At 59.4% G+C, this 50,348-nt stretch carries 43 protein-coding genes; 24 read left to right on the top strand and 19 right to left on the bottom strand.

Translation table 11 applies throughout. The features are described from left to right. The first annotated feature begins 89 nt into the window (after positions 1 to 89). Together ubiE and MPRO_RS11030 are read left to right on the top strand one after the other, a co-directional pair. The gene (gene ubiE, locus MPRO_RS11035) at positions 90 to 848 is read left to right on the top strand and encodes a bifunctional demethylmenaquinone methyltransferase/2-methoxy-6-polyprenyl-1,4-benzoquinol methylase UbiE (protein WP_067291901.1); all 759 of its coding nucleotides are present in this window, start codon (positions 90 to 92) and stop codon (positions 846 to 848) included. Positions 849 to 870: 22 nt separating this feature from the next. Then, positions 871 to 1,506 (top strand): ubiquinone biosynthesis accessory factor UbiJ, encoded by a 636-nt coding sequence (locus MPRO_RS11030; protein WP_067291898.1) that lies wholly within the window; start codon positions 871 to 873, stop codon positions 1,504 to 1,506. Between the two features lie 22 nt (positions 1,507 to 1,528). Here the strand turns inward: MPRO_RS11030 and MPRO_RS11025 are convergent, their stop codons facing one another. Further along, positions 1,529 to 1,942 (bottom strand): CopD family protein, encoded by a 414-nt coding sequence (locus MPRO_RS11025; protein ID WP_067291924.1) that lies wholly within the window; start codon positions 1,940 to 1,942, stop codon positions 1,529 to 1,531. A 144-nt stretch (positions 1,943 to 2,086) separates the two neighbouring features. Here MPRO_RS11025 and MPRO_RS11020 point away from each other — a divergent pair, with 144 nt between their 5' ends. Further along, positions 2,087 to 2,920 carry a pirin family protein gene (locus MPRO_RS11020; RefSeq protein WP_067291895.1) on the top strand — a complete coding sequence of 278 codons (834 nt, stop codon included), beginning with the start codon at positions 2,087 to 2,089 and terminating at the stop codon, positions 2,918 to 2,920. Positions 2,921 to 3,076: 156 nt separating this feature from the next. After that, on the top strand, positions 3,077 to 4,954 hold the full coding sequence (locus tag MPRO_RS11015) for a di-heme-cytochrome C peroxidase (RefSeq protein WP_067291890.1): 1,878 nt from the start codon (positions 3,077 to 3,079) through the stop codon (positions 4,952 to 4,954). A 105-nt stretch (positions 4,955 to 5,059) separates the two neighbouring features. On the opposite strand, the gene MPRO_RS11010 is transcribed toward MPRO_RS11015, so the two are convergent. The 3 genes from MPRO_RS11010 to MPRO_RS11000 form a co-directional block, all read right to left on the bottom strand. After that, entirely contained in the window at positions 5,060 to 5,803 is a 744-nt protein-coding gene (locus MPRO_RS11010; RefSeq protein WP_067291886.1) for an SDR family NAD(P)-dependent oxidoreductase, read from the bottom strand. A gap of 109 nt (positions 5,804 to 5,912) precedes the next feature. Next, positions 5,913 to 6,575 (bottom strand): fumarylacetoacetate hydrolase family protein, encoded by a 663-nt coding sequence (locus MPRO_RS11005; protein ID WP_067291883.1) that lies wholly within the window; start codon positions 6,573 to 6,575, stop codon positions 5,913 to 5,915. Positions 6,576 to 6,722: 147 nt separating this feature from the next. Then, positions 6,723 to 7,916 carry an MFS transporter gene (locus MPRO_RS11000; RefSeq protein ID WP_067291880.1) on the bottom strand — a complete coding sequence of 398 codons (1,194 nt, stop codon included), beginning with the start codon at positions 7,914 to 7,916 and terminating at the stop codon, positions 6,723 to 6,725. A gap of 98 nt (positions 7,917 to 8,014) precedes the next feature. On the opposite strand from MPRO_RS11000, the gene MPRO_RS10995 reads away from it, so the two are divergent. From MPRO_RS10995 to serA, 3 genes are all read left to right on the top strand, one after another. Then, entirely contained in the window at positions 8,015 to 8,911 is an 897-nt protein-coding gene (locus MPRO_RS10995) for a LysR family transcriptional regulator (protein ID WP_067291876.1), read from the top strand. 302 nt (positions 8,912 to 9,213) lie between these two features. After that, on the top strand, positions 9,214 to 9,495 hold the full coding sequence (ppnP, locus tag MPRO_RS10990; protein ID WP_067291873.1) for a pyrimidine/purine nucleoside phosphorylase: 282 nt from the start codon (positions 9,214 to 9,216) through the stop codon (positions 9,493 to 9,495). A gap of 206 nt (positions 9,496 to 9,701) precedes the next feature. Beyond that, positions 9,702 to 10,934 (top strand): phosphoglycerate dehydrogenase, encoded by a 1,233-nt coding sequence (serA, locus tag MPRO_RS10985; protein WP_067291869.1) that lies wholly within the window; start codon positions 9,702 to 9,704, stop codon positions 10,932 to 10,934. Between the two features lie 73 nt (positions 10,935 to 11,007). Here the strand turns inward: serA and MPRO_RS10980 are convergent, their stop codons facing one another. After that, positions 11,008 to 11,985, bottom strand: coding sequence for an alpha/beta hydrolase (locus MPRO_RS10980; RefSeq protein ID WP_067291866.1), 978 nt, complete (start codon positions 11,983 to 11,985; stop codon positions 11,008 to 11,010). Between the two features lie 280 nt (positions 11,986 to 12,265). On the opposite strand from MPRO_RS10980, the gene MPRO_RS10975 reads away from it, so the two are divergent. The 8 genes from MPRO_RS10975 to MPRO_RS10940 all read left to right on the top strand — a co-directional run bounded on the left by MPRO_RS10975 (position 12,266) and on the right by MPRO_RS10940 (position 22,658). Continuing rightward, the gene (locus MPRO_RS10975) at positions 12,266 to 15,517 is read left to right on the top strand and encodes a mechanosensitive ion channel domain-containing protein (RefSeq protein ID WP_067291863.1); all 3,252 of its coding nucleotides are present in this window, start codon (positions 12,266 to 12,268) and stop codon (positions 15,515 to 15,517) included. Next, positions 15,510 to 15,914 (top strand): acyl-CoA thioesterase, encoded by a 405-nt coding sequence (locus MPRO_RS10970; protein ID WP_067291860.1) that lies wholly within the window; start codon positions 15,510 to 15,512, stop codon positions 15,912 to 15,914. Before MPRO_RS10975 ends, MPRO_RS10970 begins: the two co-directional genes overlap by 8 nt. A gap of 44 nt (positions 15,915 to 15,958) precedes the next feature. Then, positions 15,959 to 16,330 (top strand): DUF4870 family protein, encoded by a 372-nt coding sequence (locus MPRO_RS10965; RefSeq protein WP_067291921.1) that lies wholly within the window; start codon positions 15,959 to 15,961, stop codon positions 16,328 to 16,330. Between the two features lie 194 nt (positions 16,331 to 16,524). After that, positions 16,525 to 18,705, top strand: a complete 2,181-nt coding sequence (locus MPRO_RS10960; RefSeq protein ID WP_067291857.1) for a malate synthase G — start codon at positions 16,525 to 16,527, stop codon at positions 18,703 to 18,705. A 245-nt stretch (positions 18,706 to 18,950) separates the two neighbouring features. Further along, positions 18,951 to 19,445 (top strand): hypothetical protein, encoded by a 495-nt coding sequence (locus MPRO_RS10955; RefSeq protein ID WP_158651796.1) that lies wholly within the window; start codon positions 18,951 to 18,953, stop codon positions 19,443 to 19,445. 97 nt (positions 19,446 to 19,542) lie between these two features. Further along, entirely contained in the window at positions 19,543 to 20,388 is an 846-nt protein-coding gene (locus MPRO_RS10950) for an NAD-dependent protein deacetylase (protein ID WP_067291851.1), read from the top strand. 105 nt (positions 20,389 to 20,493) lie between these two features. Further along, the gene (gene dbpA / locus MPRO_RS10945) at positions 20,494 to 21,870 is read left to right on the top strand and encodes an ATP-dependent RNA helicase DbpA (protein ID WP_067291918.1); all 1,377 of its coding nucleotides are present in this window, start codon (positions 20,494 to 20,496) and stop codon (positions 21,868 to 21,870) included. Between the two features lie 134 nt (positions 21,871 to 22,004). Then, entirely contained in the window at positions 22,005 to 22,658 is a 654-nt protein-coding gene (locus MPRO_RS10940) for a 2OG-Fe(II) oxygenase (RefSeq protein WP_082708664.1), read from the top strand. 126 nt (positions 22,659 to 22,784) lie between these two features. Here the strand turns inward: MPRO_RS10940 and MPRO_RS10935 are convergent, their stop codons facing one another. The 5 genes from MPRO_RS10935 to MPRO_RS25785 form a co-directional block, all read right to left on the bottom strand. Then, positions 22,785 to 24,329: a bifunctional GNAT family N-acetyltransferase/carbon-nitrogen hydrolase family protein gene (locus tag MPRO_RS10935; RefSeq protein ID WP_067291848.1), complete on the bottom strand. Its 1,545-nt coding sequence runs from the start codon at positions 24,327 to 24,329 to the stop codon at positions 22,785 to 22,787. 118 nt (positions 24,330 to 24,447) lie between these two features. Then, positions 24,448 to 25,545 carry an ABC transporter permease gene (locus tag MPRO_RS10930; RefSeq protein ID WP_067291845.1) on the bottom strand — a complete coding sequence of 366 codons (1,098 nt, stop codon included), beginning with the start codon at positions 25,543 to 25,545 and terminating at the stop codon, positions 24,448 to 24,450. Continuing rightward, positions 25,545 to 26,531 carry an ABC transporter ATP-binding protein gene (locus tag MPRO_RS10925; protein ID WP_245635076.1) on the bottom strand — a complete coding sequence of 329 codons (987 nt, stop codon included), beginning with the start codon at positions 26,529 to 26,531 and terminating at the stop codon, positions 25,545 to 25,547. Before MPRO_RS10925 ends, MPRO_RS10930 begins: the two co-directional genes overlap by 1 nt. Next, positions 26,528 to 27,484 carry an HlyD family secretion protein gene (locus MPRO_RS10920; protein ID WP_067291842.1) on the bottom strand — a complete coding sequence of 319 codons (957 nt, stop codon included), beginning with the start codon at positions 27,482 to 27,484 and terminating at the stop codon, positions 26,528 to 26,530. The genes MPRO_RS10925 and MPRO_RS10920 overlap by 4 nt, the downstream gene beginning before the upstream one ends. Positions 27,485 to 27,534: 50 nt before the next feature. Then, on the bottom strand, positions 27,535 to 27,738 hold the full coding sequence (locus MPRO_RS25785; protein WP_158651795.1) for a hypothetical protein: 204 nt from the start codon (positions 27,736 to 27,738) through the stop codon (positions 27,535 to 27,537). Positions 27,739 to 28,070: 332 nt separating this feature from the next. Between MPRO_RS25785 and MPRO_RS10915 the strand changes: the two genes are divergently transcribed. From MPRO_RS10915 to MPRO_RS10905, 3 genes are all read left to right on the top strand, one after another. Continuing rightward, positions 28,071 to 28,958, top strand: a complete 888-nt coding sequence (locus tag MPRO_RS10915; RefSeq protein ID WP_067291838.1) for a DMT family transporter — start codon at positions 28,071 to 28,073, stop codon at positions 28,956 to 28,958. 49 nt (positions 28,959 to 29,007) lie between these two features. Continuing rightward, positions 29,008 to 29,919 carry a DMT family transporter gene (locus MPRO_RS10910; RefSeq protein ID WP_067291833.1) on the top strand — a complete coding sequence of 304 codons (912 nt, stop codon included), beginning with the start codon at positions 29,008 to 29,010 and terminating at the stop codon, positions 29,917 to 29,919. A 163-nt stretch (positions 29,920 to 30,082) separates the two neighbouring features. Then, complete coding sequence (locus MPRO_RS10905) at positions 30,083 to 30,598, top strand: disulfide bond formation protein B (protein WP_067291831.1); 516 nt, start codon at positions 30,083 to 30,085, stop codon at positions 30,596 to 30,598. A gap of 74 nt (positions 30,599 to 30,672) precedes the next feature. Here the strand turns inward: MPRO_RS10905 and leuA are convergent, their stop codons facing one another. The 3 genes from leuA to MPRO_RS10890 all read right to left on the bottom strand — a co-directional run bounded on the left by leuA (position 30,673) and on the right by MPRO_RS10890 (position 35,560). Continuing rightward, positions 30,673 to 32,361: a 2-isopropylmalate synthase gene (gene leuA / locus MPRO_RS10900; protein WP_067291829.1), complete on the bottom strand. Its 1,689-nt coding sequence runs from the start codon at positions 32,359 to 32,361 to the stop codon at positions 30,673 to 30,675. Positions 32,362 to 33,179: 818 nt separating this feature from the next. Further along, positions 33,180 to 34,586, bottom strand: a complete 1,407-nt coding sequence (locus MPRO_RS10895; RefSeq protein ID WP_067291827.1) for a sodium:solute symporter family protein — start codon at positions 34,584 to 34,586, stop codon at positions 33,180 to 33,182. Between the two features lie 50 nt (positions 34,587 to 34,636). Further along, on the bottom strand, positions 34,637 to 35,560 hold the full coding sequence (locus tag MPRO_RS10890) for a LysR family transcriptional regulator (protein WP_067291825.1): 924 nt from the start codon (positions 35,558 to 35,560) through the stop codon (positions 34,637 to 34,639). 244 nt (positions 35,561 to 35,804) lie between these two features. Here MPRO_RS10890 and MPRO_RS10885 point away from each other — a divergent pair, with 244 nt between their 5' ends. The 6 genes from MPRO_RS10885 (at position 35,805) to MPRO_RS10865 (ending at position 42,373) form a co-directional block, all read left to right on the top strand. Continuing rightward, the gene (locus MPRO_RS10885) at positions 35,805 to 36,812 is read left to right on the top strand and encodes a TAXI family TRAP transporter solute-binding subunit (protein ID WP_067291823.1); all 1,008 of its coding nucleotides are present in this window, start codon (positions 35,805 to 35,807) and stop codon (positions 36,810 to 36,812) included. A gap of 115 nt (positions 36,813 to 36,927) precedes the next feature. Next, on the top strand, positions 36,928 to 39,009 hold the full coding sequence (locus tag MPRO_RS10880; RefSeq protein WP_067291822.1) for a TRAP transporter permease: 2,082 nt from the start codon (positions 36,928 to 36,930) through the stop codon (positions 39,007 to 39,009). 71 nt (positions 39,010 to 39,080) lie between these two features. Further along, a complete protein-coding gene (locus MPRO_RS10875) occupies positions 39,081 to 40,349 on the top strand; it encodes an NAD(P)/FAD-dependent oxidoreductase (RefSeq protein ID WP_067291820.1) in 1,269 nt (422 codons plus the stop codon). 58 nt (positions 40,350 to 40,407) lie between these two features. Then, complete coding sequence (locus MPRO_RS26505) at positions 40,408 to 40,533, top strand: hypothetical protein (RefSeq protein ID WP_281177169.1); 126 nt, start codon at positions 40,408 to 40,410, stop codon at positions 40,531 to 40,533. Positions 40,534 to 40,575: 42 nt separating this feature from the next. Further along, complete coding sequence (locus MPRO_RS10870; RefSeq protein ID WP_067291817.1) at positions 40,576 to 41,307, top strand: aspartate/glutamate racemase family protein; 732 nt, start codon at positions 40,576 to 40,578, stop codon at positions 41,305 to 41,307. A 115-nt stretch (positions 41,308 to 41,422) separates the two neighbouring features. Next, positions 41,423 to 42,373 (top strand): LysR family transcriptional regulator, encoded by a 951-nt coding sequence (locus MPRO_RS10865; protein WP_067291809.1) that lies wholly within the window; start codon positions 41,423 to 41,425, stop codon positions 42,371 to 42,373. Positions 42,374 to 42,529: 156 nt separating this feature from the next. On the opposite strand, the gene MPRO_RS10860 is transcribed toward MPRO_RS10865, so the two are convergent. The 6 genes from MPRO_RS10860 to MPRO_RS10835 form a co-directional block, all read right to left on the bottom strand. Continuing rightward, the gene (locus MPRO_RS10860; protein WP_067291806.1) at positions 42,530 to 43,234 is read right to left on the bottom strand and encodes a glutamine amidotransferase-related protein; all 705 of its coding nucleotides are present in this window, start codon (positions 43,232 to 43,234) and stop codon (positions 42,530 to 42,532) included. A 123-nt stretch (positions 43,235 to 43,357) separates the two neighbouring features. Continuing rightward, on the bottom strand, positions 43,358 to 44,527 hold the full coding sequence (locus tag MPRO_RS10855) for an iron-containing alcohol dehydrogenase (protein WP_067291906.1): 1,170 nt from the start codon (positions 44,525 to 44,527) through the stop codon (positions 43,358 to 43,360). A 38-nt stretch (positions 44,528 to 44,565) separates the two neighbouring features. Next, positions 44,566 to 45,957 carry an aldehyde dehydrogenase family protein gene (locus MPRO_RS10850; protein WP_067291803.1) on the bottom strand — a complete coding sequence of 464 codons (1,392 nt, stop codon included), beginning with the start codon at positions 45,955 to 45,957 and terminating at the stop codon, positions 44,566 to 44,568. Positions 45,958 to 46,035: 78 nt separating this feature from the next. Then, positions 46,036 to 47,415 carry a glutamine synthetase family protein gene (locus MPRO_RS10845; RefSeq protein WP_067291800.1) on the bottom strand — a complete coding sequence of 460 codons (1,380 nt, stop codon included), beginning with the start codon at positions 47,413 to 47,415 and terminating at the stop codon, positions 46,036 to 46,038. 89 nt (positions 47,416 to 47,504) lie between these two features. Continuing rightward, on the bottom strand, positions 47,505 to 48,938 hold the full coding sequence (gene eat / locus MPRO_RS10840) for an ethanolamine permease (RefSeq protein WP_067291797.1): 1,434 nt from the start codon (positions 48,936 to 48,938) through the stop codon (positions 47,505 to 47,507). A 267-nt stretch (positions 48,939 to 49,205) separates the two neighbouring features. Further along, positions 49,206 to 50,099 carry a LysR substrate-binding domain-containing protein gene (locus tag MPRO_RS10835; protein WP_067291793.1) on the bottom strand — a complete coding sequence of 298 codons (894 nt, stop codon included), beginning with the start codon at positions 50,097 to 50,099 and terminating at the stop codon, positions 49,206 to 49,208. Positions 50,100 to 50,348: the final 249 nt, after the last annotated feature.

Below are 50,348 nucleotides of genomic sequence, written 5' to 3'. Positions count from 1 at the left end.
ATTGTCGGACAGCCTCCTAGAACAGACAAATCCCCGGGTGGCGCGCTACAATGCGCACAGATTCCGCAAAGGCTTAGTGAACTGTGACCATGAGCGACCACAAGCAAGACAACACCACTGACTTCGGTTACCAGCAGGTACCGGTTGAAGACAAGGCCAAGCGCGTGGCCGACGTGTTTCACTCGGTCGCTACCAAGTACGACATCATGAACGATCTAATGTCCGGTGGCGTACACCGGCTGTGGAAGCGCCTGACCATCGAACAGAGCGGCGTGCGCGCTGGCCACCGGGTGCTGGATATCGCCGGCGGCACCGGTGACCTGACACTGCGTTTCTCCCGTCTCGTCGGTGCCCAGGGCAAGGTTGTATTGGCGGATATCAACGACTCCATGCTGAAGGTCGGGCGCGACAAGCTGCTCGATCGCGGCGCGGCCGGCAATATCGAATTCGTTCAGGCCAACGCCGAAGCCCTGCCATTTCCGGACAACTACTTCAATGTCATTACCATCGCCTTTGGCCTGCGCAATGTCACCGACAAGGACGCAGCCCTGCGCTCCATGGCCCGGGTACTCAAACCTGGCGGCAAGGTCATGGTGCTGGAGTTTTCCAAAACTGATAATCCCGCGCTTACCAAGCTATACGACTTCTACTCCTTCAACATCCTGCCCAAAATGGGTCAGGCGATTGCCGGTGATGCCGAAAGCTACCGCTACCTGGCCGAGTCCATTCGTATGCACCCGGATCAGGAAACCCTCAAGGGGATGATGCAAGACGCAGGGCTCGTACAGTGCAAGTATCAGAACATGACCGGCGGCGTGGTAGCGCTGCACACCGGCATCAAGCCCTGAAGCGATCCACGAGAATCACGCCATGCCTCTGAACATGCTCAATGCCGCCCTGCTCACTCTGGCCGAGCAGGGCCTGAACAGCCTGCTCAGCCGTGACCCGGTCACCCTGCGGGTGCTGGGCCAGCTCAGCGGCCGCGTGGTGGCGCTGGACATCAGCTCACCGGTGGCCATGACGCTCTTCCTGATCCCCAATAATGAAGGTCTGCAGCTGCAGCAACACTACGGCACCGAAGCCGATGCCGTTATTGCCGGCAGCGCCAGCGCACTCTTGCGCCTAGTAAGCAGCAATGACAAGGCCGCTGCACTCTTTGGCAAGGGCGTAACCATTAGCGGTGACAGTGGCCTGGCCAACCGACTGCAAAGCATACTGGCCGACACCGATATCGACTGGGAAGGTCTGCTGGCCGATCAAATCGGTGATCTTCCCGCCCACCAGGCGGCACGCATTGCGCGTCAGCAGGGCCGTTATTGGCGCCAGACCGGCAGCAGCCTGAGCCACAACCTGGGTGAATACCTGCAGGAAGAAGTCCGCCTGCTACCACCAAGGGCCGAGCTCGAAGGTTTTATGGCCGATGTGGATATGCTGCGCCAGCGGACTGATCGTCTCGACGCACGGCTGCAGCGCCTGCTCCATCGATTGCACCCGGAACAAAGCTAGCAGCCTCCGCCTGTGGGTAACCTCAGAACGGCTTAACCACCACCAGAATCAGAATCGGCACGAAAATCAGCAATGGCAGTTCGTTAAACAGCCGGAAGTAGCGGCCACTCTGACTTAAAACGCCGCTCGCCATGCGTTTAAGGTAGACCCGACACCAGCCGTGATAGCCGATCAGCAAGACCACAAACAGCAGCTTGGCATGCAGCCAGGCGCCGCTGAAACCATAGCCCAACCAGAGCCAGAGCCCCAGTCCCAGGGTAAAGACCGCCATCACGCTCATAAAGCCATAGAGCTTGCGCGCCATGATCTGCAGCCGGGTGACATCCTGTCCCGCCGCACGCCCCTCGACAAAATGCACAAAGATGCGCGGCAGATAGAAAATCCCCGCCATCCAGCTGGTCATCGCCAGAATATGAAAGGTCTTGACCCACAACATAGTCATCTCCCTGATCAGATTGGGCTTCATCATACGAAAAAGCATGCGGAAAAACTGAAGGGTTTGGACAAATATTTCCGCTATTAGCCCCCGCTACATCGCTTTAGGATGACAGCATGACCCCCAAATACAGAGGAGCCTTCCATGACCCTGCGTACGCTTGAACGCCGTGCCCGCACAATGCCCACATCCGATGGCGCGGGCGTGCGCCTGAACCGCGCCATAGGTACGCCGACGCTGCGTAACCTGGATCCTTTCCTGATGCTGGACGAATTCAAGTCCGACAGTGCCGACGATTACATCGCAGGTTTTCCGTCCCACCCCCACCGGGGCTTTGAAACCGTCACCTATATGCTGGCAGGGCGCATGGAACACCGCGATCATCTGGACAACGTCGGCCTGCTGCAATCCGGTGGCGCCCAGTGGATGACGGCCGGACGGGGCATTATCCATTCCGAAATGCCGCAACAGGAAGAAGGCCTGATGTGGGGCTTCCAGCTGTGGATAAATCTGCCGGCGGCCGAAAAAATGTGCCCGGCGCGCTACCAGGACCTGCTGCCAGAGGACATTAGGGAGGCCACCGACGATCAGGGCATACTGCGACGTGTTATCGCCGGCGATTCACTGGGCACTACAGGTCCGGTTAGCGGCATCGGTGTAGACCCGCTAATGGTGGACATCCGCATGCCCGCCGGCAGCAGCCTGACTCACCCGGTAAAGGTCGGACACCGCGCCTTCGTCTATGTCTATCGCGGCCAGATTCAGCTGGGGGAAGACACTCTGGGTACGGGCGAACTGGGTGTTCTGCGCGATGGCGATGCCGTTCAGTTGCAGGCCCTGGAAGACAGCGCCCTGATGCTGCTGGCTGCCCGCCCCATCGGAGAGCCCATAGTGCAGTACGGGCCTTTCGTCATGAATACAGAAGAGGAAATCGAGCAGGCGCTGCGCGATTATCGCGACAACCGCCTTACCGCGTAACCGAATCCGGCCTTGGCAGGGACGCCAGTTGGGCTACACTTTAGCCAGTTAAAACGCTTGTATTAGCCATGCTGTTGCCTGGCCATATAAATAATTATGCCCCGGACTCAGCGCGGCATCAGGCCGCCAGCGACTACCGTAACAGAGGGATCTGTAATGCCTGCCCTGCGAATCACGCTTATCTGCTCCACCATTCTGTTTGGCGCCTGCAGCGTCCTGCCGCCCTTCGAGCCGGTAGAGCGCGTTGTCTGGCTCGATCAGGGGCCGGCCTGGGATAGCGAAAGCCGAGACTGGTATCACCATGCCAGCCAGGGCACCTCCACACTGCCGGTTCCGTTCGAATGGTTTATGGCGCTGGAGCAGCCCGGCATCAACCCCTTTGGCGAAGGAAAACTGGTGACCGACACCGATTTTCTGGGCCGACTGGGCTTTATCCAAAGCGATATCACCCCCTTCAACCAGAGCGGCCTGCCGGTAGGCTTTGCCGTCAATTACGGTGTTACCAGCCCGGTAGACGGACGCCGCTACAACGCCATCGGCTTTACCTGCGCCGCCTGTCACACCGGCCAAATGACCTATCAGGGCACCGCCATTCGCTACGATGGCGGCCCGGCCATGACGGATATTACCCGTTTGACCAACGTGCTCTTCCTGGCCATGTTCGAGAACAACTACAGCAAACTGCGCTTCAAACGCTTCGCCGCACGCGTGCTGGGCGAGCGCAACACCGACGCCAACCGCAAACAGCTGAAAAAAGACTTCTCCAAAACTCTGATGGAGCTGATCGACCAGCAACTGGCGACCATAGAGGCGCAGAAACAGCAGGTAATAGTGCGTGATATAGAGGCGGGAACTGAAAGCCGCATCCTGAAAGACATAGCCCGTACCGTAAAAGCCAACCTCAAGAATGTGGAGGGTTTTACCCGTCTCGACGCTCTGAACCGTATCGGCAACCAGGTATTTGCGCTGGACGCCAACCGGCCTCAGAACTTTGTGCCAGTGAACGCACCGGTAAACTACCCCCATATCTGGACCTCGTCCTGGTTTGAATGGGTGCAGTACGATGCCTCAATCATGCAGCCCATGGTACGCAACGCCGGTGAAGCCCTGGGTGTTGCCGCTCTGGTGAATCTGGAAGCAGGCCCCACACGCTTTGAATCCAGCGTGCGGGTAAAGACGCTGCACCGCATCGAACAGCAACTGGCCGGCACCCAGTCCCCCTTCGAGCACAAGTCATTTAATGGCCTGCGGGCTCCCAAATGGCCAGAGAACATTCTGCCGCCGATTGACGCATCTCTCGCCAGCGAAGGCGCCGGACTCTACCAGCAACTGTGCCAGGGCTGCCATCTGCCGCCGGTGCAGTCCGATGCCTTCTGGAGCGAACGTTACTGGGCCACCAAAAACAGCGCCGGCGAGCGGCTACTGCGCCTTAATATAATCCCGCTGGAGAAGATCGGCACCGACCCCATGCAGTCCAGGGTATTGGCTGAGCGCACGGTCGACACCCGGGGGCTGGGGATAGATACGCCGGTCTACCAGGGTGAGAACTGCACGCCGCTGCGCGTCACCGAAGCAAAAGATGCCTCATTCGCCTATTCCCTCGGCGCCCTGGTGCAGGAAACCACCGACTACTGGTATCGCCAGCACGGCATCGGGGATGCCGAACAGCAAAACCTCAACGGCAACAGACCCAACTGTCTGCAGGCCGGGGCCGGCTACAAGGCTCGCCCGCTGAACGGCATCTGGGCAACAGCCCCCTTCCTGCACAATGGCGCCGTACCCAATCTCTATGCCTTGCTGTCCCCGGTCGCCGAGCGCCCGGCACAGTTCTCTCTGGGCCAGCGCGAGTTCGACCCCGTCAAGGTGGGCTATCTGAGCCAGCCCAACCCCAGCGTATCCCTGCTCGACACGCGCCTTGCCGGTAATTCCAACCACGGGCACGAGTTCAATAACACCCAGGCCCCCGGCACTATCGGCCCCTATCTGAGCGAAGCCCAGCGCCTTGCACTGGTCGAGTACCTCAAGACGCTTTAATTGACAGGTGCAATAGCTCTGAACTCGCCACAAAATAAAAAGGGGCGCCAGCATTCACTGGTACCCCTTTTCTTCGTTCATTCTTGCTGTTCGCTCCCCCAGGGCCTACCAGGGCACTTCGCTACCATCCCAACTCAGGAAGCGGCCACTGGGGCCATTGCGGGCCTCATCAAGCACCTTCAGTAGCTGGCGCACCGAGCGCTCCACCGTAAAGAGTTTTTCAGGCGCGACTCTTTTGCTAAAGGGCGCTGACAGATCGGTGGACGTGGTACCCGGATGCAAACAAAGCAACTGCAGATGCGGGAAGCGACGCTTCATCTCGATGGCAGCGGTTTTCATCAGCATGTTCAGTGCCGCCTTGGAGGCTCGATAGCTGTACCAGCCCCCAAGCTGATTCTCGCTGATACTGCCAACCCGCGCCGAAATAACCGCGAACTGACTGGAAGTGTGCTGCACCAGCAGCGGATGTACATGATTTAGCAACAACAGCGGACCCAGCGCATTGACCGAGATCGAGCGCTGCAGCCAGTCGCCCGACAGCTGGGACAGGCTCTTTTCGGGCAGACGATCACCCTCATGCAAGAGGCCTGCACAACAGAGTACCAGCTCCAGGGGTTCATCAAGATGCTGTTGCAATATGCCGGTGGCCGCGCCAATGCTCGACTCATCCGTCAGATCCAGCTGCAGCAGGTGCAACTGGCCCGGGAAGGCTGTCGTAAGAGCATTCAGAGTACCGGTGCCGGCAAAGTCCCGGTAGCTGGCATAGACATTCCAGTCGCGCTGCAGCAACGCCCGCACGAACCCCTGCCCGATTCCCCGGGTAGCCCCCACCACCAACGCCGTCGCCATAATAACTTCCCCGCACAAGACTGAATGGGCGGCGCAGGCAAAAAGCCACGACGCTTTTTCAGTTTATACGCTGGAACACTACCGCGCCGATCACAGCAGAAAACAGGCGTTAAACAACAGCCGTGCTCACCTGCAACAGCCCCACCAGTTCCACTTCAAGCTGGTCACCGGACTGAATAGGCCCAACACCCGCAGGCGTGCCGGTCAATACCACATCACCGGGTTCCAGGGTGAAGTACTGCGAGATATAGCTAAGCAGCGGCAGTACAGGATTCAGCATAAAACGGCTGTTGCCATCCTGACGGGTGTCACCGTTAACACGCAGCCGGATCTGCACATCCTGCAGACTGCTGACAGCATGCGGCGAGACGAAATCCGACAGCGGACAGGCACCATCAAACCCCTTGGCTTTTTCCCAGGGATGCCCCTGGCGCTTGAGATCATCCTGCAGGTCGCGCAGCGTCAGATCCAGTGCCAGGCCAATACCGGCAATAGCCTGGGCGGCTTCGCTCTCGCTGGCCTTGCTAAGACGGCTGCCAATCAGAATCGACATCTCGGTTTCAAAGTGTACCCGCCCCTGATCCGCCGGGATGGCAAAGGGCTCGGCCATCGGCAGCACTGAGCTGGCAGGCTTGATAAACAGCATCGGGACCGTGGGAATCGGGTTGTTCAGCTCGGCGGCGTGGTCGGCATAGTTGCGCCCAACACAGACGATCTTGCCCAGCGGCAGATCCATCGCCGTGCCATCCATAAAACGGTGCTGGTAGTTCATCGCCATATTCCCTCGAATGATCTGGGCTATACCGCAGGTTGCACAGATACGAATTATTTCAAAGCGCAAATAATAACCCCGAGCTACGGCGCTATCCAGCCGCTTGCGCTGCAGCCTGTCGAGTTTGGCCGATCGTAGCGGCTAGCCTCAGGCCAGCACTGGTCTGCGACGCTCAGCCCGCAACAGCAGGAAACTTATCCACAGCGTCAGACAGAACACCAGCAGGGACGCCGCAACAACACCAAACCAGCCATGGGCGTGCCAGAAAGGCGCCAGATAGAAGCCACCGGCGCTGGCCCCCAGGTAGTAAAACAGCAGATAGAGCGACGATGCGCTGGCCCTTGCCTGCTCGGCATGGCGGCTCACCCAGCTGCTGGCGGTCGAATGCGCAAAGAAAAAGCCAAAGCTGTTGATAAGAAAACCCACCACTATGGCCGGCAAGGTCGGTATCAGAGTCACGCTAGAGCCAAGCATCAGCAGCACTATGCCGATCATTAAACAGACCGGCTGTGGCAGCTGCTGCGCCGCGCGCCCCGACAGTGCCGAACCCACTGTGCCGCTGAGGTAAGTCAGGAACAGCATGCCGAGGAATTTCGCCGACAGGCCATAAGGCTCGTCTGCCAGCATAAAGGTGGCATAGCTGTACTGATTGATGAAGATAAAGAAATTCAGCCCGCCTACCAGATAGGCCCCCAGCAGCAACGGGTTACGCAGATGCCCGGCCAGATCTCGCAGCATGATGCGCGGGCGCAATGCCCGCGGACTGAAACCGCTGGAAGCCGGCAACAGCCAGATCACCAGCCCCAGCAGCAGCACACTGATAGCGGCCATCACCGCAAAGGCCTGGGACCAGCCGTAGCTGTCTCCGACAAAACCTCCCACCAGGCGCCCGCCCACCCCGCCCAGGGTATTGCCGCTAATGTAAAAGCCCACTGCCAGCATCAGCGCCTTGCGATTAAACTCGTCCCCCATATAGGCAATGGCGATCGCTGGCAGCCCGCCGAGAAACAACCCCTGCAGCGCCCGCAGCCCCAGTAGCATGGCGTAGCTTTCAGCCTGGGACAGTGCCAGGGTGGTCAGAGCCGCCCCTCCCATGCTCAGCAGGATAATACCGCGCCGCCCCAGAGCATCGGACAGCGGGCCATAAAACAGCAGCGACAGGCCCAGAGTCAGAGTGGTCACAGTAAAGCTCCAGCCCGCCTGCAGCGGCGAAATGCCAAAGGAGTCCGCGATCATCGGCAGCAACGGCTGAGTGACGTAGACATTGGCAAAGATCATCACCGACCCCAGGCAAAGGGCCAAAGTCGCCCGCCAGAATGCCCTGCTGCCTGCTTCAATCATTTTGGTACCCAGCTGCCAGTAACAGAGGGCAGCATAACGCTACCATTGGCATCATAAAAATATATAGTTGTTATCGTACTGATAACGAGTGCTTATCCATGGATATCAAACCGCTGCGCTATTTCACCGAGGTGGCGCGCCACGCCAGCTTTACCCGCGCGGCCGAAGTACTGCATGTCGCACAGCCCGCCGTCAGCATGGCCATTCGCAAACTCGAAGCCGAACTGGAGCTGACACTGTTCCATCGCAACGATCGCAAGGTCGTTCTAACGGATGAAGGTCAGCGACTGCTTGAGCATGCCAGCCGCATTCTGCAGATGGTGGACGATGCCCAGCTCGAAATGCAGGAACTACGTGGCCTCACCCGCGGCGAAGTGCGGGTTGGCATTCCCGGCATGCTGGGTTCCTATTACTTCCCCCCCATCCTGATGGCATTTCGTCACCAGCACCCCAACCTCAGGCTGTCGGTGGTGGAGGCAGGCACCGGCCGTCTGCGGGAGATGCTGCAGGAGGGCTTGCTGGATCTGGCCATCATAGTCGCCGATGCCGTACCCGACGAACTGGAGGCTGGCATCTTTTTGCGCCAGCAAATGATGGTCATACTGCCCCGGGACCATGCGCTGGCGCAGCAGTCCCATATCAGCTATGAGGCCTTTTTTCGCGAAGAACTGGTGCTGTTCCAGCAGGGCTATTTCCACCGAAAAGTGGTTGACCAGATCGTCAAACGCGGCAACTACACACCCAATATTGGTTTTGAAACCAACCTGCTGCCGCTAATCAAGTCGATCGTCAAGCAGGGTTTTGGCATCTCCACGCTGCTGGCCATGGTGCTGCGTGACGATCCGGACCTGGTGGCCGTGCCGTTTGAAGAGCCCGTCTGGCTCGACCTGTCAATCGCCTGGCGCCGCCAGGGCTATCTGTCCCGTGCCAACCGGGCTTTTGTCGACTTCGTCCTGGCTCATTCAGCGGCGAACGAGACGAAAAGACAGAGGTGAAGATGCGGCGGCAGTTGCATGTATTAACCCGGCGGGTTAATACATGCAGCAGGGATGCTTCATCATTGGCCGAAGGCCAATGCGAACGCCATCTCTTCGCCCCCAAGATGGCCAGCAAGTCCATGCACTTGCGCCCATTCTTTTAGGCTAAAGAGTTCTGGCGTGACGGACAAATAGGGAGGGAACCTATTTTTCCATCGGGTTAATAGCCAAGAACAAGCGCTGCCACTATGATGCTGCCTTTCCTGTTCCCAACTGATCGAAAACTCTCTTTTTTGGCTTAAAGCACAGAGGATCTCTGCATGTTCCACGTTAATGAATACTTTGAAGGCAAGGTCACATCCATCGGTTTCGATAACAGCGAAGGCCGTGTAACCACGGGCGTGATGGCCATCGGCGAGTACGAGTTCGGCACCAGCGAAAAAGAACGCATGGTCGTCACCTGCGGCGAATTGATCGTGAAACTGCCGGGCAGCGATAGCTTTGTCAGCTACCCCTCCGGCACTGAATTCAACGTCGATGCCGACCAGAAATTCCAGCTGCAGGTCAAACAGGCCACCGCCTACCTCTGCTTCTACGGCTGATATCGCCCTGCCGGAAGCCTCGTTGCCGGCAACCACAACAGACGATGCAGCACCCACGCGCGCCGTCTGTTGTGTAAATCTGCTCATCTAAAGCTGAATATAAATCCGGCGTTTGGCGCTCAGCCGTCAAACTCATTCATGTAACTTTGTGCTACCATAGCCGCCCTGAAATACCCGCCCGCTAACCACCAAACGAGTCGTACAGTATGAGCAAGACCACTTCTCTGGAAAAAAGCAAGATCAAGATTTTGCTGCTGGAAGGCGTCCACCAGTCGGCGGTCGATACCCTGAATGCACAAGGTTACAACAGCATCGAGTACGTCACCGGTTCCATACCGGAAGAACAACTGATCGAAAAGATCAAGGACGTACACTTCATCGGTATTCGCTCCCGCACGCAGCTGACCGCGAAGGTCCTGAGCGCTGCCGAGAAGCTGATCGCCGTCGGTTGCTTCTGTATCGGCACCAATCAGGTTGACCTCCAGGCCGCCACCGAACTTGGCATCGTGGTATTCAACGCGCCCTACTCCAACACCCGCTCCGTAGCAGAACTGGTACTGGCTGAAGCCATTATCCTGCTGCGTGGCGTGGCGGAGAAAAATGCCAAGGCCCACCGCGGAGAGTGGCAGAAGTCGGCCACCAACTCCTACGAAATCCGTGGCAAGAAGCTGGGTATCGTCGGTTACGGCAGCATAGGCTCGCAGCTGAGCGTGCTGGCCGAGTCCCTGGGAATGGTTGTCCACTTTTACGATGTCGTGACCAAACTGCCGCTGGGCAACGCCAGTCAGATTGCCTCCCTGGACGAACTACTGGCTACCTGCGACGTGATCTCGCTGCACGTGCCGGAAACCCGCTCCACCAAGGACATGATGGGTGTGGCCCAGTTTGAGAAGATCAAGCAGGGCTCGATCTTCATCAACGCCGCCCGCGGTACCGTAGTCGATATAGACGCGCTCTGTGGCGCACTGGAAAGCGGCCGCGTACTGGGTGCCGCCGTGGATGTATTCCCGGTTGAACCACGCAGCAACAACGACGAGTTCATCTCGCCGCTGCGCGAATTCGACAATGTGATCCTGACGCCCCACGTCGGTGGTTCCACCATGGAAGCACAGGAAAACATCGGCTACGAAGTAGCGGAAAAGCTGGCGAAATACAGCGACAACGGCTCGACCATCACCTCCGTCAACTTCCCGGAAGTGGCCCTGCCGGCGCACGCCAAGGTACACCGTCTGCTGCACGTACACCGCAACATTCCAGGTATCCTCAGTGCGATCAACACCGTGTTCTCCGAGAACAATGTCAACATCTCGGGCCAGTACCTGCAGACCAACGACAAGGTCGGTTATGTAGTGGTGGATGTAGACGCCGACTATTCGGAAATGGCGCTGGAAAAGATCCTCGAGATCGAAGGCACCATCCGCGCACGTCGTCTGTTCTGATAGAACGCCTGAAGCTGTTGCCTGCACTGCGGGCAACAGCTGCGCCCGCTGATCGCCAGATCCGCGGGCGTTTTTACATTCCCCGCTCCACCCCAGCCGCCCGATCTATTGCGTCCAGATAGTTGCCTATGTGCCCGAAGAGTTCGCGGCGCAGCGGCGGGGTTTCATTCACCAGATGATGCCGCGCGCCTGGGATCAGCACCGGCTGCAGTGATGGATAGAGCCGCTGCAGTACCGCCATGTTATGCCGCCAGTCCACAGTGCCATCTTTCTGTCCCTGCAACAGTAGCGGCGTTCCCCCCAGCGGTGCGCTGGCCTCGATCAGCTTGACCCACTCCAGCATGGCCCTGACCCAGCTGACTGCCACGCGGGAATGCTGCAGCGGATCGTACAGACGCACAAAGCGCACAAAGGAAGCATCGCCGGAGTTTTCTGAATAGTTGCGTTTCACCTGTTTGAGAAAACGCCCGAACCAGCGGTATTTGCGCGCAATCACATCCATCATCACCGGCCGTATCAGCGGCGCCAGATACACCCGACCCGCTACCCGCTCGGCAATGGGGTCTCCGCCGCGCTGCTGCTCCATCAGGATGGCTGCCCCGGTGCTCTGTCCCATCAGCACCCAGGGGCCAGGCAAACTGCCTTGGTGGCGCTCTAGCAGTACCGACAGCTGGCGCGCATAGGTCGAGAAGTGATCGATACCCAGGGCTGCGCCTCCGGACAAGCCGTGCCCCGGCAGATCATAGATGAGTACATTCCAGCCCCGCTGCAGCAGAAAGTCGATCAGGTGGCGATAAAGCCCGGCATGATCGGTATAGCCATGGAGCAACACTGTGGTGCCACGGACCGCCTCTTTGGGGCGATATTGCTGCACCACCAGATCTAGCCCATCGACACATTCCCGCCCGATACTGTAATCACAGAGCGGCATCAGTTCGATCAGGCGATAATGTTCCAGATACGCCTGCAGATGCGGGGTACAAAGCGTGATATCGTTGGGCTCGAACACATCGAGCCCGTCGCGGATTTGTCGAGGATCAATGACCTTCATTGCATCTCCAGGCCTAGCAGCCTGTTGGGCTTGGCCGGTCGTAGCGAGGGAAAGACCGATTTGAGTTAGTTTTTGAGCTCTTTTGAGGCAAATAGTGGTTCTATTTAACAAAAAAGAGCTCGTAAAATGACCAAATTCGGCTTTTCCACAGTAGATCAGTGGTAAGTCCGACAGGCTGCTAATACAAACATACTGTAGCGAGTATCCGCCCCTGAGTCCTGTCTGTCACATGTTGAAGTCTATATTGGATATCAATCCCTTAGCGCGAGTGTACCGCTGCATGCAGGCCATAATCCCCGCCCTGCTGATACTTGCCCTGCTGCTGGGCAACAACGCCTGGGCCGGGCCCGATGAAGACATAGCGCTGATTACCGAGCGCCTGGCACAGTACGAGGGCAAAACACCGAGCCCCGATGAACAGGCGGAAAAGGACCGCTATCAGCAGGCCCTGGACGCATTGCAGGATCTGAAGCAGTACGAGGCCAGTGCCGCAAAGCTGCGTCAGGAACTGGAAACCCTGCCGGATGACCTTCGTCGTCTGCGACAGACCCCAAGCGAGGCGACCGATAGCCTCCCCCCTGCGACTGATACCCAGACACTGGAGCAGCTGCAACAGCAACAGACGCTGCTCAAAGCCAACATGCTGGATCAACAGAAGGTCCGCGATCAGCTGCAACAGGATATCAGCCGCAATGAAAGCAAACGGCTCAGTCTGCGTGACCAGCTGGCCCAGCTCAAACAGGCCAGTGAACCCAGCGTCAACCTGAAAACCAACAGTGCATCCGGCCAGTTGCTGCAGAACGCACGTCTGCAGGCGCGCAGCGCGCAGATTCAGAGCCTAGAACTGGAGCTACTGACCCTGCCCGGACGCGCCGAACGCAACGAATTGCAACAGCAGCAGCTCAACCGTGATATCAGCGCCAGCACCCTGCAATTGCAGCAACTCGAAGAGCTGATCCAGTGGCGTCAGCGCAGCCAGACCGAAAAGACTCTTAACGAACTGCAGCAGAACAGCCTCAGCGGTCTCGACCCTGTGCTGCAGGCCGCCGGCGAGCAGAACCGCAACCTCAGTCTTGAGCTGCGCGACACCCTGGCTGGCATCGAACAGACCAGCGACCTGCGTCGCCAGCAGGACGCACACCTGACGCGGGTCGATGAGGCTTACCGCACCATCTCCCAGCAACTGGAGCTGGAAATTCAGTACGTTGGCACTGAACTTCACCGACTGCAGGCAGGCCTGACCCGGCCACTCAATACCGCCAGCACCCGCGCCCGCATCAACCAGCTGCGGCTGCAGAATATCCGCCTCAATCGTGACCAGCTGGGCACCGAGCAGGAACTGGGCGGTTACGAAACCTCCCCTGGCCTGCAACTGCCGCAGGAAGCGCGTACGCAGTACCGCCAGCTGCTCACCGACCGCCTGAGTCTGTTCAGCAAACTGCGTGATGCCCGTCTCAGTCTGGTGGCCGAACTGTCGGCACTGCTGTCGGTGCAGGAAAACATAAACGAACGCATCAACCAGGCCCGTACCCTGATCAGCGAACAGTTGCTCTGGCTGCCCAGCGTCACACCTATACAGCTCAACTGGCTTGGCGAGCTGGCCGAAAGCCGCCGACTGCTGCTCAAGCGCTGGCAGAAGAATTCCGTTCAACCGCTGCTGCGCTATTCGTCCCAACTCGCCCTGCCACTGCTGGGGCTGGTTCTGCTGTGCGGCCTGGCGCTGCTACTGCTGCGCTACCAGCGCGCCCGACAGCAACTCTGGCACCAGGACATAGGCAATGTGCTGCAGGACCGTTTCGTCCATACCGCCTTGCCGCTGGTGCTGGCGCCGGTCACCGCCCTGCCACTGCCATTACTGCTGCTGATCACCGCGCGCTACGCACTCAACCCGGGCCACCCCGACTTCGATGTACTGGCCTTAATGCTGCACATAGCCGCGCTGATCGTCTGGGTTATCCATTTCCTGCGTATCTGGCTCCAGGCGCCCCACGGCCTGTTTGTCGGCCACTTCGGGGTCGCGCCTAATCTCGCCCGTGTCCTGCGTCAGCGCCTGCTGCTGCTCGGCCTGAGCTGCGGCCCGCTAATGCTGGGTCTTCTCTATGTTTACGCCACCACCCTTGACTCCGAGGTGATGAAATCCGGCCTGGAGCGCCTGCTGATGCTGGCGCTCACTGGCCTCATCACCCTGCTGTGGGGCAGCCTGCTGACCGTTGCCCCCGAGCTCAACCGACTGACTCAAAGCAGTCGCTGGTGGTTCAAGGCTGAGGTCTGGCTGGGTAGCCTGGTGGGATTCAACTTTATCCTGCTGGTCATGATGCTGGTGGGCTATGTCTTTACCAGCCAGGTATTCATGGTCCTGCTGCTACTGGTCATGGTGGTCTGCCTGTCGGTGTTCGTGGCCTACGGCCTTGGATTGCGCTGGCTACTGATCGCCGAGCGCAAGCTGGCCTTCGACCGCGCCCAGGCACGCCAGGCCGAAATCGTCGCAGCGCGGGAGAAAAACGAGGACGAGCCGGCCCTGAGCGCCGACTACCTCGACATGCAGGACATCACCGAGCAATCACGCAAGCTGCTGGCGACCACCAGTCTGATTCTGCTGCTGGGCCTATTGTGGCTGGTGCTGCGTGACTTTTTGCCGGCGCTGGATGTATTCGACAAGCTGGTGCTCTGGTCCAATATCAGCAGCACCAGCGAAGGCGATGTGCTGAACAGTGTAACCCTCAAAAACCTGCTGTTTGCCACCCTGCTGCTGGGGATGAGTATCTTTGCCGCCTCCAACCTGCCGGGACTGCTGGAATTGCTGGTACTGCGCCACATGACACTGAACCCAGGCACAGGCTATGCCATAACCACCCTTATCAAGTACGCCCTGGTGGTGATTGGCATCTTTGTCTGCGTCGGCGAACTGGGATTGCAATGGTCCAAGCTACAGTGGCTGGTGGCGGCCCTTAGCGTGGGGTTGGGCTTTGGGCTGCAGGAGATCGTCGCCAACTTTGTATCCGGCCTGATCATCCTGTTCGAGAAGCCCATGCGTATCGGCGATACCGTCACCATTGGCGGGGTCAGCGGCACAGTGACGCGCATTCACATACGCGGCACAACCATTGTCGACTGGGATCGCAAGGAAGTCATAATCCCCAACAAGACCTTTATCACCGACCAGTTGATCAACTGGTCGCTCACCGATCCAACCACCCGGGTGGTCGTTCGGGTGGGCGTGGCCTATGGCTCCGATACCGAACAGGCCCGGGGACTGATGGTGGAAGCGGCACGGGAAACCGAGCGCGTGCTGGGCGACCCTGCCCCCGAAGCCTTCTTTACCGGCTTTGGCGTCAGCACCCTGGATCTGGAGCTGCGTCTGTTTGTCAGCACCATGTCCGACCGCATGGTGGTGACCCACAACGTCAACACCAGCATCGATCGAAAATTCAAGCAAGCCGGGCTGGAAATCGCCTTCCCGCAACTCGATGTACACCTGCATCGCGGAGCAGGCACCCAGGAACCCACCGCTGGAGATAGCCGCAATGACTGACACCGGAAAACTGCTGCACAGCTGCAGCCTGCCCCTGCGCTGGGGTGACATGGACGCCTATGGCCATATCAACAACGTGCAATATATCCGCTATCTGGAAGAGGCCCGGGTACAGCTGCTGATCAAGCTCGGCGCCGGCCTCGAAGGCGCCGCCCAAGCTCCGGTGATCATCAATGTCGGCTATACCTTCCTCCGCCCACTGGTCTATCCCGAGACACTGCGCATCGATTGCTTCGTCGCCGAGCCCGGGCGTTCAAGCTTTATGATCTATTACCATGCCTACGCTGACTCCAGCCCCGAAGTGCAGGTCGGCGAGGGTTACTCCAAGGTCGTATGGATGGATCACGCCAGCGGCCGCTCAGTGCCACTGCCGGACGCGATCCGGGCCCAGTTGTAACCTACGCTCACAGCAAGCAATAACAGCAGCATAAGGGAATGCACATGACACAGGATTTAGCACCGGACAACCGCGATACCTCGACGCCACCGCAGAATGGCAGCAACGCCAAGATCATCTATGTTCTGTACCTCGTCAGTCTGGTGGTGGGCATCACCGCACTGGTAGGTCTGGTCATGGCCTATGTATACAGATCCGAGGCAACCGACTGCAATAAGGCCCACTACCGCTGGCAAATAAGAACTTTCTGGATCGGCCTCCTGTATACACTTTTAGGCGCTTTGTTGACCGGAATTGGTGTCGGATTTCTGATTTTGCTGTTTGTCGCTATCTGGTTCATCATCCGTTGTGTCAAGGGACTGCAATGCCTTGAACGGCGTGAAGCACCAGCCAATCCGGGCAGCTGGCTGTTCTGATTCGTCGTCCATTTGGCCTGCACAAACCGCGAAGATACGCGGGTTTCTAATACTTTAGAGGCGCAGGGGGCGACAGTTTGCCAAAAATCGGGTAAATTACTGCGTCGCACAAAATGACTAAAACTAAACTAATACTGCCCGGTTTCGGGTGCCTCGCCCCGTTCGGGACTGAGATAAGCAAGAGGCAGTACATAATGAACAACAGGGTACAGAGCGGTAACCTTCAGGTTACCCCAAGTCTTTATGACTTTATCAATAACGAAGCGCTGCCAGGCACCGGTGTAACATCCGAGCAATTCTGGACTGCGTTCGATTCGATTGTGCACGATCTCGCACCGCGCAATCGTGAGCTCCTGACCAAACGAGACCAGCTGCAGGCACAGATTGACACCTGGCACCGGGATCGCAAGGGACAGGCTTTCAACTTTTCCGACTACAAGGCTTTCCTGAGCGATATCGGCTACCTGCTGCCCGAAGGCGAAGCCTTCAGTGTTACCACCAGCAATGTCGACCCGGAAATGGCCACCATGGCTGGCCCCCAGCTGGTGGTACCGGTCATGAATGCCCGCTATGCGCTGAATGCGGCCAATGCCCGCTGGGGAAGTCTGTACGACGCCCTCTACGGCACCGACGCCATTCCCAGCGACGGCGGTGCCGAGGCCGGCAAGGGCTACAACCCCACCCGTGGCGCCCGAGTTGTCGCCTTTGCCCGTAACTTCCTCGACCAGGCCGTTCCCCTGGCCGCTGGCTCCCACAAGGACGCCGTCGGCTACAGCATTCAGAACGCCCAGCTGGTTGTCAGCCTTAACGATGGCAGCACCAGTGCCCTGCAGCAGCCGGAACAACTGCGCGGCTTCCGTGGCGAAGACGCAGCAGAGCCCAGCGCCATCCTGCTGCTGAACAACGGTCTGCACTTCGAAATCCAGATCGATGCCAGCAGCCTGGTCGGCAAGGATGATCCCGCCGGGATCAAGGACCTGCTACTCGAGTCTGCCCTTACCACCATCATGGACTGCGAAGACTCCGTCGCCGCCGTCGATGCCGATGACAAGGTGCTGATCTATCGCAACTGGCTGGGACTGATGAAGGGCGACCTGACCGAATCGGTCAAGAAGGGTGACGGCACTGTTACCCGCAGCCTGAACCCAGATCGAGACTACAGCGCCCTGGATGGCAGCAGCCTGAGTCTGAAAGGCCGCAGCCTGATGTTCGTGCGCAACGTTGGCCATCTGATGACCAACACCGCCATCCTCGACAAAGACGGCAACGAAGTGCCTGAAGGCATCCTGGACGGCATGATCACCAGCCTGATCTCCGTTCACGATATCAAGGGCAACGGCGCACTGCGCAACACCACTACCGGCTCCATGTACATCGTCAAGCCGAAGATGCATGGCCCCGAGGAAGTGGCGTTCGCCAACGAACTCTTCGGCCGCGTTGAGCAGGCGCTGGGCCTGGCACCCTTTACCCTGAAAATGGGCATCATGGATGAGGAACGCCGCACCACGGTGAACCTGAAGGAATGCATCCGCGCCGCCAAGGATCGCGTGGTGTTTATCAACACCGGCTTCCTGGATCGCACAGGCGATGAAATCCACACCTCCATGGAAGCAGGTCCTGTCATCCGCAAAGGTGACATGAAGGGCGCTTCCTGGATTCAGGCCTATGAAGACTCCAACGTCGACATCGGTCTGGCCTGTGGACTCCAGGGTCGCGCCCAGATAGGCAAGGGCATGTGGGCCATTCCCGATCAGATGGCCAATATGCTCAAGGCCAAAATCGGTCATCCGCTGGCCGGCGCCAACACCGCCTGGGTTCCGTCACCCACGGCCGCAACCCTGCACGCCATGCACTATCACCAGGTAGATGTGTTCGCCCGTCAGGACGAACTCAAGAGCCGTCCGCGCGCCAGCATAGACGACATCCTGACTATCCCGGTATCGCAGAACCCCAACTGGTCCGCTGAAGAGATTCAGCAGGAACTGGACAACAACGCCCAGGGTATTCTCGGCTATGTTGTGCGCTGGGTTGACCAGGGTGTAGGTTGCTCCAAAGTTCCGGATATCAATGATGTGGGGCTGATGGAAGACCGCGCAACCCTGCGTATCTCCGCCCAGCACATTGCCAACTGGATGCACCACGGCATCTGCAGCCGCGAACAGGTTGTCGAAACCCTGGAGCGCATGGCAGGCGTGGTGGATGGCCAGAACAGCAATGATCCGCTGTATCAGCCAATGGCCGGCAACTTTGCCGACAGTGTCGCCTTCCAGGCGGCCTGTGAGCTGGTGCTTGAAGGCCGTGAGCAGCCCAACGGCTACACCGAACCGGTCCTGCACCGTCGTCGCATCGAAGCCAAGGCCAAGGCCGCCGGCTAATCGAGTGCCACTGATGTACAGATAAGATGTACGAATAAAAAGGGCTCACCAGGTACTCTGGTGGGCCCTTTTTTGTGTCTGCTCACTGCTATTCCCCGCGCCTTCTCTATCGTGCCGGCTTCTTTTAAAAAACGGACTCACCGCCCCAGAGGCTCTGAACTAAAGTTAGAGGGCGCGCCAGCCCGGACAAGGACTTCAAGGGTTCGTGCTGCGTACCGCTAGCGCCACATATCGTCGAGACCGCCATGCCAGCACCGGAACAGGATTTGTTGCAGCAACTGGATCAGCAGTTGCAGCAGGCCATCGAGACCAGCCAGATCGAAGTCTATGGCCAACCCAGCCACTTTTATCACCGCGGCTATTACAGCAACAGTACCAGCCTGTGGAGCCACTCCCCCACCCTGCTGGAATACCAAAGCCACGGCTATATGATCACAGCAACGCCCAAGGCGGCACTGCGCCTGGCCATTCTGCCGGTCCAGGGCATAATCCCGCTACTGCGAACGTCGACAGCGCCTGAAGCCTCTGAGACAACTGCACCGCCAAGCACCACACCCAACCGTCTGGAAGATATAGGCCCGGGACTGGAGCGTCTCTGCACTGCACTGGAACGCTATTGTCCATCATGTGGGCTGGACGGCTTTGCCACCCTGGCATTGCAGGGCGGTAATCATTACCGCCACATACTGCTGTTTCGCCCGCTGGAAGCCCTGCAACTCTACGATATAGAACCGCTCTGAACGCAGAGCAAACGTCCGGTTAAAGTGCTGGCCGGTCGCATGACATGCACGTACTCTTGGCAATACTCTGGAACAGACACCGGACAACGCCACTGCCATGCTTGATACGACGCGGCACCACAGTACTCTTCAACAGCTCGGCGACGAGCTCAACGTCTTTTTGACCCATAACCCACGGCTGTTCGTACTGTCCGGCGCCGGTATCAGTGCCGACTCCGGCATCCCGGATTACCGTGACCACCAGGGCAACTGGAAACGCCCGCCCCCGGTGGATCACCGTGACTTCGTCACCCAGCACAGCTGTCGCCAGCGTTTCTGGGCACGCAGCCTGGTGGGCTGGCCCCTGATGGCCAGGGCCAGACCCAATGCGGCTCATCAGGGTCTGGCCGAACTGGAGCGGCGCCAGCAGATCGAATTGCTGGTCACGCAAAATGTGGATGGACTGCATCAGCGCGCCGGCAGCACCCGGGTGCTGGATCTGCATGGCCGCTCCGACAGCGTGCTCTGTCTGGGCTGCCAGCTACGCTACAGCCGCGCTCTGGTGCAACAGCGTCTGGCCGACGACAACCCGGACTTCGCCAAACTGCAGGCGCCAGCCGCACCGGACGGAGACGCTGATCTTGAGCTCGATTTCAGCCACTTTCGGCTGCATGACTGCGACCAGTGTGGCGGCATCCTCAAGCCCGACGTAGTCTTCTTCGGCGACCAGGTGCCCAAGGAGCGCGTCAGCACGGCCATGGATGCGCTGGCACAGGCCGATGCCATGCTGGTAGTCGGCTCCTCGCTGATGGTCTATTCGGGCTTTCGCTTTTGCCGCCAGGCGGCAGCACTGGGCAAACCCATAGCTGCGGTAAACCTGGGCCGCACCCGAGCCGATGATTTGCTCAGCCTCAAGCTCGAAGCCCCTGCGGGGCCGCTGCTGCAGGCTTGTCTCGGCGCATAACCGACAGGCCTGCCAAAGCACTGGACAAGCGCATGTCGCCACACAGCATTGGCGATCCGATTCCGCTATAATGGCCGCTTTCTGACCGGCTACCGAGGCTCCCCGTTGACGTCACTCCCATTTACCGACCTGCCATTGCCCCAGGCCATGCTCGATAACCTGAGCGCCATTGGCTATCACGAGATGACGCCCATCCAGCAGCAGAGCCTGCCCCTGCTGCTGGAAAACCGTGACCTGATTGCCCGCGCCAAAACCGGCAGCGGCAAGACGGCAGCCTTCGGTATCGGCCTGCTGCTGAAGCTGGAGCCCACCAGCTTCAGCCCCCAGGCGCTGGTACTGTGCCCGACACGGGAACTCGCGACCCAGGTGGCCAATGAACTGCGCCGCCTGGCCCGTTTCCAGGCCAACATCAAGATCATCACCCTGTCGGGCGGCATTTCCATAGGCCCACAGATCGGCTCGCTGGAGCATGGCGCCCACGTGGTCGTCGGCACGCCCGGGCGCATCCGGGACCATCTGAGCAAGGGCACCCTCAAGCTCGATCGCATCAAGACACTGGTGCTGGACGAAGCCGACCGCATGCTGGATATGGGCTTTCGCGACGAGATCAAGCAGATCGCCCAGACCACGCCCTCGAGCCGCCAGACGCTGCTGTTCTCGGCCACCTACCCGGACGGCATCCAGTCGCTCAGCGGCGAATTCCAGCGCGATCCGCAGATGATTTCCCTCGAAGAAACCGAAAGTCCGCTGAAGATTACCCAGCACTTCTTCGAAACCGACCGCGAGTCGCGCATGCAGTCGCTGGAGCGCCTGCTGCTGCATTATCGTCCGGAAGCGGCGGTGATTTTCTGTAATACACGACAAAGCTGCAACGAACTGGGCGCCTACCTAAACAACGAAGGCTTCAGCGCTGCGGTGTTGCACGGCGAGCTGGATCAGCGCGACCGCGACCAGGTACTGGTACTGTTTTCCAACCGAAGCTGCCCGATTCTGATCGCCACAGACGTAGCAGCGCGGGGCCTGGATATCGACGATCTGCCCTGCGTCATCAACTACGAGCTGACCCGTGATTCAGACACCCACACCCACCGCATCGGCCGTACCGGCCGTGCCGGGCGCGAAGGTCTGGCTCTGAACCTGGTTATTCCGTCCGAAGGCTACAAGGTCAATGCGATCATGGAAGCCCAGCAGGCTGCGGATCCGGATTTCCTGCCCCTGCCTGAACTCAGCAGCGAGCGTCCGGCCCCGGCAGCCATGGTGACCCTGGCGGTTAACGGCGGGCGCAAGAACAAGATCCGTCCCGGCGATATCCTCGGTGCTCTCACCGGCACCTCCGGTATCGCCGGCAGTAGCGTAGGCAAGATATTCATCTTCGACTTCGTCTCCTATGTCGCCGTCGAACGCGCGGCAGCCGCCAAGGCACTGGCACAGCTGCAAAACGGCACTATCAAGGGCCGCAAGTACCGCATCCGCAAGTTCTGAGCCGGCACCCGCCACCACAGCGCCCTGCGAATCCCCCCCAGGGCGCCATAAAACGCTTTCAACTGCCAATATTGATGGACAAAGGCTCTTTTCAGGCGTAAACAGTGCGCTTTGGTCAAACATTGAGCACGTACTTGAACGCCATAGTCCTGCCCGACAATACCCTGTTGCTTGATCGAATCGCCGACGACCTGGCGACCACCGGCTACTGCATTTATCCACAGGCACTGCCTCACTCGCTGACCGACCGCATGTACCAGTACATGCAGGATCTGGAGCAGGAGGAGTTTCGCCGCGCAGGCATTGGTCGGGATCAGGAGCACCAGCTTAACCGCCAGGTACGCGGCGATCAGATTCGCTGGCTGTCGGCTTCAAGGCCCGAGGAATCCGCCTACCTGGCCTGGATGGAAGAACTGCGCATCGGTATCAACCGGCGCCTGATGATGGGGCTGTTTGACTACGAGTGTCATTTCTCCCGTTATCCACAAGGAGCCTTTTACCGCCGCCATCTGGATGCCTTCCAGGGACGCACCAACCGCGTGCTCTCAACGGTCTGCTACCTGAACCCAGACTGGCAACCCGGCAACGGCGGTGAACTGCTGATCTATGCCGATGAACAGGCGCAGGCGCCCATCGAGCGGGTTCAACCCTGCTATGGCACCCTGGTGGTCTTTCTCAGCGACCGCTTTCCCCACGAAGTTCTGCCGGCACAGCGCGAACGCCTGAGCCTGACCGGCTGGTACCGGGTTAACAACAGTTTGGGCGGTATCGTCGACCCGCCGCGCTGACCGCGCAGCAGCGACCAAAAAAAATGGCGTGGCGCCGGCGCCACGCCTTTTTCCTTTTGCCTGCTCTTTACTAGGCCTTCGTTAGGCCTTTGCTCATCATTGCCAAAGAGCCGGTTCTTCAGCCACTCAGCTGTCGGCCATGCCACCCTTGTTGCGCATCGTCACCTGATAGAGATCATGTCGACGATCGCGCAGGTTGGTCACCGAGCCTTCGGCACGCACCACCTTGAGCTTGTCCAGATCCAGATCCGAGAACATGATCATCTCGGTATTTGGCGTGGTTTCGGACAGCACCGCATCGTGGGGGAACATGAAGTCCGACGGCGAAAACACCGCCGACTGGGCGTACTGCACATCCAGGTTGTCCACACTCGGCAGGTTGCCAACACTGCCCGCGATGCAGACATAGCACTCGTTCTCGATCGCCCTGGCCTGAGCGCAGTGCCGTACGCGCAGATAGCTGTTCTTGGTATCGGTCCAGAAGGGCACGAACAGAATCTCCATCCCCTCTTCGGCCAGCAGGCGGCCGAGCTCCGGGAATTCGACATCGTAGCAGATCAGAATGCCGATTTTGCCCGCATCGGTATTGAACACCTGCAAACCTTCACCACCTTCGATAACCCAATCGCGCCTTTCATGGGGCGTGATATGCAGCTTGCGCTGTTCCTCGCAGGTGCCGTCGCGGTGACAGAGGTAGGACACATTGTAGAGGCGGTCATTTTCAATCAGCGGCATGGAGCCGGTAATAATATTGATGTTGTAGCTCACTGCCATCTGCAGCATGGCTTCGCGGAACTGCTCGGTGTAACCGGCCAGATAACGGATGGCCTCGGTACGCTGCGACTGATTGGTCAGCCCCATCAGGGCGCCGTTGAAAAACTCAGGGAAGAGCACAAAGTCGCTTTCATACTCCGATACTGTATCAACGAAATACTCCACCTGCTGCAGTATGTCCTCCACCGACTCGATAGTACGCATCTGCCACTGCACCACACCGACCCGCACCTGGGTCTTGCGCACACTGATTGGCCGCGCCTCGGGCTCATAGAGGATGTTGTCCCATTCCAGCAGGGTGGCATAGCCGGCGGACTTTTCATCTTCAGGCAGATAGCGTCGCAGCAACCGCTTGACGGTAAAGTCATTGGCCAACTGGAAGCTCAGTATTGGATCGTATATTTCCTTGCGCGCCACCTTGCCAATATATTCCTTGGCCGACAGCTCGTCGCTGTACTCGTGGTACTTGGGAATGCGGCCGCCCGCCAGAATGCTGCGCAGGTTGAACTGGCGACACAACTCCTTGCGCGCATCGTATAGCCGCCGGCCCAGGCGATAGCCCCGGTATTCGGGGTTGATCAGCACATCCAGCCCGTAGAGTGCATCGCCTACTGGGTCTACATGGATTTCCTGCCCACGCCCAATCAGGTCATCGTAGGTATGGGGGTTGCTGAACTTCTCGTAACTGACCAGCGCGGTCAGGGCGATACCCACCACCCGCTCATTGTCGACCACGCAAATCTGACCTTCGGGAAATTCATCTACCAGCTTGTGGATAGTGGATTCGGGCCAGGCACCGCCGATATCCGGGTACACCCGATCCATCAATTCCTGGATTTGAGGGTAATCACTGTGGGTGATATTGCGCAAACCTAGCTTGAGATCTTCAAGACTCATACGGACTCCATTCGATTCGACCAGCAATCAGACTAACGACTGCACCTGAAGTTGCAAGCTTGCAGGACCTTGCCGTTACGCTTAAACCCGCAGAGCAACCCGCGACCTGCCTTTGATTCTAATCCAGACGCTTGCGAAAGCGCAGTACCGCCAGCGTCATGCTGAGCAGAAAAAAACCCAGCAACGCCAGCACATCCGGCCAGAGCTGAACCAGTTCGACACCGCGCAGCATCAGACCACGGATCAGCCGGATAAAATGGGTCAGCGGCAAGAGCTCGGCGATCAGTCGTGCGGCACGGGGCATACCGTCGAACGGAAACATGAATCCCGACAGCAAAATAGACGGCAAAAAGAAGAAAAACGCCATCTGAATGGCCTGAAACTGGGTGCCCACCAGGGTTGAGATCAGCAGCCCCAGCCCAAGATTGGCGGCAATAAACAGCAGCGCCGCCACATATACCTCCAGCAGCGAGCCATTCAGGGGTACATCGAACAACTGTGCCCCCAGCAGCAGAATCACCGTGACCTGTACCAGGCCAATCAGGATGTAGGGCAGTACCTTGCCCAGCATAAGTTCCAGCGAACTGACTGGCGTATTGATCAGCAGCTCCAGATTGCCGCGCTCGCGCTCGCGCACTATGGCCACGGCGGTGAACATCACCATGGTCATGGTCAGAATCACGCCGATCAGCCCCGGCACCACAAACACCGCCGAGCGACGTTCGGGATTGTAAAAATTGCGCACCTCGAACAATTGACCGACAGGCTCCAGCTGCGCGGCCGTATCCATCCCCAGCCGCATGTTCAACAGCCGTTGCACCGACGCCAGTATGATGGGATCGCTGCCATCCACCAGCAACTGCACCGCCGGGCGCGCCGACTGCTGTAGCCGGCGCTCGAAGTCTGGCGGAATCAGCACCCCCACATGCACCTGACCGCGATCCAGCAGCTGCTGCAGCGAGGCGGCACTATCGACCCGAGCCACTATGTGCAGCACCTGGGACGCTTCCAGCTGTGATTGCAGCTGGACAGATAACGCGCTGCCCGCCTGATCCGCCACCGCGGCGCTGAGCTGGCGTACATCGGTGTTGATGGCGTAGCCGAACATGATGATCTGCAGCATCGGAATTCCAAAGATCATGCCGAAGGTCAGGCGATCGCGCCTGAGCTGGCGAATTTCCTTGGCCAGAATAGCCCAGAGCCGCTGCAGCGCCATCAGGGCCTCAGCTCCGATCCGCTGGCCTTGCCGCGACCGCTTTGTGTCACCGCCACAAACACATCTTCCAGACTCGGCGTGGTGTCGTGACACAGCGCCTTAATGCTGGCTGCGTGCAGCAGGCGACGCACCTGCTCGGCGGGCTGTTCGACACTGCGAGGCAGCAGCACACGCTGGCGCATGCCCAGCTGAGTAATACTGCGCACGCTATCCAGGCCGCTCAGGGCCCGCTGTACCGCCCGTGGCACGGCGGATTCCACCAGCACGACCGCACAGTCAATGTCGGCCATCAGTTGCAGCGGTGCGCCATCGGCCACCAGCACGCCACGATCCAGAATCGCCAGCCGGTGACAGCGCTCGGCCTCGTCCATGTAATGGGTCGACACCAGAATAGTGGTGCCCTGTTCCACCAATGCAAAGAGCGCTTCCCAGAAGTCGCGGCGGCTTTGGGGATCCACCGCACTGGTTGGCTCATCCAGCAGTAGCAATTGCGGCCGGTGCAGTGTTGCTGCCGCCAGGGACAAACGCTGGCGCTGGCCGCCACTGAGACGTCCGGCAAACTGCCGTGCCAGCTCGCCGAGCTGATACTGCTGCAAGGCCTCCTGGATACGCTGCTGGCGCAGCATGCGAGAAAGCCCATAAATACGGGCAATAAAATCGAGATTTTCCAGCACCGTCATGTCTTCATAGAGCGAGAAACGCTGGGTCATGTAGCCGATCTTGTGCCTGAGCCGCTCGGCATCGCCTGGCACCTCGTGGCCAAGTACCCGGGCGCTGCCGGCGCTGGGCAGCAGCAGGCCACAGAGCAGGCGAATGGTGGTGGACTTGCCGGAACCATTGGGGCCAAGAAACCCATACACCATGCCTCTGGGCACCTGCAGATCAAGCCCGCTAACCGCCACCAGATCACCAAAGCGCCGACTCAGCCCCCGCGCCTCAATCGCCAGGTCACCGACTTCGGCAGCCTCATTGGCGACACCGATCACAGGCTCAAACCCTCGAAACTGACCTGCACCGGCAGACCGCCCGGCAAGGTCTCAACACCGGTGCCACTGAGCTGCACCTCCGCCAGATAGCTCAGCCGCGACCGATCCCGCTCGGTGAGAGAATCAAAGGGCGTAAAACTGGCATCCGCACTGATATAGCGAATCTCTCCAGCGAAGACGCCATCGATACCATCCACCCGCACCTGGGCGCGGCTGCCCTGTTGCAGCCGCGCCCGCAGCGGTTCGGGCACATAGACCCTGGCATGGGGCCCGTTGCCTGCCAGCAGCACCGCCACTACCTTGCCCGCCGGCGGACGCTCGCCCTGCTCAAAGGGCAGCTCATCCAGCAGACCGTCCCGGGGGGCGCGTAGTTGCAGTCGCTGCAACTGAATATCGACCTGCGCCAGGCGCGCCTCGGCCTGCTGTACCTGGGCTTCGCCCTGCAGCAGTTCTGCTGCCGTGCTACCGTGCAGCAATTCATCCAGCTCTGCACGGTTCATCCGGGAGCGCGCCCGGCTGCTGCTGGCCCGAGTGCGGGCCAGATCGAGCGCCTCAACACTGGTCAGACGCTGGCGCTGCAGTTTTTCCAGACGCTGCAGCTCCGCCGCCGCATTGTCCGCCTCGGCGTCAGCTCCTGCCAGGCGAGCCCGGGCCGCCGCTATATGCTCAGGTCTGGGCCCCCGACGCAGTTCTGCCAGCCGTGCGCTGGCCTCTTTCAGTACAGCCTCTGCCTCGGACAGGCGCGCACGCACCAGCCGATCATCCTGCTGCAAAATCAGGTCCCCCGCGCTCAGACGCTGGCCTTCCCGAGCATCTATCTGCAGGATGGGCTCGTTCAGCTCGGCAATCAACTCCACCCGATCCCAGGCCAGTACACCATTGATACCCGTCTCCTGCGGCCACTGACATCCGGCCAGAATAAAGAGCGCCCAACCAAGCACAACACGCAACATCCATACCTCCCTTGTCGCCACCTAAGATCAACAACACAGCCACCTTGTACTCAAGCATGGGCGCGAAGTACCCCCTTTGCCACAACGCCCTGCAGCCTGCGGGCGCGAACAGCTTCGCCAGTGTCGTGCAGGGCATTACCGGGCCCGACTTTCGGCGCTATGCTGGCGCCACTATAGTGATGCACAGCTTTGGTGCGCAGAGTCCCTTCCAGGGTTGACCAGATGATCAAAAATGACGCAAGATGTCGGCTCACCACGCCGGATCCGCTGCATGAACGTCCCGACTCTTATTAGCGCACACCGCAACCGACAGGCCATCCCGGCCCGCTGGATGTGGCCCCGTGCGGTCAAACGTTAGCCGGTCCTGCAATGTTCGGTTTTCCCAAGGCCGCAGCGCTCACCGCCTGCGGCCTTTTTTGTACATGGATGTACGTATCCTGCGAGCGCAGGGATGCGCAAGAGCAGGGTTTGTACATGGATGTAGGCGGTAGAGCGACGCAAGAGCCAAAGCTGATGGGATAAGCAATGTCCCAAAGCAACCGGAAACAGGATGTTTTCCGTCCATCACTGAAAAGGAGTAAGAGCGATGTCCGTGCCAAGTGCCTATCTGGCCGTACTGGCGATCTGGGCCACCACCCCGCTGGGAATTGCCTGGAGCAGCGAAACCGTTAACCCCCTGATGGCCGCATGGCTGCGCATGGGTATAGCCGCGGTGCTGGGCTGGCTGCTGGTACGGACACTGCGACTGGACATGCCCTGGCACCGCCAGGCACTCAGGTCCTACGCCTTCGCAACCCTGGGAATTTTCGGCGCCATGAGCTCCACCTACCTGGCGGTGCGTTTCGTGCCGTCCGGCCTGATTTCGGTGATTTTTGGGTTGTCACCTGTGCTCTCGGCCCTGCTCGCCCAGGTACTGCTGCGCGAGGCCCCGATGGCGCCGCATCGCTGGCTGGCCTGTGCGATCGCGCTGTCGGGCCTGGGCTGGATCTTTATGGATGATGCCACCCTGAGCCTTGAGACCTGGCCTGGCATTGCGCTGTTACTGCTGGCGGTACTGCTGTTCAGCCTCAGCGCGGTGATGGTCAAGCGCGAGGCCCTGGCAATTCATCCGCTGCCCCATACCGTGGGTGCGCTACTGCTCAGCCTGCCCTGCTACGGCCTGCTGTGGTTGCTACTTGATGGCACAGCACCGACTTTTGACTTTGGCAGCCACTCACCCTGGGCCATTCTGTATCTGGCGGTGTTCGGCTCGCTGATCGGTTTTGTCTGCTATTTCCATATTCTCAGCAAGCTGCCTCCGAGCACTGTGGCTCTGGTTACACTGATCACTCCGGTGTTCGCGCTACTGCTGGGCAGTCTGCTGAATCACGAGAATGTGGGCCTGAGTGTCTGGAGTGGAACCGCCCTCATTATGGCGGGCCTGGCCATATTCTTCTGGGGCCACCGGCTCAGGCCCGTTCGGCTGCTTTTATAATTTGTGTTAATGCCCGGGGCTGCGGTCCCGGCCAATGAGAGTTTGTACCATGTCAGTAACAAGCAAAACTGCCAGTGTTCCTCTGGGGCACTACGATGATCACGCCAAGGGCATGCTGATTGCCGCCTGTGGCGTACTGGTGCTGAGCTTTGATGCTCTGTTGATCCGGCTGGCTGACAGCACGTCTGATAACGTTACTTTCTGGCGCGGTGCCCTGACTTTTCTGACCACGGCTCTGTTGTCTATGGTCTGGCGACAGCGCTGGCCCATAACCCCTGCGCTTTGGCTCGCAGGCATCGCCATCGCAAGCCTCTATGGCGTGAATACCTGGCTATTTGTGTTTTCCATCAGCCATACCAGCACCGCCAATACGGTTGTCATTCTGGCGAGTTCACCATTGTTCGCCGCACTCTTTTCCCGCCTGCTACTGGGCGAACGGGTACTGCGCCGAACCCTGGTCGCCATAGGCGTATCGGTGCTCGGGGTAATGGTCGTGTTTGCCGGTTCCGACAGCGGCAACAGCCAGGGGATGGGCGATCTTGCCGCCCTGCTGCTGGCCGCCAGCATGGGCATGATGTTCACTCTGTTGCGCCGCTTCGGTGACCTGCCGCGTCTGCCCATCATCGCTCTGGCCGGTGCCATTGCGGCATTGATCAGCTGGCCCCTGGCGACCCCACTGACACTGGAGCCAGCCAGCTATGGCTGGCTCGCACTCATGGGACTGATTCAAATCCCGCTGGCCACCATTCTGATCATGACGGCGCCACGCTATCTCCCCTCCACAGAGGTCAGCCTGTTCCTGTTGCTGGAGACAGTGCTGGGACCTGTCTGGGTCTGGCTCATCCTGGGTGAAACCACGTCGATTCATACCCTGATAGGCGGTACTGCGATTCTCGGTGCCATCAGCGTCAACACCTGGCTGGCCTTGCGCAGGGCACCGGACACTCACCGCAATGCCTGACGTATAAAGGAAAAGAAGCGTGCTACAGAGCCCAATGATACGGGGTGATGCAGCCAGGACGGTATGATGTCGCCAATTGGCGTCATTACTATGGCAAGACCGCTGGAATCCTACTGTGGTTTTGTGTTCAGATAGCGCAATCACTTTGTTTAAGGACGCCCCCATGCTCAACCAGCTATCGACCCTCGGGCGCAGCGCCTGGTACTGGCTGGCGATGATTCTGATCGGCCTGACCGTCGAAGGTATCGCGCTCTACTACCAGTACGAACTGGGCTATGGTCCCTGCGTACTTTGCGTGCATATCAGGCTTTGGCTGGCAGGCTTTATTCTGGCCTGCGTACTGGGCCTGCTCGGCTGCGGCTGGACCTTTACCCGCAAACTGGCTCAGCTGCTTGGCTTTGTCAGCATGCTGGGGATGCTGGAGCGCAGCTGGCAAACGCTCGGCGTTGAGCGTGGCTGGATAGAAGGCAGCTGCAGCATGGAATCGGGCCTGCCCGCCTGGCTGACACCGGAAAAATGGCTGCCCCAGGTGTTCGAAATTTGGGAACCCTGTGGCTATACGCCGGAGATGCCCTTTGGCTTCACCATGGCCGAAGTCCTGCTGGTCTTTTCCGCCTTTATGGTATTGCTGACCGGATTAGTTTTGATCTCCCGAGCAAGGCGCAGAAGCTTTTTCTGACAGTCACCGACACCCTCTAAACAAAAAAATCCCGTGCAGTGATGCACGGGATTTTTTGTTTCAGGTCAGTTTTTTCAAGCGCAGGCCACCGCCACCCGCATCTCACTGCCGCCCCTGGCCAGTGCATCAAGGATCGCATTCAGGGATGCGGTCACTATATCCTCGCTCACCGCCACGCCGCTGTAACGGCTGCCATTAATGCCCATCTGCACGAAACTGATCGCCTCGGCGCCTTCGCCGTGGGTGTCACCCAGAGCATGTTCGCTGTATTCCACCAACAGTACTGTTTCTCTCATCTCACGGTTCAGCGCATCGACAAAGGCGCCGACCACGCCAGTACCAGTACCCGTTACCGAGCGGGTTTCGCCCTGCCAGTGTATTTTGGCGCTCAGGCTGTCCTGGCCGTTATCACGGCTGAGCTGGTAGCCCAGAATACGGGCGCCGCTGTCGGCCGGACTCAGGTAGGTCTCATTGAATATTTTCCAGATCTGCTCGCCATTCAGCTCGGTGGCCGAGGCTTCGGTGGCCTGCTGTACCCGGGCGCTGAATTCGATCTGCAGCCAGCGCGGCATCTGAATGCCGTATTCACGCTCCAGCACATAGGCCACGCCGCCCTTGCCGGACTGGCTGTTGATGCGGATCACGGCCTGGTAATCACGCCCCAGGTCTTCGGGGTCGATCGGCAGATAGGCCACCTCCCAGGGAGCATCGCTCTGGCGCCGGGCCAGGCACTTGCGGATGGCATCCTGATGGCTGCCCGAAAAGGCCGTAAACACCAGCTCACCGGCATAAGGATGGCGCGGATGTACCGGCAACTGGGTACAGGCTTTCACACACTCAACGATCTCATCCATGTTGGCCAGATCCAGCTCAGGGTCCACCCCCTGGCTGTATAAATTCAGCGCCATGGTGACGATATCCATGTTGCCGGTGCGCTCGCCGTTGCCCAGCAAGGTGCCTTCGATACGGTCAGCACCGGCCATGACACCCAGCTCCGCCGCCGCCACACCGCAGCCACGATCGTTGTGCGTATGCAGGCTGATGATCAGGGAGTCGCGCCTGGCTATATGATCGCAGACCCACTCGATCTGATCGGCGAAGACATTGGGCGTCGACATTTCCACCGTCGCCGGCAGGTTGATAATGACCTTGTTGTCCGGTGTCGGCTGCCACACAGCCGTTACCGCATCACAGACCTCCACCGCGTAATCCAGCTCGGTGCCGGTGAAGCTCTCGGGGGAATACTGGAAGACCCACTGGGTCTCCGGTCTCTCTGAGGCCAGCCGTGCCACCGTGTGGGCACCCTTGACGGCAATCGCCTTGATCCCCTCTTTATCCAGCCCGAACACCTGTTCGCGCTGGACCGTAGAAGTGGAGTTGTACAGATGCACTATGGCCCGACGTGCGCCGCGCAGAGACTCAAAGGTACGCGCAATCAGCTCATCCCGCGCCTGGGTCAGCACCTGGATAGTGACATCATCGGGAATCAGGTTATCGGTGATCAGGGAGCGAACAAAGTCAAAATCCGGTTGGGAGGCCGCGGGGAAACCCACTTCGATTTCCTTGAAGCCCAGCTTTACCAGCAACTCGAACATGCGGCGTTTCTGCACCACGTTCATGGGTTCAATCAACGCCTGATTGCCATCGCGCAGATCAACACTGCACCAGCGGGGCGCACGCTCAATGATCTGATCCGGCCAGCGGCGGTCGGACTTGCGAATGGGAGCAAAGGGGCGGTACTTGCGGTGATCAAAGGAACTCATGCGGTTTCTCCAGCTATCAATACGGGTCGCGCTTCAAGGCGCGAAGGTGGCTGAGGCCTGGCTCCCGGGCGCCACAGAAACTCCTGGCCCGGCAACCGCGTCAAAGTCGTATCGATAACACCCTGAAAAACGTCATGGTCTGATCCTGATCATCAAAAAAAGAGGGATGAAACGCTGAACAGCTCCGCAGGGCTCGCAGCCTGTCGAACTTGGCCGATCGTAGCGAGGAGAAGGCCGTTTTGAGCCAGTTGTTGAGTTTTTTTGAGGCAAATAGTGGTTCTATTTAACAAAAAAGAAGACAACAAATGAACAAATTCGGCTTTGCCGCAGTAGATCAGTGTTAAGTCCGGCAGGCTGCCCCGTCGCCCTGAATTTCGGGTCCTTGTGGGACCCAGGCGGCGCGGGCGGGTCCGACTCTCTTGTGGAGAGTGACGGTCACCGGGTCATCTGCTGGGAGCTCCGGTTGCCGGCACCGCTGAGGAGATCAGCGATTTCGTAGAGCCATTCTAGCGGGGACCCGGGGGTTAATGTGTGCAAAGGCAGCATCAATAACCGGCACTATTGATGATTAAGCCCAACAATTTGTAAATTTATAGTCAATTAATGCAACATAAAATCAATGACCACAATTTAGTCACTAACAAAGCGACTTTTACATCAGTTTTCTAGCGCCAAAGCTGAAATTACATCAGGTAGCTCAGGATCAATCGCCGTCGCGATAGAAGATCCACGCCTTGATACCGACAACCAGGGCCGTAAGGATACAGAGGCCCGCCACGCCGTAGACCACAAAACCAAACCAGTGCATTGCAGCCTCCTTAAAAGCTGGGTTCAGGAGTCGCGCCTGCGGCGCGGTTTAAACGGTACACCAGCGTAAAGACCAGGCCATTGGCCAGCACCCCGGCCATAAGTGCACTTACACCGGTGAGCGCCTGCAGATCCTGGGGCGCGCTCTGCCAGATCAGCGTCACCAGGGCTCCGGCCAGCATGGCGCTGATGGCCGAGCGGCTGCATTTGAGATCAAACAGTACGCCGGCGACAAAGGGAATCAGTACCGTCGGCGCCCAGAGACTGTAGCTCAGCAGCAGCGCATCGATAATGGAACTGGCATAGAGCGCGAAGATCACCGCCCCTATGCCGATCAGCAGGTTAACCCAGCGCTCGATGCGCAAACGCCGCCGCTCCGTCACCCCGGGGTCGATAAAGCGCTGGTAAATATCGCGGACAAAAATGACGGCGGCGGAATTCAGGTAGGAGTCGGCGGTCGACATCACCACCGCCAGCAGCGACGCCAGCACAAGACCCGTGACTCCCACCGGCAGCAGACTGCGGATCAGCGCAGGCAGCGCCTGATCCGGGCTTATATCCGGGTACAGCACCAGCGCGATCAGGCCAATGGTGGTAGTGACAAAATAGAACAGAAAACCGAAGACCCCCGCCAGGCTGTAACCGAGCCGGGCATTGCCTGCATCCGGGGCCGCCAGCGCACGCTGGGTATAGGGCGGCACCAGGGTTTCACCCAGCAGGAAGGCAATGAAAATGCTGATAAACATGGCGGCGCTATAGTCGCCCATCAGGCTGAAGTGGCCTTCGGGCAGCCGGCTGATCAGCTCGGCGGGGCCGCCAACAGCCTGCACACCCACCACCATGGTTACCGGCAGGAAGATGGCCAGCAGCAGAAACTGCACCACATCGGTCTGAATCACCGCCCAGAGGCCACCGAGGGTGGAGTAGATCAGCACCACGGCCATGCCCAGCAGAATGCCGCTGCTGACTTCGATGCCGAGCACTGCATTGAACACCGTACCCACCGCCAGCGCCTGGGCACCCAGAATGCCGACACAGAAGACCAGTGAAAACAGCCCGGTGAAGAGCCGCGCCGGCGCCCCGAAATGATGCTCCATGATGTCGCCGATGGTCTGGGCGTTCACATAGCGCTTGAGCCGAGGTGCTATATAGAGCCCCGACAGTACCGTGGCAATGGGGAAGGCAGTGGCGGCAAACATGAAGGCATAGCCATCTTCAAACGCCTTGCTGGCGCGCCCCATGGAAGCGCCGCCGCCGAGGAAAGACGCCGCCAGGGTAGCAAACAGTATGGGCCAGATGATCCGGTTGCCCGCCACCGCAAAATCCGCGCTGGATTTCACCTTTTTTGCGCTGCTGTAACCGATGTAGATCAGCAGCACAAAGTACCCGGCCAGACCCAGCATATCGTACAGATGCATGCGACAACTCCGATCTATTTAATGAAAGCCAGCTCGCTGGCTTTGATCCGTTACCAGAGCGTTAAACGCTGCGGGCTCTCCTGCAAATCCAGTATCCGCCCGTGCAGCTGTTCGGCAAATACCTGGGTAATGCCGGAGCGCGGCAGATCCGCCGGATACATGATACCGAACTTGAGCCGTATCTCGGGCTCGAAACGCCGGAATACCACCTTGCCGGGCGCCGCATAGCTGCAATAACTGGCCACCGAGATCGGATCCATGATGCAGACACCGAGCCCGCGTTCGACAAAACGCAGCGCCGGAATGAAAAATCGCGTCTGCAGGCGCACATTCATGCGCACACCCGCCTGTTCAAAATGCTTTTGCAGATCATGAAAGGTCATGTGGTCCGGGTGCAGTGTAATCATGGCCTCGTCATCGAGCAGCGCGGGCGTGATCAGCTCCTGTGCCGCCAGCGGATGAGCCGCCGGCAGCGCACAGAGGCACGGCAGGGAAACGCTGTCGGTATCGATCCCCTGATCCCGACTGGTGATCTCCGCCAGGCCAATGTCGTACTGGTTGGACGCAACCCATTCGATGACCGAGGGCGAAGTGCGTGTCTGTAGTGACACCTGCACCCGCGGGTGCGCCTCGAGAAAATCCGCCACCAGATCCGGCACAAAGAAGGTGGACGGCCCCGGCATGCAGCCGATACGCAGGTAGCCGAACTGCTTGTTCTGAATATCACGCACTGTCTGGGAAACATCGTGGATGCGCGAAAAAATCGACTCCACCTCGTCGAACAGGTATTTGGCCTCGGGCGTTGGATATAGCCGTTTCTTGCGCCGTTCAAACAGCTGAAAGCCGATCTCCTGCTCCAGCGCACTCAGCAACATGCTCACCGCCGGCTGAGTCTTGAACAGCTGTTTGGCCGCCTGGGATACGGAGCCTGTGAGCATCACCGCTCGAAATGCTTCCATCTGACGCAGGTTCATGGCCACTCCTTAATATAAAAAAATCTGATCAAGTCGTAAAAAAATACGATTTGTTATTATATTCATCTGATCGAATAATGCACACATCAGGTTCTCTCACAACAACAGATCAACGGAGACCCCATGGACCTATTCGACCCGCCCCGCCGCTCAACCCACGCCAGCCCCCGTAGCGAATAACATCCGGCGGCCCCGTGCCGCACCCGATCCTGCAGCACCAAAAACAACAATCCAGGAGCTCAACATGCGCCTCAAGACCCTTATCGCCGGTACCGCACTGGCCGCCACCACCGCCCTGTCCGGCTTCAGCCAGGCCGCCGAAATGCAGTTCTTTCGCATTGGCAGCGGCAGCGCCGGTGGATCCTACTTCCCCATTGCCGGCCTGATCGCCAACGCCATCAGCAGCCCGCCGGGCTCCCGGGCCTGTGAAGATGGCGGCAGCTGCGGCGTTCCGGGCCTGGTCGCTATTGCTCAGTCATCCAATGCCTCGGTGGCCAATGCTACAGGCGTGCAGACAGGGCAGATGGAGTCGGGCCTGGCGATTGCCGGCATAGTCCATACCGCCTACAACGGCGGCGGCAAGTTTGAAGGTCAGGCCAAATACGACAAGCTGCGCGTGATAGCCAACCTGTTTCCCGAAGAAATGCACCTGGTGCTGCCCAAGGGGGCCAAACTGAATTCGCTGCAAGACCTCAAGGGCAAGCGTGTCGGCATTGCCCAGGCCGGCTCCGGTACCCAGGTGGCAGTGCTGCAGCTGCTGAGCCAGTTTGGCCTTGATCGCTCCAACATTGATGAAGCCGAACTCAACAATACCCAGAGTGCCGAGCATCTGGCCGACGGCCAGCTCGATGCCTACTTCTATGTTGCCGGCACGCCTATAGCCGCCATTGTGCAGTTGGATGCGACCCGGGGCATGGAGCTGTACTCCTTCAGTGATGCAGAAAGAGCCACCATCCAGCAGGCACTGCCCTATTACTACTCCGAAACCATTCCCGCCAGCACCTACGAGGGCGTGGACTATGACGTCAAAACCCTCGCCGGCGGTGCCCAGTGGATGACCAATGCCGATGTCCCGGAAGAGCTCGTGTACGACATCACCAAGGCGCTGTGGAATGACAGCACCCGCCAGCTGTTCGAAAGCGGCCATCCCAAGGCCCGCATGATCAAGCTGAACACGGCTCTGAGCGGCGTCACCATTCCGCTGCATCCGGGCGCCGAAAAGTTCTACCGCGAAGCCGGCGTACTGCACTAAACCACCGCCCAACACTAAGCGCGCACCCGGTCTGAGCCTGCTCGGCACCGGTTGCCGGCGGCATTATTGTCGCCGCCGGCATGCACCCGGACTCACCTGGCCATGGGAGGTTCACATGGACAAGATCAGTATCGAACAGATGCAGGAGCTGGAAGAGCAGTACGACTCCGAACTGCAAACCCGCAAGCTCCCGCGCAAACTGGAACAGGTCTGCGGCGTGCTGCTAGCCCTGTTCGCCCTCTACCATTTCATCACGGCGGGCTTCGGGCTGCCGGCCGATTACTGGCACATGGGCATTCACCTGTCCGGCGTGCTGTCGATGATCTTTATCTACTATGCCGGTTTCAAGTGTCTGGAACGCAAGAACGCCGACCAGAGCAGCCGCGTACCCCTGTACGATTTTGTGCTGGCGGGCCTCAGCGTGGTCGCATCGCTTTATATAGGTTTCACCTGGATGGGGCTGGACCTGAGCTTCGTCGGCCTGATGCTTGACGAACAGGCGCTGCGTCAGGGGAATCCGGCGCTGCTGGATATCATATTTGGCAGCCTGCTGGTGTTTCTGGTGCTGGAAGCAACCCGCCGCACCCTGGGCCCGGTTCTGCCGCTGATCATCATTCTGTTCGCCTGCTATGCGCTCTTCGGGCAGTACCTGCCCTTCGATATCCTGCGCCACCCCGGCGTGAGCTGGAATCAGTTCATCAACAATATCTATTTCCCGGCCGAGGGCATCTTCGGCATTACCCTCTGGGTGGTGTCGACCGTGGTGTTCCACTTTGTGCTCTTTGGCGTTATCGCCCAGCGCATGGGGCTGGGCCAGTTCTTCATCGATATCGCCACCATCGTTGCCGGCCGTTATTCCGGCGGCCCGGCCAAGGTCAGCGTGGTCTCATCGGCCTTTTTCGGCACCATTTCGGGCTCCGCCGTGGCCAATACGGTCTCGACCGGCTCCCTGACCATTCCCAACATGAAAAAGCTCGGCTACCCCGGCCACTTTGCCGGCGGCGTTGAGGCGGCTTCCAGTGCCGGTGGCCAGATTACCCCGCCGATCATGGGCGCGGCAGCCTTTATCATGGCCGAGAACCTGCAGATGTCCTACGGCAGCATAGTGCTGGCCGCCATGACACCGGCCATCATGCACTACATTGGCGTACTGACCATAGTGCACTTCAAGGCCAAGAAACTCGGCCTCAAGGGCTGCGCCAAAGAGGACATTCCCCATCTGCTGGCGGTACTGAAAGACGGCTGGCCCACCATGCTCCCACTGGTGGTGCTGATCGGCGTGCTCTTCAGCGGCTTTACGCCCTATATGGCGGCCTTCTCCGGTATCGCCGCCAGCCTGGCCGTGGGGGTGCTTAACCCGCGCAACCGTATTGGCTTTGGCGACATTTTCGATGCATTCAAGATAGGCGCCAAATACGCCCTGGCGGTGGGAGCGGCCTGTTCGGCCGTCGGCATAGTGGTGGGTGTCATCACCACCACAGGCGTGGCTTTTCGCCTCGGCTTTCTGGTGACCAGCGGCGCCCAGGATATAGGCGAGTCCCTGATGGCCATGACCACCTGGCTGCCGTTCGAACTGTTCTCGCTGGATCAGGCAACGCTCTTCGTATCCCTGGTGCTGATCGCGCTGTCCTGCATCCTGATGGGGGCCGGCCTGCCCACGGCCGCGCTCTACATCATGCTCAGCGCCGTGGCACAGCCAGCGCTGTCTAACCTGGGTGTTCCGGCGCTCGCGGCGCACCTGTTCGTGCTCTATTACGGCGTGCTGTCGGAGATTACTCCGCCGGTGTGCACCTCGGCCTATGCCGCCGCCGGCATTGCCAATGCCAATCCGTTTCGTACCGGCATATCGGCCTTCCAGCTCGGCAACGCCAAGATCATGATGCCATTCGTGTTCGTCTACTCGCCGGCCATGCTGATCGTGCTGGAGGATTACTTCACCTGGTCCGAATACCTGCTCACCACCTTTAGCTGCATGGCGGGCATCTTCGTGTTCGGTATCGCCATCACCGGCTATGCCCTGCGCAACCTGCCACTGCTGCCCCGCCTGCTGACCTTTGCCGCCGCCATAGCGCTGATCACGCCGGGCCTGCAGTCCGACCTCTACGGTCTGGCCCTGCTGCTGCCGGTACTGGCGCAGCAGCTGCTGGCACGGCGCCAGGACGAAACCCTGGCACCGGCGCGCTGCGCCAACTCCTGACGTCAGTCACCTAGCCGCCATCACACCCGCCCCCTATAGACGCGCCCATAACGGGCGCCAGCAGGTGACTCATGTCCGACCATCCAATTCAGCCTGCCGGCAATGCCCGCCAAGTCGCCGTGATCGGCGCCGGCATCATAGGCCTGTGCAGCGCCCTCTGGCTGCAGCGGGCCGGCCACCGGGTGACCCTGATCGACCAGGCTCAACCCGGGCTCGGCACTTCCTTTGGCAATGCCGGTCTTTTCGCCGACTACGCCCGCCTGCCCTTCACCAGTTTTTCGCTGCTGTGCAAGATGCCCGCCATGCTGCTCGATGCCCAGAGCCCGGTGTCGGTGCAGCCGAGCTATCTGCCCCAGCTAATGCCCTACGGCTGGCATTTCTTCAAGGCCTGCTTCCCATCCCGCTACAGGCGCGGCAAGCAGGCGCTCACCGCACTGCAGGAGCTGGCTCCGGCGGCTGATCGCAGCCTGCTGGCCCTCACCGGTACAGAGTCTCTGGTGCAGTCCCATGGCTGCCTCGGGTTATTTAGCAGCGTCGAGGGCTTTGCCCAGGCACGCACCCAGGGGCTACAGGAGCGGCGCGAACAGGGTGTGGAGCTAGAGTTCCTTAGCGCCGCGCAGGTGCAACAGCTGGAACCCAGCCTCAACGGTTTTCACGCCGGCGGCGTCTACTACCCAAAAACGCGCCATACCATCAGCCCGGTGGCACTCAGCCGCGCCCTGTTTGCCCATTTTTGTGACCAGGGCGGGCGCTTTGTGCAACAGAAAGTGGATTCGATCCACGCCGATACCGACGCAGTTGTACTGCGCTGCGCTCTGCAACGCCTGCGGTTTGATCGCCTGGTGATCGCCACAGGTGCCGCCTCCAAGGCCCTGGCGAATCAGTGTGGCGTGCGGGTACCCCTGGTATCCGAGCGCGGTTATCACCTGACGCTGGATCTGCCCAGCGATACCCTTACGCGCCCGGTGGGGTGGCTGGATCAGGGCATTTTCCTGACCCCCATGAGCGATGGCATACGGGTGGCCGGCACCGCCGAGTTTGCCGCCTGTCAGGCGCCTCCAGATGAGCGCCGCAGTGCGCTGATGCACACCCATGCCGACAGAATGCTCGGACGGCACACCCAGGTGAAATCCAGCTGGATGGGAAGCCGCCCTTCAACACCGGACTCACTGCCGGTAATAGGCACGCTCAAAGCGCAGCCCCGTGTGACGCTGGCGTTCGGCCATGGCCATCTGGGCCTGACGCTGGCCGCCATTACCGGAAAGCTGGTCTCGCAACTGATCTCGGATCAGCCCACGGACATCGATCTGGCGCCCTTTGCGCCTGAGCGCTTCTCCTGAAATATTCAGAACCGGACACTCAATCGCATTCAAACACTGCACACAGGAGAGCTACACCATGATGCTGCACGGCGGCCACATAGATTGTGGTATTCCCATCGGCGTACTCAGCCTGAAATCCAGATGTATCAAGACCCTGAAGCACATCAAGACCACCGCCGTTACAGGCGCGCTTGCCTGCTAAAGGCACAGCTCACAATCCCTGCACACACATTAGGAAGATCACATGATTCTGCACGGCGGCCAAAACTATTACGGTATTCCCATCGGCGTGCTCAGCCTGGAGTCCCGCTTTCCCAAGCCCCTGGGACACATCAAAAACCCGGCGGGCTTCGACTTCCCGCTGCTGTACAAGACGGTACAGGGCGCCACCGTCGACCGGCTGATCCGCCAGCGTGACCCGGCCCTGTTGCAACCCTTTATCGATGCGGCACAGGAGCTGGAACGTGAAGGCGTAAAGGCGATTACCGGCAGCTGCGGCTTTCTGGCGCTGCACCAGCAGACCATAGCCGCGGCGGTATCGGTGCCGGTGTTTCTTTCCAGCCTGATTCAGGTGCCGCTGGTCTCGCGCATGCTGGGACCCCAACGCCAGGTGGGCGTCATAGTCGCCAACAGCGATGCCCTTAGCGAAGACCACCTGCGCGGTGCCGGCATTGGTACTGAGCGCATTGCCATCGCCGGCATGCAGGACCAGCCTCAATTCCGCACTGTGATACTTGAGGGCACCGGTCAGGATCTCGACATGGCGCTGTTCGAGGCCGAGCTGACGGGCGTTGTTAGCCGAATGCTGGCCGAGCACCCCGACGTTGGCGCCCTGGTGCTGGAATGCACTGATCTGTCCTGTTTCTCGCAGCAACTGCAGGCCCGTTTCGCCCTGCCGGTATTCGATCTCAGCAGCCTGACCCGCATGGTGGCCAGCACTGTGACCCATGCAGGCCAACCCGCCTGGCGCCCCTGAGCACATCTGAATTCCCAATCAATTGAAAACAAAAAGAAATTGCAGCGCCCCAATGGTTGCCAGCGGCGCTGACACGTCGATAATGAATGCCTGAACCCACCCATAAAGGGCTTTCATGTCGTCTTCTTTCGGCTTTGACCTGCGTACCCTGGAGGCTTTCGTCCAGATCGCCGAAACCGGCAACCTGACCCTGGCTGGCCAGCGCCTGGGCATGAGCCAGTCGTCTCTGTCGCAGATTCTTACCAACCTGGAAGCCGAGATGCGCGTCGAACTGATGGATCGCAGCGTCAGGCCCATGGAGATCACCACCGCCGGGCGCTACCTGTACGACCGCGCCCAAAGCCTTTTGCAGGAAGCCCGCCTCACCAGTCAGAAAATGCGCAAGGCCGATTACAAGCTGCTGCGCCATGTAAAAGTCGCCCTGGTGGACTCCATTATCGCTGCCGTGGGCAAGCCCCTGATCGATGTGCTGCGCCAGCGCACCCAGAGCTGGGCCGCCATCACGGGTCAGTCGCACCTGCACGCCCATATGCTGCTGTCGCGCCAGGCGGATATCATTATTTCCGATGATCCTTTGTCCGATCACTCCGACCTGGACCGCCATCGTATTCTGAAGGAACCCTTTGTGCTGGCGGTGCCCAACAACTACACCGGGCCCAAGACTCTGGCCGAAGTATTGCGCCGGCTCGATTTTATCCGCTACAGCACCAGCTCACTGATCGGTCAGGACGTGGAGCGCTTTCTGCGCCTGGCGCGCCAGGAGCCCCCCCTGCGGCTGCAGCTGGACAACTCTTTCGCCGTGGTTTCCGCCGTGGCCAGTGATATTGGCTGCACCATCACCACGCCGCTGTGCCTGTTCCAGAGCGGCATTCGTCAGCACCAGGTGACGCTGCTGCCACTGGGCCACGGCTTTGCCCGTGAAATAACCCTTACCACCCGCAAGGGCGAACTGGGTGACCTGCCCGGCATGATTGCCCGCGACTGCCGACGCATTTTGCAGGACAGCTTTGTGGCCGAAATCGGCGCCGAATACAGCTGGCTGCTACCGCAAATCAAGCTGGAATAGGGAAAAGCAGGGGCGAGGTGCGAGGGGAAAGGGGAAAGAACAAGCACAAGACGATCTACGCCGCGAATAACGAATGACGAATTACCAATCACGAATTACCAATCACGAACCAAAAAGGCCCACTGCAGAGCTGCAGCGGGCGATGGCTTCCAGCCCCTAGCGGTCGTAAAAGAAATTAATAATCCAGCGCATCACCAGCAGATCATCGACGTCGGCGCTGAGTGAATGCAGCGCTTCACGTACTCGACTGGGTGGAATCCGGTTCTGCCGGCTGATAGTCAGTGCACGGGAATAGTCTCTGGAAAATTCCGGATGGCCCTGCACGCTAAGCAAATGGTTCTGGTACTGCAGCATGTAGTAGGGGCAGAAAGCGCTGCTGGCCAGCACCTCAAAACCCTCTGGCAGCGCGCTCACCTGATCCTGATGACTCACCACCAAATCAATAGCAGGCTTGAACGGCTCCATCCAGGCTTTGCGGACATCGATCTGATTGAACGACATCCCCACCCCCCAGCCCCGCTCCGACTTTTCAACGGCTCCGCCCAGCGCCTGGGCCAGAAGCTGATGCCCAAAACAGATACCGGCGAATTTTTTCTTGCCCGCATCCAGGCGGCGGATAAAGTCTTCCAGCTCCGCCACCCAGGCCAGACCATCGAGCACACCGTGCCGACTGCCGGAGGTGATATAGGCATCACAGTCATCGATATCAGCCGGCAACTCACCAAGCCTCACATCGTAGACCGCAAACTCAAGCTGCGGGTCTATCTGCAGCATCATGTCGCGGAACATCTGCGGATAGTTGCCGAACTCCGGCTGCAGTTTTTCCTGCACATCGTCACACTGCAGAATGCCAATCTTCATTGCACTCTCCTATTAACATAACAATCAATTAGGCGTCCCTGCCTATTTGATTGTCGCCCTTGAAAACCGGGCTGAATTTTGTGAAATACCTTGGTTTTCAAGGGCTCGCATTGGCCGCGATGTTCAGAGTTCGCCACGAATAGCGCGACCGCAGAGTGCACTGTACTGCTCGGCGCTGAACTGAATCGGGTTGCCACCGGCGGATGGGTCGGCAACGGCCATGCGACCAATTTTTTCAAGCTGACTCGCGTCTATGCCGATCTCGCCCAGGCTGTGGGGAATGCCAACCTGGGCGCGTAGCTGCAGTACCCAATCAAGAAAACCCTCGAAACTCGTATCCGCCAGGCCAATGTAACGGGCGCTGCGCTCAATACGCTCACAAATAACCTCACGGTTGGCCTTGAGAACATAGGGCATCAGGATGGCGTTGAGCATGCCGTGGTGGGCATCGAACAGGGCCCCCAGCGGATGTGCCAGGGCGTGCATGCCACCCAGGCCTTTCTGAAAGGCCGTCGCCCCCATGGAAGACGCCACTATCATCTGCATGCGGGCCTCAAGATCCTGGCCATCGGCCACGGCACGGGGCAGATAATCGTGCACCAGGCGAATGCCTTCGTTGGCGATGCCCTCGGCCATGGGATGCCAGAACGGCGAGCAGAGCGCTTCCAGATTATGGGACAGCGCATCCATGCCGGTGGCTGCGGTGACTTTGGGCGGCAGGCCAACGGTCAGTACCGGGTCCAGAATCACGATGCCCGGCAGCATTTTGGGATGGAAGATGATCTTCTTGATGTGCTGCGCGTCATCGGTGATCACAGAGGCACGGCCCACTTCGGAGCCGGTCCCGGCGGTGGTCGGCACCGCCACTATGGGGGCGACACCCTCGGCATTGACGCGGGTCCAGTTGTCGCCCACATCCTCAAAATCCCACAGCTCCAGCGTCTGGCCAGCCATCAGCGCCACCGCCTTGGCGGCATCCAGCGCAGAACCGCCACCGAAGGCGATAACACCGTCGTGCTTGCCTGCCCTATAGGCCACCAGGCCATCATCGACGTTCCTGCCGGTGGGATTGCCCTTGATCTCGCTGAACAGGCCAATACGCAACCCGGCAGCCCGGCACTGCGCTTCGGCCTCAGCCACCATCGGCAGCGCCGCCAGGCCAGGATCCGTGATCAGCAATGGCGCCTGCATGCCCAGCGCCTTGCAGCACTCGGCCAGTTCGCTGATACGACCGGCACCGGCACGAATGCTGTTGGGGTAGTTCCAGTTGCCGCTCAGGTTTTCATAGTTCATGGTCATATTCTCTGCTGTATTCAGTATGCGCCTGGCGTTCAGATCCCGGTCTTGAGATGGAACGACTTGGGCCTTGTAAGATGTTCGAAACCGACGCTCGACAGGGTGCAACCACGGCCTGAGTTCTTTACGCCTGTCCAGGCCAGGGCCGGATCCAGATAATCGCAGCGATTGATGAAGAAGGTACCTGTCTCGAGCTGCTCGCCGATGGCCACGCCTGCATCAATGTCACGGGTGAACACCGAGGCGGTCAGGCCGAACTCGGAGTCATTCATCAACGCTACGGCCTCTTCATCCGAGCTGACCTTCTGGATGGCGACTACAGGCCCAAAGGTTTCCTCCGTCATGACCCGCATGCCGTGGTTCACATGGGTCAGCACCTGGGGCGCCAGGTAGGCACTGCCGGGGGCGTCGAGCGGAAAGTCGGCGGCATCGATATGAGCCACTGCTCCTGCAGCTACCGCCTCGTTCACCTGAGCACGGATAAAGTCGGCGGCACGGGCTCGAACCACCGGGCCCAGGGTGGTGTCAGGATCATCGGAGCGCCCCAGCTTGTAGGTCTTGACCAGCGCTACCGCCTGCTCAACGAAACGCTCATATACCGACTCATGTACGTAGATGCGCTCAATGCCGCAGCACGACTGGCCGGAGTTGAAAAAAGCCCCATCAACGGTGGTTTCCACCGCATGATCCAGATCCGCATCGGCCCGCACGTAGGCCGGGTCCTTGCCGCCGAGCTCCAGCCCCACGCCAATAAAGCGCCCCGCCGCAGCCTTCTCCACCATTTCGCCCCCCGGCACTGAACCGGTAAAGCAGACATGGCTGATACGCCCATCCTGGATCAGGCCCTGGGTATCGGCGTGGGCCAGGTGCAGGTACTGGAACACACCCTCCGGCAGGCCGGCGGCGGCAAAGGCTTCGGCGAAGCGTTCGGCACAGAGCGGTGTCTGGGCGGAATGCTTCAGAATCACACTGTTGCCCGCCAGAATCGCCGGAATGATGGCGTTCACCGCCGTCATGTAGGGGAAGTTCCAGGGCGCAATCACGAATACCACACCCAGGGCTTCACGGGTGATATAACGGCTGAAGCCCGGTTTTTCCGGCAGTTGAATGGGCTGCAGCGCCTCGGCAGCGGCCGAAATCATGTAGCGAGCCCGCTCCTCGAGGCCGCCTACTTCGCCGGCGGCATAGCGAATGGGCCGCCCCATCTGCCAGCACAGTTCCAGCGCAATCTCGTCCTTGCGGGCGACAAAGGCATCCACCATGCGGCTGCACAGCACAATGCGTTCTTCAAGCGAGGTGCGTTTCCAGGCTTTCTGGGCAGCGGCAGCGCGGGCAAGCGTCGCCTCTATCTGGGCGGCGCTGGCGTAGTCGCGCACCACGTATTCGGAGCCATCGATCGGTGACAGGGTTATCAGCTGTTTGCTCATTGCAGTACTCGTCTCAATTCATGCACCCGTCAGACCGGGTGCTTCATCGGATATGGTCGGGCCGGGATAATTTCAGGCTTAGATAATTTCAAAGTAACGCTGCAGTTCCCAGTCGGTCACATGCTTGCGAAACTCCTGGCACTCCCACACCCGGGTGGCGGCGTAGTGCTCGACAAAGGCCTCGCCAAACAGCTCTTTCGCCGTCTCGGATTCGCGCAGCGCCACGGCGGCTTCATGCAGGGAAAGCGGCAACGCCAGGCTGTCGGGATGCTGCTGGGTATAGGCATTGCCCACCACTTCGTCTTCGGGTTCGATCTCGTTCTCGATACCCCAGAGCCCGGCACCCAAGGCTGCGGCCAGGGCGATATAGGGGTTGGCATCGGCGGAGCCGAGACGGAATTCCACCCGCTGGGATTTCTCGGAGCCCGGAATCACCCGCAGCGCCGTGGTACGGTTTTCCACCGCCCAGGTCGCATCGGTCGGCGCCCAGGCACCCGGCACCAGGCGCGAATAGGCATTCACCGTCTGCGCCATCATGGCCAGCAGTTGTGGCATCAGCTTCTGCTGGCCGCCGATAAAGTGGCGCTGCTGGCGGCTGATGTTGCGTGGCTGACTGGGGTCGTGGAAGACCGACCCCGAACCGTCCTTGTAGCGCAGGGACATGTGGATATGTCCGGACTGGCCCGGGTAGTCGTTGGACCACTTGGCCATAAAGGTGGCCATCATGTTGTTGCGCTGCGCCCAGACCTTGGTGAAGGTTTTGAACAGCGCCGCCTTGTCGGCGGCATCAGAGGCGTTATCCACCACCAGCGCGGCTTCCAGCACACCCGGGCCGGTTTCGGTATGGAGTCCCTCGATGGGGAAATCCATCTGCCGCGAGAACTCCAGCAGATCATGGTACAGCTCGGCATGCACTGAGTTGCGCAGCATCGAGTAACCGTGAAAGCCCGGTGTAATGGGTTTCAGATCGCGGTAGCCCTTTTCGCGAATCGAATCAGGCGTCTCGTTGAACAGAAAGAACTCGTACTCGAAGGCCGCGTAGGGCTCAAAGCCCAGCTTGTCGGCCCGCTTGAGCACCCGCTGCAGCAGGTTGCGCGGGCAGATGCTGTCGGCCGGGGTATCGAATTCGCAGATAAACAGCAGCATGTCTTTCTCGAACGGCAGCTCGCGGCAGGTCTGGGGCAGTACCCGCACCGGTGCATCCGGGTAGGCGGTGTGCCAGCCGGTGTATTTAACGCCGACATTCTCGTACAGCTGATCATTCGAGTCCCAGCCCAGCACCACATCACAGAAGGCAAAGCCGCTCTCCAGCGCACTGAAGAACTTGTCCTTGCACATGTACTTGCCACGCATGATGCCATCGACATCATACAGGCCCACCTTGACGTCGCGCAGGCCGCGCTCTTCCACTATACGTTTGGCATCGGCGACCGTTTTTACATCTCTGGGATTCATCATCTGCCTGTCCTCGGGGAAGGCTGAGCGCATCAGCCCCCATTTTTTATTGTCATGCCCGCAGGCCGGTGCGGCCTGCGTGGCAACAGTTATCAGCTCAGTTCGGATTCAGCCCGGGCAATGGCTGCAAACTCTTCCTCAGGCGCCCGGGCCACCAGACGATGGCGACTGTAAAAGGCGAAATAGGCCACCATCACCGCATAGAAGACACCACTCCAGATGGCCGCTTCGATACTCACCAGAAAGGTGGAGGCGAAAGCCGCAATAGAAAGAACAAAGGCGATTCCCGAAGTCACAGAGCCGCCCGGCGTCCTGTAGGGGCGTTCCAGATTCGGCTCCTTGCGGCGCAGGATCATGTGGGACAGCGTCATCAGCGCATAGGAAATGGTCGCACCGAACACCGCCATGGTAATCATCAGATCCCCCTCGCCGGTCAGGGACAGCCCAAAACCGATCAGGCCCGGTACCACCAGCGCTAGGGTCGGCACCTTGTTCTTGCCGGTCACCGACAGCCAGCGCGGCAGATAGCCTGCGCGGGACAGTGCGAACACCTGACGTGAATAAGCATAGATAATGGAAAAGAAGGATGCGATCAGGCCGAACAGCCCCACCACGTTAACGAAGGTAGCCGCCCCTGAGTCTTCACCGTAAACCGCCTGGAGCGCACCCACCAGCGGTGCGCCGTGATCCTTCATCAGATCGGCACCGGCCACACCGGGCGCCAGAAACAGCACCAGAATGCCGAACACCAGCAGCACGGCCATGGCGGTGATGATGCCGCGGGGCATGTCCTTCGCCGGGTTCTTGCACTCCTCCGCCGCCAGGGGCACGCCCTCTACCGCCAGAAACAGCCACATGGCAAAGGGCAGCGCCGCCCAGATACCTATATAGCCCTCGGGCAAAAAGCTGCTGGCACCGGCCGCGGCAGTATTGACGCTGACATCGAACAGGTTATCGACGCTGAAATACGGCAGGGTGCCGATGATAAACACCAGAATGGCGGCCACGGCCAGGCCTGTAATCACCATCATGATTTTCAGCGCCTCACCCGCGCCCCAGAGATGAATGCCGATAAAGACCGCGTAGAAGGCGGCATAGACCAACGGGCCGTCGAGCCCGAACAGCTCGTTGACATAACCACCGATAAAGATCGCGATGGCGGCCGGTGCAATGGCATATTCCAGCAGAATCGCGGTGCCTGTCAGGTAGCCGCCCCAGGGGCCCAGGGCCCGGCGGGCAAAGCTGTAGCCGCCGCCAGCGGTGGGCAGTGAGGCCGACAACTCGGCCAGCGCCAGCACCTTGCAGCTGTACATGATCGCCATCAGGATAGTGGCGATCAGCATACCGCCAAAGCCGCCCTGCCCGAGACCAAAGTTCCAGCCGGCAAAGTCGCCGGAAATCACATAAGACACTCCAAGGCTCGCCAGCAATATCCAGCCGGCGGCACCTTTTTTGAGCTGGCGTTTGTCGAGGTAGTCGCTGGAAACGGACTCATACCCCACCGAAGTGGTCGTCATCTCTGTCATCGAAAAAACCCTCTGCGATCCCGAAGTCCGGGTCGGCCTGTTGTTATTGTTTGCATCGCTCGGAAGCCCGCGGGCCAGCCCGGCAAAGCGGGTACGCCAGCTACTTTAGCCCCGGCCGGGCCGCAGCACCTAGACAGGTTAATGGCGACCAATAGGTTAGTATCGTATTTTTTAATACTATGTTTTTTAGTTTTACTATCAGAAGGTTATACAAGTAGAGAGGAGGGTTTTCGACGCAGAGTACAGGTTCTGTTGCAGGTGCGGGCCTCAGTCCGGCGGTGACCAGGCCTGCAGGAAATCGATAAACTTCTGCTGCACCGGCGTAACACCGGCCCTGACCCAGACCGCTTCGGTGCAGACCCGAGCCGTCACCCCCTTGAGCGGGCGCAACACCACCCCTTTGCGGCTGAAGCTGCCGGCACTTTCAAGATGCACAGTCACACCAATATTGGCCGCCACAAAGCCGAACACACCCTCGCTGTTATAAGCCTCCTGGGCGACATTGGGCAGGAAGCCTGCCTCAATGCAGAGTGCATCGAGCTGGCGCCGGTAATGGGACCAGCGCCGCATGATGCCGAGCACAAAGGGCTCCTTGGCAAGGTCCGCCAGCTCCACCTCTGCCTGCCCTGCCAGGGGGTGGCGCAGTGGCAGCACGGCGACAAAGCGGTCGCGCTGTACCAGGGCACGATCCAGATCCGGCTCCAGCAGCGGCCCCGTCACAAAACCAAACTCAATAGCGCCTTCCTTGAGCTTTTCCAGCTGCTGCCGGGTGGAGCCATAAATCAGTTCGGTACGGATGTCGGGATAGCTGCGGTGAAAACCGTCCAGTATGGGGGGCAGCTGACCTGATACAGCAAAGTCGGTGTAACCAATGCGCAGCTGGCCTATATGCCCGGCGGCTGCCTTGCGGGCCTGCTGCACAGCGCTGTCCAGGTGCGCGAAGATGACTTTACTCTCGGCCAGAAAGACCCGACCGGCTTCCGTCAGTTCGACACGGCGGTTGGTGCGCAGCAACAGCGCCTCACCTATGACCTCTTCCAGTTGCTGGATAGTGCGGCTCAGCGCCGGCTGAGCCAGGTTGAGACGCTCGGCGGCGCGGCGAAAGTGCAACTCTTCAGCCACCGCCTCAAAGGCACGCAGGTGACGCAGATCGATTCGCATACTGATACCTCTAAAGCATCATTTGTTATCGAAACGATATTATACAAGTCACATTAAATCCTCTACTTTGAAATTCCACCGGCACACAGGTTCACCCCCGTCGATGCAGGTGATCCATCCAACAATTGGAGGTCATAGGTAGAGGGTGCATGGGCGCCTTCCTAAGAGGCTGTCCGACAATACTCAACCTACTGCGAGCCACATGAGTTTGGCTGTTTTTTGTGCTGTTTTGCGTTAAATAGAACCACT

Source organism: Marinobacterium profundum (assembly GCF_001528745.1).
In the GTDB taxonomy this organism is placed as follows: Bacteria; Pseudomonadota; Gammaproteobacteria; order Pseudomonadales; family Balneatricaceae; genus Marinobacterium_A; species Marinobacterium_A profundum.
The sequence above is the reverse complement of the archived record's forward strand: the minus strand, read 5'-3'. Positions and strand labels throughout refer to the sequence as shown.

What these genes read in the sequence shown, in the direction of transcription:
- ubiE (WP_067291901.1), top strand. Translation starts at nt 90, where the DNA reads ATGAGCGACCACAAGCAAGACAACACCACTGACTTCGGTTACCAGCAG.
- MPRO_RS11030 (WP_067291898.1), top strand. Translation starts at nt 871, where the DNA reads ATGCCTCTGAACATGCTCAATGCCGCCCTGCTCACTCTGGCCGAGCAG.
- MPRO_RS11025 (WP_067291924.1), bottom strand. Translation starts at nt 1,942, where the DNA reads ATGTTGTGGGTCAAGACCTTTCATATTCTGGCGATGACCAGCTGGATG.
- MPRO_RS11020 (WP_067291895.1), top strand. Translation starts at nt 2,087, where the DNA reads ATGACCCTGCGTACGCTTGAACGCCGTGCCCGCACAATGCCCACATCC.
- MPRO_RS11015 (WP_067291890.1), top strand. Translation starts at nt 3,077, where the DNA reads ATGCCTGCCCTGCGAATCACGCTTATCTGCTCCACCATTCTGTTTGGC.
- MPRO_RS11010 (WP_067291886.1), bottom strand. Translation starts at nt 5,803, where the DNA reads ATGGCGACGGCGTTGGTGGTGGGGGCTACCCGGGGAATCGGGCAGGGG.
- MPRO_RS11005 (WP_067291883.1), bottom strand. Translation starts at nt 6,575, where the DNA reads ATGAACTACCAGCACCGTTTTATGGATGGCACGGCGATGGATCTGCCG.
- MPRO_RS11000 (WP_067291880.1), bottom strand. Translation starts at nt 7,916, where the DNA reads ATGATTGAAGCAGGCAGCAGGGCATTCTGGCGGGCGACTTTGGCCCTT.
- MPRO_RS10995 (WP_067291876.1), top strand. Translation starts at nt 8,015, where the DNA reads ATGGATATCAAACCGCTGCGCTATTTCACCGAGGTGGCGCGCCACGCC.
- ppnP (WP_067291873.1), top strand. Translation starts at nt 9,214, where the DNA reads ATGTTCCACGTTAATGAATACTTTGAAGGCAAGGTCACATCCATCGGT.
- serA (WP_067291869.1), top strand. Translation starts at nt 9,702, where the DNA reads ATGAGCAAGACCACTTCTCTGGAAAAAAGCAAGATCAAGATTTTGCTG.
- MPRO_RS10980 (WP_067291866.1), bottom strand. Translation starts at nt 11,985, where the DNA reads ATGAAGGTCATTGATCCTCGACAAATCCGCGACGGGCTCGATGTGTTC.
- MPRO_RS10975 (WP_067291863.1), top strand. Translation starts at nt 12,266, where the DNA reads ATGCAGGCCATAATCCCCGCCCTGCTGATACTTGCCCTGCTGCTGGGC.
- MPRO_RS10970 (WP_067291860.1), top strand. Translation starts at nt 15,510, where the DNA reads ATGACTGACACCGGAAAACTGCTGCACAGCTGCAGCCTGCCCCTGCGC.
- MPRO_RS10965 (WP_067291921.1), top strand. Translation starts at nt 15,959, where the DNA reads ATGACACAGGATTTAGCACCGGACAACCGCGATACCTCGACGCCACCG.
- MPRO_RS10960 (WP_067291857.1), top strand. Translation starts at nt 16,525, where the DNA reads ATGAACAACAGGGTACAGAGCGGTAACCTTCAGGTTACCCCAAGTCTT.
- MPRO_RS10955 (WP_158651796.1), top strand. Translation starts at nt 18,951, where the DNA reads ATGCCAGCACCGGAACAGGATTTGTTGCAGCAACTGGATCAGCAGTTG.
- MPRO_RS10950 (WP_067291851.1), top strand. Translation starts at nt 19,543, where the DNA reads ATGCTTGATACGACGCGGCACCACAGTACTCTTCAACAGCTCGGCGAC.
- MPRO_RS10935 (WP_067291848.1), bottom strand. Translation starts at nt 24,329, where the DNA reads ATGAGTCTTGAAGATCTCAAGCTAGGTTTGCGCAATATCACCCACAGT.
- MPRO_RS10930 (WP_067291845.1), bottom strand. Translation starts at nt 25,545, where the DNA reads ATGGCGCTGCAGCGGCTCTGGGCTATTCTGGCCAAGGAAATTCGCCAG.
- MPRO_RS10920 (WP_067291842.1), bottom strand. Translation starts at nt 27,484, where the DNA reads ATGTTGCGTGTTGTGCTTGGTTGGGCGCTCTTTATTCTGGCCGGATGT.
- MPRO_RS10915 (WP_067291838.1), top strand. Translation starts at nt 28,071, where the DNA reads ATGTCCGTGCCAAGTGCCTATCTGGCCGTACTGGCGATCTGGGCCACC.
- MPRO_RS10910 (WP_067291833.1), top strand. Translation starts at nt 29,008, where the DNA reads ATGTCAGTAACAAGCAAAACTGCCAGTGTTCCTCTGGGGCACTACGAT.
- MPRO_RS10905 (WP_067291831.1), top strand. Translation starts at nt 30,083, where the DNA reads ATGCTCAACCAGCTATCGACCCTCGGGCGCAGCGCCTGGTACTGGCTG.
- leuA (WP_067291829.1), bottom strand. Translation starts at nt 32,361, where the DNA reads ATGAGTTCCTTTGATCACCGCAAGTACCGCCCCTTTGCTCCCATTCGC.
- MPRO_RS10895 (WP_067291827.1), bottom strand. Translation starts at nt 34,586, where the DNA reads ATGCATCTGTACGATATGCTGGGTCTGGCCGGGTACTTTGTGCTGCTG.
- MPRO_RS10890 (WP_067291825.1), bottom strand. Translation starts at nt 35,560, where the DNA reads ATGAACCTGCGTCAGATGGAAGCATTTCGAGCGGTGATGCTCACAGGC.
- MPRO_RS10885 (WP_067291823.1), top strand. Translation starts at nt 35,805, where the DNA reads ATGCGCCTCAAGACCCTTATCGCCGGTACCGCACTGGCCGCCACCACC.
- MPRO_RS10880 (WP_067291822.1), top strand. Translation starts at nt 36,928, where the DNA reads ATGGACAAGATCAGTATCGAACAGATGCAGGAGCTGGAAGAGCAGTAC.
- MPRO_RS10875 (WP_067291820.1), top strand. Translation starts at nt 39,081, where the DNA reads ATGTCCGACCATCCAATTCAGCCTGCCGGCAATGCCCGCCAAGTCGCC.
- MPRO_RS26505 (WP_281177169.1), top strand. Translation starts at nt 40,408, where the DNA reads ATGATGCTGCACGGCGGCCACATAGATTGTGGTATTCCCATCGGCGTA.
- MPRO_RS10870 (WP_067291817.1), top strand. Translation starts at nt 40,576, where the DNA reads ATGATTCTGCACGGCGGCCAAAACTATTACGGTATTCCCATCGGCGTG.
- MPRO_RS10865 (WP_067291809.1), top strand. Translation starts at nt 41,423, where the DNA reads ATGTCGTCTTCTTTCGGCTTTGACCTGCGTACCCTGGAGGCTTTCGTC.
- MPRO_RS10860 (WP_067291806.1), bottom strand. Translation starts at nt 43,234, where the DNA reads ATGAAGATTGGCATTCTGCAGTGTGACGATGTGCAGGAAAAACTGCAG.
- MPRO_RS10855 (WP_067291906.1), bottom strand. Translation starts at nt 44,527, where the DNA reads ATGAACTATGAAAACCTGAGCGGCAACTGGAACTACCCCAACAGCATT.
- MPRO_RS10850 (WP_067291803.1), bottom strand. Translation starts at nt 45,957, where the DNA reads ATGAGCAAACAGCTGATAACCCTGTCACCGATCGATGGCTCCGAATAC.
- MPRO_RS10845 (WP_067291800.1), bottom strand. Translation starts at nt 47,415, where the DNA reads ATGATGAATCCCAGAGATGTAAAAACGGTCGCCGATGCCAAACGTATA.
- eat (WP_067291797.1), bottom strand. Translation starts at nt 48,938, where the DNA reads ATGACAGAGATGACGACCACTTCGGTGGGGTATGAGTCCGTTTCCAGC.
- MPRO_RS10835 (WP_067291793.1), bottom strand. Translation starts at nt 50,099, where the DNA reads ATGCGAATCGATCTGCGTCACCTGCGTGCCTTTGAGGCGGTGGCTGAA.